This window comes from Streptomyces sp. NPDC050485 (assembly GCF_044458185.1).
Lineage (GTDB): Bacteria > Actinomycetota > Actinomycetes > Streptomycetales > Streptomycetaceae > Streptomyces.
Genome location: NZ_JBITHR010000030.1, coordinates 1 through 56,536 on the forward strand (window position 1 = coordinate 1; position 56,536 = coordinate 56,536).

The 56,536-nt window shown below is 69.7% G+C and carries 50 protein-coding genes and 2 pseudogenes (1 of these 52 cut by a window edge); 27 read left to right on the forward strand and 25 right to left on the reverse strand.

Features of this window, described 5'->3' with window-relative positions; translation table 11 throughout:
* Positions 1-675: alpha-isopropylmalate synthase regulatory domain-containing protein (locus ACIBK6_RS36700; protein WP_399056917.1), on the forward strand; the 675-nt coding region annotated here is incomplete at its 5' end.
* 85 nt (positions 676-760) lie between these two features.
* On the forward strand, positions 761-1,213 hold the full coding sequence (locus tag ACIBK6_RS36705; protein ID WP_399056918.1) for a nuclear transport factor 2 family protein: 453 nt from the start codon (positions 761-763) through the stop codon (positions 1,211-1,213).
* Between the two features lie 201 nt (positions 1,214-1,414).
* Here the strand turns inward: ACIBK6_RS36705 and ACIBK6_RS36710 are convergent, their stop codons facing one another.
* Positions 1,415-1,963, reverse strand: a complete 549-nt coding sequence (locus ACIBK6_RS36710; RefSeq protein WP_399056920.1) for a GNAT family N-acetyltransferase — start codon at positions 1,961-1,963, stop codon at positions 1,415-1,417.
* A 341-nt stretch (positions 1,964-2,304) separates the two neighbouring features.
* Between ACIBK6_RS36710 and ACIBK6_RS36715 the strand changes: the two genes are divergently transcribed.
* Positions 2,305-3,039: a thioesterase II family protein gene (locus ACIBK6_RS36715; RefSeq protein ID WP_399056921.1), complete on the forward strand. Its 735-nt coding sequence runs from the start codon at positions 2,305-2,307 to the stop codon at positions 3,037-3,039.
* Positions 3,036-4,025, forward strand: coding sequence for a BTAD domain-containing putative transcriptional regulator (locus ACIBK6_RS36720; RefSeq protein WP_399056922.1), 990 nt, complete (start codon positions 3,036-3,038; stop codon positions 4,023-4,025). The genes ACIBK6_RS36715 and ACIBK6_RS36720 overlap by 4 nt, the downstream gene beginning before the upstream one ends.
* 227 nt (positions 4,026-4,252) lie before the next feature.
* On the opposite strand, the gene ACIBK6_RS36725 is transcribed toward ACIBK6_RS36720, so the two are convergent.
* Complete coding sequence (locus ACIBK6_RS36725; RefSeq protein WP_399056923.1) at positions 4,253-4,897, reverse strand: ScbR family autoregulator-binding transcription factor; 645 nt, start codon at positions 4,895-4,897, stop codon at positions 4,253-4,255.
* A gap of 45 nt (positions 4,898-4,942) precedes the next feature.
* Positions 4,943-5,773: a BTAD domain-containing putative transcriptional regulator gene (locus tag ACIBK6_RS36730; RefSeq protein WP_399056925.1), complete on the reverse strand. Its 831-nt coding sequence runs from the start codon at positions 5,771-5,773 to the stop codon at positions 4,943-4,945.
* Between the two features lie 588 nt (positions 5,774-6,361).
* Between ACIBK6_RS36730 and ACIBK6_RS36735 the strand changes: the two genes are divergently transcribed.
* Positions 6,362-7,060 (forward strand): ScbR family autoregulator-binding transcription factor, encoded by a 699-nt coding sequence (locus ACIBK6_RS36735; RefSeq protein WP_399056926.1) that lies wholly within the window; start codon positions 6,362-6,364, stop codon positions 7,058-7,060.
* A gap of 56 nt (positions 7,061-7,116) precedes the next feature.
* On the opposite strand, the gene ACIBK6_RS36740 is transcribed toward ACIBK6_RS36735, so the two are convergent.
* The 3 genes from ACIBK6_RS36740 to ACIBK6_RS36750 form a co-directional block, all read right to left on the reverse strand.
* Positions 7,117-7,737, reverse strand: a complete 621-nt coding sequence (locus ACIBK6_RS36740; RefSeq protein WP_399056928.1) for a ScbR family autoregulator-binding transcription factor — start codon at positions 7,735-7,737, stop codon at positions 7,117-7,119.
* 278 nt (positions 7,738-8,015) lie between these two features.
* Complete coding sequence (locus ACIBK6_RS36745; RefSeq protein ID WP_399056929.1) at positions 8,016-9,251, reverse strand: cytochrome P450; 1,236 nt, start codon at positions 9,249-9,251, stop codon at positions 8,016-8,018.
* Positions 9,252-9,349: 98 nt separating this feature from the next.
* On the reverse strand, positions 9,350-10,036 hold the full coding sequence (locus ACIBK6_RS36750) for a ScbR family autoregulator-binding transcription factor (RefSeq protein WP_399056931.1): 687 nt from the start codon (positions 10,034-10,036) through the stop codon (positions 9,350-9,352).
* A 415-nt stretch (positions 10,037-10,451) separates the two neighbouring features.
* Here ACIBK6_RS36750 and ACIBK6_RS36755 point away from each other — a divergent pair, with 415 nt between their 5' ends.
* The 6 genes from ACIBK6_RS36755 to ACIBK6_RS36780 all read left to right on the forward strand — a co-directional run bounded on the left by ACIBK6_RS36755 (position 10,452) and on the right by ACIBK6_RS36780 (position 18,295).
* On the forward strand, positions 10,452-12,368 hold the full coding sequence (locus tag ACIBK6_RS36755) for an acyl-CoA dehydrogenase (RefSeq protein ID WP_399056933.1): 1,917 nt from the start codon (positions 10,452-10,454) through the stop codon (positions 12,366-12,368).
* A 265-nt stretch (positions 12,369-12,633) separates the two neighbouring features.
* Positions 12,634-13,335, forward strand: a complete 702-nt coding sequence (locus ACIBK6_RS36760; RefSeq protein WP_399056935.1) for a TetR family transcriptional regulator — start codon at positions 12,634-12,636, stop codon at positions 13,333-13,335.
* A 730-nt stretch (positions 13,336-14,065) separates the two neighbouring features.
* Entirely contained in the window at positions 14,066-15,190 is a 1,125-nt protein-coding gene (locus ACIBK6_RS36765) for a bifunctional DNA primase/polymerase (protein ID WP_399056937.1), read from the forward strand.
* Between the two features lie 59 nt (positions 15,191-15,249).
* A complete protein-coding gene (locus ACIBK6_RS36770) occupies positions 15,250-16,716 on the forward strand; it encodes a phage/plasmid primase, P4 family (protein WP_399056964.1) in 1,467 nt (488 codons plus the stop codon).
* Positions 16,713-17,117 carry a DUF6009 family protein gene (locus ACIBK6_RS36775; RefSeq protein ID WP_399056939.1) on the forward strand — a complete coding sequence of 135 codons (405 nt, stop codon included), beginning with the start codon at positions 16,713-16,715 and terminating at the stop codon, positions 17,115-17,117. The genes ACIBK6_RS36770 and ACIBK6_RS36775 overlap by 4 nt, the downstream gene beginning before the upstream one ends.
* A gap of 536 nt (positions 17,118-17,653) precedes the next feature.
* Entirely contained in the window at positions 17,654-18,295 is a 642-nt protein-coding gene (locus tag ACIBK6_RS36780) for a hypothetical protein (RefSeq protein WP_399056941.1), read from the forward strand.
* A gap of 36 nt (positions 18,296-18,331) precedes the next feature.
* Here ACIBK6_RS36780 and ACIBK6_RS36785 read toward each other — a convergent pair whose 3' ends face one another.
* The 6 genes from ACIBK6_RS36785 to ACIBK6_RS36810 all read right to left on the reverse strand — a co-directional run bounded on the left by ACIBK6_RS36785 (position 18,332) and on the right by ACIBK6_RS36810 (position 24,448).
* Positions 18,332-19,063 (reverse strand): TetR/AcrR family transcriptional regulator, encoded by a 732-nt coding sequence (locus ACIBK6_RS36785; protein WP_399056943.1) that lies wholly within the window; start codon positions 19,061-19,063, stop codon positions 18,332-18,334.
* A 433-nt stretch (positions 19,064-19,496) separates the two neighbouring features.
* Entirely contained in the window at positions 19,497-20,054 is a 558-nt protein-coding gene (gene tpg, locus ACIBK6_RS36790) for a telomere-protecting terminal protein Tpg (protein ID WP_399056944.1), read from the reverse strand.
* Positions 20,055-20,063: 9 nt separating this feature from the next.
* Positions 20,064-22,466, reverse strand: a complete 2,403-nt coding sequence (gene tap / locus ACIBK6_RS36795) for a telomere-associated protein Tap (RefSeq protein ID WP_399056946.1) — start codon at positions 22,464-22,466, stop codon at positions 20,064-20,066.
* Between the two features lie 94 nt (positions 22,467-22,560).
* Complete coding sequence (locus tag ACIBK6_RS36800) at positions 22,561-23,307, reverse strand: RDD family protein (protein WP_399056948.1); 747 nt, start codon at positions 23,305-23,307, stop codon at positions 22,561-22,563.
* A gap of 100 nt (positions 23,308-23,407) precedes the next feature.
* Positions 23,408-24,088 (reverse strand): GtrA family protein, encoded by a 681-nt coding sequence (locus ACIBK6_RS36805; protein WP_399056950.1) that lies wholly within the window; start codon positions 24,086-24,088, stop codon positions 23,408-23,410.
* Between the two features lie 159 nt (positions 24,089-24,247).
* The gene (locus tag ACIBK6_RS36810) at positions 24,248-24,448 is read right to left on the reverse strand and encodes a hypothetical protein (RefSeq protein WP_399056951.1); all 201 of its coding nucleotides are present in this window, start codon (positions 24,446-24,448) and stop codon (positions 24,248-24,250) included.
* Between the two features lie 90 nt (positions 24,449-24,538).
* Between ACIBK6_RS36810 and ACIBK6_RS36815 the strand changes: the two genes are divergently transcribed.
* Positions 24,539-25,630, forward strand: a complete 1,092-nt coding sequence (locus tag ACIBK6_RS36815) for an RNA-guided endonuclease InsQ/TnpB family protein (RefSeq protein ID WP_399056953.1) — start codon at positions 24,539-24,541, stop codon at positions 25,628-25,630.
* Between the two features lie 172 nt (positions 25,631-25,802).
* Here ACIBK6_RS36815 and ACIBK6_RS36820 read toward each other — a convergent pair whose 3' ends face one another.
* A complete protein-coding gene (locus ACIBK6_RS36820; protein ID WP_399056955.1) occupies positions 25,803-26,222 on the reverse strand; it encodes a VOC family protein in 420 nt (139 codons plus the stop codon).
* Positions 26,223-26,408: 186 nt separating this feature from the next.
* Here ACIBK6_RS36820 and ACIBK6_RS36825 point away from each other — a divergent pair.
* A pseudogene (locus ACIBK6_RS36825) lies at positions 26,409-26,689 on the forward strand (LysR family transcriptional regulator); the annotation flags it as partial.
* A 162-nt stretch (positions 26,690-26,851) separates the two neighbouring features.
* Here ACIBK6_RS36825 and ACIBK6_RS36830 read toward each other — a convergent pair.
* The 3 genes from ACIBK6_RS36830 to ACIBK6_RS36840 form a co-directional block, all read right to left on the reverse strand.
* A complete protein-coding gene (locus ACIBK6_RS36830) occupies positions 26,852-27,931 on the reverse strand; it encodes a serine hydrolase domain-containing protein (protein ID WP_399056957.1) in 1,080 nt (359 codons plus the stop codon).
* A gap of 287 nt (positions 27,932-28,218) precedes the next feature.
* A complete protein-coding gene (locus ACIBK6_RS36835) occupies positions 28,219-30,009 on the reverse strand; it encodes a hypothetical protein (protein WP_399056959.1) in 1,791 nt (596 codons plus the stop codon).
* Positions 30,010-30,303: 294 nt separating this feature from the next.
* Positions 30,304-30,777 (reverse strand): hypothetical protein, encoded by a 474-nt coding sequence (locus ACIBK6_RS36840; protein WP_399056961.1) that lies wholly within the window; start codon positions 30,775-30,777, stop codon positions 30,304-30,306.
* A 736-nt stretch (positions 30,778-31,513) separates the two neighbouring features.
* On the opposite strand from ACIBK6_RS36840, the gene ACIBK6_RS36845 reads away from it, so the two are divergent.
* The 3 genes from ACIBK6_RS36845 to ACIBK6_RS36855 all read left to right on the forward strand — a co-directional run bounded on the left by ACIBK6_RS36845 (position 31,514) and on the right by ACIBK6_RS36855 (position 35,439).
* Positions 31,514-31,987 (forward strand): hypothetical protein, encoded by a 474-nt coding sequence (locus ACIBK6_RS36845; protein WP_399056961.1) that lies wholly within the window; start codon positions 31,514-31,516, stop codon positions 31,985-31,987.
* Positions 31,988-32,281: 294 nt separating this feature from the next.
* Positions 32,282-34,072 carry a hypothetical protein gene (locus ACIBK6_RS36850; RefSeq protein ID WP_399056959.1) on the forward strand — a complete coding sequence of 597 codons (1,791 nt, stop codon included), beginning with the start codon at positions 32,282-32,284 and terminating at the stop codon, positions 34,070-34,072.
* A gap of 287 nt (positions 34,073-34,359) precedes the next feature.
* A complete protein-coding gene (locus ACIBK6_RS36855; RefSeq protein WP_399056957.1) occupies positions 34,360-35,439 on the forward strand; it encodes a serine hydrolase domain-containing protein in 1,080 nt (359 codons plus the stop codon).
* Between the two features lie 162 nt (positions 35,440-35,601).
* Here the strand turns inward: ACIBK6_RS36855 and ACIBK6_RS36860 are convergent.
* Positions 35,602-35,882, reverse strand: a pseudogene (locus ACIBK6_RS36860) (LysR family transcriptional regulator); the annotation flags it as partial.
* A gap of 186 nt (positions 35,883-36,068) precedes the next feature.
* Between ACIBK6_RS36860 and ACIBK6_RS36865 the strand changes: the two are divergent.
* The gene (locus ACIBK6_RS36865; RefSeq protein WP_399056955.1) at positions 36,069-36,488 is read left to right on the forward strand and encodes a VOC family protein; all 420 of its coding nucleotides are present in this window, start codon (positions 36,069-36,071) and stop codon (positions 36,486-36,488) included.
* 172 nt (positions 36,489-36,660) lie between these two features.
* Here the strand turns inward: ACIBK6_RS36865 and ACIBK6_RS36870 are convergent, their stop codons facing one another.
* Positions 36,661-37,752, reverse strand: a complete 1,092-nt coding sequence (locus tag ACIBK6_RS36870) for an RNA-guided endonuclease InsQ/TnpB family protein (RefSeq protein WP_399056953.1) — start codon at positions 37,750-37,752, stop codon at positions 36,661-36,663.
* A gap of 90 nt (positions 37,753-37,842) precedes the next feature.
* Here ACIBK6_RS36870 and ACIBK6_RS36875 point away from each other — a divergent pair, with 90 nt between their 5' ends.
* From ACIBK6_RS36875 to ACIBK6_RS36900, 6 genes are all read left to right on the forward strand, one after another.
* Positions 37,843-38,043: a hypothetical protein gene (locus tag ACIBK6_RS36875; protein WP_399056951.1), complete on the forward strand. Its 201-nt coding sequence runs from the start codon at positions 37,843-37,845 to the stop codon at positions 38,041-38,043.
* A 159-nt stretch (positions 38,044-38,202) separates the two neighbouring features.
* Positions 38,203-38,883, forward strand: coding sequence for a GtrA family protein (locus ACIBK6_RS36880; protein ID WP_399056950.1), 681 nt, complete (start codon positions 38,203-38,205; stop codon positions 38,881-38,883).
* Positions 38,884-38,983: 100 nt separating this feature from the next.
* Complete coding sequence (locus tag ACIBK6_RS36885; protein WP_399056948.1) at positions 38,984-39,730, forward strand: RDD family protein; 747 nt, start codon at positions 38,984-38,986, stop codon at positions 39,728-39,730.
* An 88-nt stretch (positions 39,731-39,818) separates the two neighbouring features.
* Positions 39,819-42,227, forward strand: coding sequence for a telomere-associated protein Tap (gene tap, locus ACIBK6_RS36890; RefSeq protein WP_399056962.1), 2,409 nt, complete (start codon positions 39,819-39,821; stop codon positions 42,225-42,227).
* A gap of 9 nt (positions 42,228-42,236) precedes the next feature.
* The gene (gene tpg, locus ACIBK6_RS36895) at positions 42,237-42,794 is read left to right on the forward strand and encodes a telomere-protecting terminal protein Tpg (RefSeq protein WP_399056944.1); all 558 of its coding nucleotides are present in this window, start codon (positions 42,237-42,239) and stop codon (positions 42,792-42,794) included.
* Positions 42,795-43,227: 433 nt separating this feature from the next.
* Positions 43,228-43,959 carry a TetR/AcrR family transcriptional regulator gene (locus ACIBK6_RS36900; RefSeq protein ID WP_399056943.1) on the forward strand — a complete coding sequence of 244 codons (732 nt, stop codon included), beginning with the start codon at positions 43,228-43,230 and terminating at the stop codon, positions 43,957-43,959.
* Positions 43,960-43,995: 36 nt separating this feature from the next.
* Here the strand turns inward: ACIBK6_RS36900 and ACIBK6_RS36905 are convergent, their stop codons facing one another.
* From ACIBK6_RS36905 to ACIBK6_RS36930, 6 genes are all read right to left on the reverse strand, one after another.
* Complete coding sequence (locus ACIBK6_RS36905; protein ID WP_399056941.1) at positions 43,996-44,637, reverse strand: hypothetical protein; 642 nt, start codon at positions 44,635-44,637, stop codon at positions 43,996-43,998.
* 536 nt (positions 44,638-45,173) lie between these two features.
* Positions 45,174-45,578, reverse strand: coding sequence for a DUF6009 family protein (locus ACIBK6_RS36910; protein WP_399056939.1), 405 nt, complete (start codon positions 45,576-45,578; stop codon positions 45,174-45,176).
* Complete coding sequence (locus ACIBK6_RS36915; RefSeq protein WP_399056964.1) at positions 45,575-47,041, reverse strand: phage/plasmid primase, P4 family; 1,467 nt, start codon at positions 47,039-47,041, stop codon at positions 45,575-45,577. Before ACIBK6_RS36915 ends, ACIBK6_RS36910 begins: the two co-directional genes overlap by 4 nt.
* A 59-nt stretch (positions 47,042-47,100) precedes the next feature.
* Complete coding sequence (locus ACIBK6_RS36920; protein WP_399056937.1) at positions 47,101-48,225, reverse strand: bifunctional DNA primase/polymerase; 1,125 nt, start codon at positions 48,223-48,225, stop codon at positions 47,101-47,103.
* 730 nt (positions 48,226-48,955) lie between these two features.
* Positions 48,956-49,657, reverse strand: a complete 702-nt coding sequence (locus ACIBK6_RS36925; protein WP_399056935.1) for a TetR family transcriptional regulator — start codon at positions 49,655-49,657, stop codon at positions 48,956-48,958.
* A 265-nt stretch (positions 49,658-49,922) separates the two neighbouring features.
* The gene (locus ACIBK6_RS36930) at positions 49,923-51,839 is read right to left on the reverse strand and encodes an acyl-CoA dehydrogenase (RefSeq protein WP_399056933.1); all 1,917 of its coding nucleotides are present in this window, start codon (positions 51,837-51,839) and stop codon (positions 49,923-49,925) included.
* Between the two features lie 415 nt (positions 51,840-52,254).
* Between ACIBK6_RS36930 and ACIBK6_RS36935 the strand changes: the two genes are divergently transcribed.
* The 3 genes from ACIBK6_RS36935 (at position 52,255) to ACIBK6_RS36945 (ending at position 55,174) form a co-directional block, all read left to right on the forward strand.
* The gene (locus ACIBK6_RS36935; protein ID WP_399056931.1) at positions 52,255-52,941 is read left to right on the forward strand and encodes a ScbR family autoregulator-binding transcription factor; all 687 of its coding nucleotides are present in this window, start codon (positions 52,255-52,257) and stop codon (positions 52,939-52,941) included.
* 98 nt (positions 52,942-53,039) lie between these two features.
* Positions 53,040-54,275, forward strand: a complete 1,236-nt coding sequence (locus ACIBK6_RS36940; protein WP_399056929.1) for a cytochrome P450 — start codon at positions 53,040-53,042, stop codon at positions 54,273-54,275.
* 278 nt (positions 54,276-54,553) lie between these two features.
* Positions 54,554-55,174, forward strand: coding sequence for a ScbR family autoregulator-binding transcription factor (locus ACIBK6_RS36945; RefSeq protein ID WP_399056928.1), 621 nt, complete (start codon positions 54,554-54,556; stop codon positions 55,172-55,174).
* Between the two features lie 56 nt (positions 55,175-55,230).
* Here the strand turns inward: ACIBK6_RS36945 and ACIBK6_RS36950 are convergent, their stop codons facing one another.
* Positions 55,231-55,929: a ScbR family autoregulator-binding transcription factor gene (locus ACIBK6_RS36950; protein WP_399056926.1), complete on the reverse strand. Its 699-nt coding sequence runs from the start codon at positions 55,927-55,929 to the stop codon at positions 55,231-55,233.
* A 588-nt stretch (positions 55,930-56,517) separates the two neighbouring features.
* Here ACIBK6_RS36950 and ACIBK6_RS36955 point away from each other — a divergent pair.
* Positions 56,518-56,536, forward strand: partial view of a BTAD domain-containing putative transcriptional regulator gene (locus tag ACIBK6_RS36955; RefSeq protein ID WP_399056925.1) — the beginning only. 812 nt of this gene lie beyond the right edge of the window; 19 of the gene's 831 nt are visible here — the first part of the coding sequence; it begins with the start codon at positions 56,518-56,520; its stop codon lies off the right edge, out of view.

A 56,536-nucleotide genomic window follows, 5' to 3' on the forward strand; every position in this document is an offset into this window, starting at 1 on the left:
GCCTCCGCGATCAAGGTCGACCCCGACCTCTACCAGCACATCGATCCGGGTCTGGTCGGCAACCACATCCGGATGCTGGTGTCCGACATGGCCGGACGGGCCTCCATCGAGCTCAAGGGCAAGGAACTCGGCGTCGACCTGGGCGATGACCGCGCCACCGTCGCCCGCGTCGTGGAACGCGTCAAGGAACGCGAACTGGCGGGTTACACCTACGAAGCCGCCGACGCCTCCTTCGAACTCCTCCTGCGCGACGAAGTCGAAGGCGGCCCCCGCAACTACTTCCGCATCGAATCCTGGCGGGCCATCGTCGAGGACCGCCCGGACGGCACCCACTGCGACGAGACGACCGTGAAACTGTGGGTCGGCGACGAGCGCATCGTCGCCACCGCCGACGGCCAGGGCCCCGTCAACGCCCTCGACCGCGCCCTGCGCACGGGCCTCGAACGCCTCTATCCCGAGCTCGCCAAGCTGGAGTTGGTGGACTACACCGTCCGCATCCTCGGCGGCGAGCACAGCACGAAGTCCACGGCCCGCGTCCTGGTCACCACCTCCGACAGCGCCGCCCGATGGACGACGGTGGGCGTGGCCGACAGCGTCATCGCCGCATCCTGGCGGGCTCTTGAGGACGCGTACGCCTACGGACTGCTGCGCGCCGGGGTCAGACCGGCGGCGTGAAGCCCCGGACCGGCGGGTCCGAAATCTCCGTATCCCTTGGACGTTCCTGGAAGAGGGACGTTCCTGGCAGAGGAAGGCAGATCGCATGACCACCGAGATCCGCGTCGAACCCACGGGGAAGACCGAGTTCGCCTCGCTGTACGCGCAGGTCGAGCAGTTCTACACCCATCAGCTGACGCTCTTCGACGCCCACGAGGCCGAGCGCTGGGCCCTGACGTTCACCGAGGACGCCGTCTTAGAGGTGCCGCCCCTGAGCACGCCGGTGCGCGGCCGCGCCGGGCTCGCCGACACCGTGCGCCGCGACCAGGCCCGGCAGCAGCGCTACGGCGCCGGGCTGAAGCGGTGGATAGGCAAGCTCGACGTGCTGCCGCAGTTCGACGGTACGCTGCACACCCGCTGCTCCGCGCTGGCGTACACCACGCCGCCCGGCGGCACGTCGAAGGTCCTGCACGTGTGCGTCATGGAGGACGAGCTCATCCGCTCGCGCAGCACCTGGCGCACCCGGCACCGCCGGGTCACCCGCGACGACCTCGCCTAAGACTTGATCCGCGATTCACCAGAGGGTGAGCTGTCGCACTGGCGAGCTCGGCGAACAACTCGCCGACATGTGCGCGCGAGACACCGGACAGGGCAGGATGGGAACAGGCCGCACGGGCCCAGGTCAGCTTCACAACTCACCCAACCCGTGCGGCCCTTCTCATGTCACGGCCCGACCGGGACGATCACCACGTCCGCCGTGCTACTCGGCCTGAATCGCGTCTGCCAGGACCTCGAAGACGATCTCAAGCCCGTCGCGCTCGTTCCCCTGCTCGCCGACGCGCGTGAAACCGAAGCCCGCGATGGTGGCCAGGGAAGCGTGATTGTCGGCTCTGACAGTGGCCCGCACGGTCCTGACACCGGGTTCGGCGGCGGCCCTGACGAGCAGCGCCGTCAGCATGGCGCGGGCATAGCCCTGGCGGCGATACCCGGGCACCACGGTGTAACCGACCTCGACCATGCCGGCCTCGTCCGGCGGCCCGTGGAACCCGCAGTCGCCGACGACGGCCCCGCCCGGCTCGGACACCACGGCCCGCACGATCCAGGGCGCGACAGACGGGTCCTTCGCGAGCTGGTCAGCGCGATAGCCGAAGATCCCGCGGGCCCGGTCAGACACGAAGTATTCGTCCAGGGCGACCCCGGCCTCGGCGCTGCCGCCAGCCAGGTCACCGTCGGCAAGCGCCCGCAGCGCCTTGACGCTGAGTTCGACGAAGCGGACGCGTTCGGGGGCGGAGAGAAGTTCGTTGCTCATCGCGGAGATGCTCGCCCAGCACCGGAGAGCTGTCCACCGCTTTACAGCCTCGGCAGACACGATGATCGTCCCGGTCGGACACGTGGCACAACAAGGGACGCACAGACGCCGCGATACCTCCGCCGAGACCCATCTCGCGAAGGCCTCACTCGTCACCCACCAGCCGAGCCGCCAGGCCGGCACGCCCGAAGCTCGATTTCTCCCGAGACCGTGAGAGGTTCGTACCGGGTCCGCTCGAAGACCCTTGTACGGGCAGTCGAAGCCGGCTCGCGGAATCCGCCGGGGCCGGTGTGCGGCGGCTATCGTCCGAAGACCTGACCGGAACCGTCGACGGAGACACCATGGAGCTGCGCCTGTTCGTGTTCCACCACGCGGGTGGTTCGCATCTGATGTACCGCGACTGGCCGGCCCGGTTCCCGTCCGGCTGGGACGTCCGGACGCCGGACGTGCCGGGCCGCGGACCGCTGGACGACCGGCGGCCGCTCGCCGACGTGGGTGCGGTCGTGGACCACTTCGTGGCCGAGCTGGGCGACCAACTCACCGGAAACTTCGCCCTGTTCGGGCACAGCATGGGCGGCGTCGTCGCGTACGAGCTGACCCGGCGGCTGCTCGCCGAGGGCCGGACGCCGCCCGTCTGGCTGGGCCTCTCGGCGCGCGGCGCGACCCACATCGACGACGCGACCCACCGCCACCTGCTGTCCGACGCCGCACTGCGCCGAGCGGTCGCCGCGCTGGGCGGCACGCCCCAGGCCGTACTGGACGCCCCTGACCTGTGGGGGCTCTTCGAGCCCACCATCCGGGCCGACCTGCGGCTCGGCGAGACGTGGAGCCCCGCGCCCACCGCGCTGCCGGCGACCGTGCCGGTGTCCGCCTTCGGCGGCAAGTACGACGAGACGGTGCCGCCCGAGCAGCTCGACGGCTGGTCCACGCTGGCCGAGCGGTTCCTCGGCCTCCACCTGTTCGACGGCGGCCACTTCTACTTCCGGGACGATCCCACCGAGCTGATCGAGCAGATCACCAAGGACGCGGGCCGTGCCCTCGCGATCGCGAAGGCCGCCGCCGCGGTACCGCGATGACCGTCCTCGACCTGCGCTCCCCCACCATGGCGGGGGCCTGCGCCGAGACCGAGTTCCGCCTCCTGGGACCGGTCGGGATCCACGACGGTCGCACCGGAGCGGCCATCGCGCCCTCCGGCTCGAAGCAGCGGGCGCTGTTCTCCGCGCTCGTCATCCACGCCGGTGAACTGCTCTCCGCCGACCGGCTCATCGAGGAGCTCTGGGGCAACCGGCCCCCGACGAACGCGCCGAACGCGCTGCAGGCCCATGTGGCCCGGCTGCGACGGCTGTTGCCCGCGGGCGACGCCCCCGGAGAGCCCGGCCACGAATGGATCAGCACCCTGCCCACCGGCTATCTGCTCACCCTGGGCCGGGCCACCACCGACGTACAGCACTTCGAGCGTCTCTCGGCGCAGAGCCGGGCGACGGCCCCTTCCGATCCCGCCCGTGCCCTGGAACTCCTGCGCCACGCCCTGTCCCTGTGGCACGGGCCGGCGCTTCAGGACAGCCGGTACGGACCGATCTGCGCGGCCGAGGCGGCCCGCCTGGAGGAGAAGCGGCTCACGACGCTGGAGGCGCTGTACGAGACGAGCCTGCGCTGTGGCCAACACGGCGAGATATCGGGCGAGTTGGAGAAACTGACGGCCGATCATCCACTGCGCGAACGCTTCTACGACCTGCTGATGGTCGCCCTCTACCGCAGCGGCCGCCAGGCCGAGGCGCTGGGCGTGTACGAGCGGGCCCGTCGCTGTCTGGCGAGCGCCCTCGGTATCGGTCCTGGCCCTGCCCTGCGCGGCCGGATGGAGGCGATCCTCCACCAGTCCCCCAGCCTGTCGGCCCCCCGGAGCCGACCGGCTCCCGCACAGCCCGCCACCGTGGCGCACGCACTCGACCTGGGCCGCGAGGTGGCTCGGCTGCAGGAGCGGATCGACGAACTCAACCGCGAGCAGGCGGAGTTGGTACGCCGCTTCGACGCGATGACAGCGCTGCTCCCGCACCCGTCGTAACCGCCCGCCCCCGCCCCCGGTCCCGCCCCCGGTCCCGCCCCCGGTCCCGCCCCCGGTCCCGCCCCCGGTCCCGCCCCCGGCCGGGGACGGGCCCCATGGCGGCGGGTGTCCTGCCGCCCCAGACACACGAATCGACCCCCGCGGTCCGAGTCCGCGGGGGTCATCAGTGGTGTTTGTGTGTTGGGGGGCGGCTAAGGGTGTGGGGGGGCAAAGGGTGTGGGGGGCGGCTAAGCCGCCTCGGCAAGTTCGCCGGGGAGGGCCGGGGCGTCGGTGCGATAGCGCGCCACATGGCCCGGCGGCACGAGGGCCGGCAGCAGGAAGTCCCACAACGCGCCTACCTTGCGGCTGAGTTCGGGGAACGTCATGCCGGTGCCCGCCAGCGTCACGATGCCGCACACCGCAGCGGACAGCAGCGTCTCCGGCCCGTCGCCGGGGCCCCGGTCGAGCACCTCGCCCTCGGCGAGGGCCGGGCCGGTCAGCCGCAGCACCTCGGTGATCCACTCCTGGTGGAAGTCGGAGACCGGCGAGGGCCGTCCGGTGAATTCGTTGGTGATGCGGAAGCTGGCCCGGATCACGGGGTCCCCGTGCAGGCTGCGCGCCAGCCAGTGCGTCATGTCGATCAATGCCTGCACCGGTGGGACACCCCGCTCCCACTGGTCCTGCACGAAGTCCCGCAGCAGCGCGCGGCCCTGCTCCTGGACCGCTTCGGCCACCGCGTCCTTGGAGCCGAAGTGGAAGTACAGCGCGCCCTTGGTCATCCCCGCCGCCCTGGCGATCTGCAACAGGGTGGCCCGGGCGAAACCGTTCCGGTCGAAGGTCTGCGCCCCCGCGTGGACCAGCCTGCGGCGGGTCCGCTGAGACCTGGCCTGCATCCCGGTCTCCTTTCCTCTCGTACCAAATGCCTGGTCGGCCGTTGATCAGCCGACGCGGGTGAGCCGCTCGTCGCCGGCGGCGGGCGCGTCCAGGACGAGCTCGGGGCCGGCGGTGAGGATCGACCGCTGCAACCGCCGCAGTCCGACGGAGGGTTCGAGACCGAGGTCGCGCACCAGGGAGTTGCGCAGCCGCTGGTAGACGTCGAGCGCCTCGCCGCGGCGGCCGGAACGGTGCAGCGCCAGCATGAACTGGCCGTGCAGGTTCTCATGCGTGCGGTAGCGGCTGACCAGAACGGTCAGCTCCCCCAGGAGTTCGCGGTGCCGGCCGAGCCGCAGGTCCGCCTCGATGCGCTGGTACAGGGCGCACAGCCGGGTCTCCTCAAGGCGCAGGATCTCCATCTCCAGCTGCGGGCCGGCCTGTACGTCGACCAGGGCGGAGCCGCTCCACAGCACGAGGGCCTCGCGCAGCTGGCGGGCGGCGTTCGGGAAGTCCTCGGCGTCCATCGCCCGGTATCCCATGCCGGACAGCCGCTCGAACTCTCGGACGTCGCTGGTGCCGCCCGAGGTCTTGAGGAGGTAGCCGCCGGGCATGGTGACGAGCACGTCCTTGGCGGTACGCGACCCGGTGTGCTCGGGGTCGTGCTCCAGCGCCGCGGAGATGAGCTCGCGCAGTTGCAGGATGTAGGTCTGCAGCGTCGTCCGCGCGCTGCGCGGGGGCCGCTCGCCCCAGAGTTCTTCCATCAGCCAGGCCATGGGCACCACCTGATCGGCGTGCAGCGCGAGCAGCGCCAGCACCTGCCGCGGCTTCGGTGCGGTCGGCGTGACCGAGATCCCGTTCTCCCTGACGGCCAATGCGCCCAGTACATCGATGTCCACGCCGTGTCCCCTGTTCGTGTATCGCGTATGAGTCATGAGCCGCCAGTCGTCCGAGGGCTGCGGCTGAACCAGTTCTCGGCACATGACGAGTAAAAAACGGGGCGGGCGGTTTGTCAATACCAAACCGTTCGCGCTGTTTTTATGCAGGTCCACGGCGCCTCAAGCGCACCTACAGTCAGGAGGGCTCGCGACAGCGACAGGTGCCGGACCTGGGGTCCGGCGAAATTCGGGGTGCTCCGGCGCGACGAAAGCGGTCGAAGCCCCGCCAGGATCGACGTCGGAGCCCGCCAGGATCAGCCCACAACCATAAAAACATACCGCACCCCTGGTTTCTAACTCCTCCCTCGAAGCTCGCTACAACACCGCTCGACACCTCTTTCCGCACGGCGTGCCGCCTTGCGTACAGCGTTCAGCCGCCCGTACAGTGCGTATATCGGCGCACACTGTTCAGATCTGGCCCGCACGCCAGTCGCGCACAGCGGCCGCCGCAGCGAGATGTCCCGATTGGCAGAAATGGGACTCGGCCCTCTAGAACCAAACCGCTAGGTTGGTTTATTATTTCTGTCTCTGAACCCTGAGGAGCCACCGGTGTTGAAACAGGAGCGCGCCGTGCGCACCCTGCGCTCACTCGTCCATGCCGCGGCGGAGGCGTTCCAAGAGCGCGGATACGTCCAGGCGAGGCTGGCGGAGATCAGCGCCGCCGCCGGGGTCAGCACCGGCGCCCTGCACTTCCACTTCGCGAGCAAGGCCGCGTTGGCCTCGACGGTGCAGTCCACAGCCGCCGTGTCACTGCGCGCGGCAGCCCATGCGGCGACGCTGCGGCCCGGCATGGACGCGTTGCAGAGACTGATCAACGCATCGCACGCCTTGGCGGACACGCTCCGCCACGATGTCGTGGCGCGCGCCGGCGTTCAACTGAACGGCGACCCGGCGTGCGAGACCGAGTGGGACATGTGCCAGGAGTGGCAGAAGTACGTCCAACGCCTGCTTGCGCAGGCCGCGGACGAGCACCTGCTCGCCGAGGGCGCCGCTCTTCATGACGCGGCCGCCTCCATCGTGGCGGCGACCACCGGTATGGAACTGCTCGCCAGGAACGACGCCGAGTGGCTCTCCCCGGAAACGCTCACCAGATTCTGGGAGGTCGTTCTTCCGAGCCTGGCCACTCCGGCGGCGCTCACCATGCTCGACCTGGCCGGCGCACACCCCGGCGGGCGCGGCACCGCTCGAGGCACGCAGCGGTCGCTGGACAGGACGACCCGCTCCCCCCACCCGATACTCACAGGCTGATCACCGGACCGCCGCAGTCCCGGTGACCCGGTGTTGCGGCAGGTGCGTGCCCACCGCTAGGGCGTCCCGACCTTGGTACCGGACGCCACAAGGGTGTCGAGACAGGAAGACGCCGCGAGCCTCGGCAGCAGCAGCCGCCAGAACCGGGTGAGAGGGGTGTGCGAGAGCCACCATTCGTCCTGACGGCCCAGGGTCTCCAGCCCCACCGTGACGGCCACCACAGCCGTCGCCGCGTCCCGCGCCGACGGTTCCGGCGCCAGCGCACCCTCCCTGCCGGCCTGAGTCAGGGAGTCCTCCACCCATTCCTGCCACCTGCCGCGCAGGCCCGTGCCCACGCGTACGTGCTCGAGGCTGTCGCTCAGGCCGAACCCCGCTCGCAGCACCGCATCGTGATCAAGGCCCTGAACGAGGGCGTGCGTGGCATCGATCAACGCCTGCAGGGCGCCGTCGGCCTGTTGCTGGGTGATTCGATCGAGCCGCTGAGCCGCCGCCTCACCGACCGCGTCGGCCAGGGCCGCCTTGCTGGCGAAGTGGAAGTGCAGCGCGCCGCTGCTCACCCCGGCTCGTGTGCTGATCGTGGACAGCGAGGCCAGTTCATAGCCGTCGCTGTCGAAAAGCTCGGCGGCAGACTCGATCAAGGCGTTACGCGTACGTACCGCGCGATCCTGTTTGGCCATCAGAGGGCTCCGGTGGTGCAGAGGGGGCAAATATGGACTTCATGGCGGAATGGCCTGCACGCTTCCCCCAACCCCGGGACATTGGCGTAATGACCCGAGTGCACGCAGCGACTCTCCCCGTCGGGCATCGTCCGCACGAGGGAACAATAATAAACCGCTCGGGCGGTTTTGAGCGACACCTGCGCAGATCTCGGCCACATGGTGTCCCAAACGACGGACTCCGCAGCCCAGGGAGGCTGCGGAGTTCGTCTGGCTTGGTCCTGCGGCGGAGTACGGGACTAGGCGGCGATCGGCCTCAGCACCACGGGAAGGGAGCTGTACCCGTTGACGATGAACGACGGCATGGGTTCGATCGACTCCAAGGGACGCGCCGACGCCATCTTCGGGAAGCGCGCGAAGAGTTCTGAGAGCGCGACGGTGGCCTCCATACGGGCCAGCGGTGCACCCAGGCAGTAATGGACACCGTGCCCGAAGCCCAGACTGTCGTGACGATCGGTCCGCCGAGCATCGAATACAGCCGCGTCCTGCCCGTGATGCTCCGGATCGAGACCAACAGCGGCGAAGGAGACGATGATGGGATCACCTCTCTTGATGGTGACGCCGCCCAGATCGATGTCCTCCACAGCGAACCGCAGGGGGATGTAGGCCGCAGGACCGTGCGTCCTAGTGGTCTCGGCGATCACATCCCGCCAGCTCACCCGGCCGGACCGTACATGCTCCAGCTGCTCGGGCTGGTCGAGCAGGGCCGCAGCGGCGCTGCAGATCAAGGAACTCGTCGTCTCCTGCCCCGCCCCGATCACGAGGTTCAGAGTGTCGACCAGCTCCTGCTGAGTGAGGCCGTCGCCCTGATCTCGAACCGCGATCAGCGCGGACGTCAGATCGTCACCGGGCTGGGCCTGCTTCGCGGCCACCAGCTCGGCCAGCAACTCGAAGACCTTGCTCTGCGCCGCATAGATCTCCAGCGGTGTCACCCCGGTGCTGATCGTCGTGTCGATCGCAGCAATCAGAGGGGCTCTGGCGTCTTCGGCGACCCCAAACAGTTCACAAATCACCCGTACGGGCAGCAGTTTGGCGAGCGACGCCCGCAGGTCGATCTGCTGTCCGGCCGGTATGGCCGCCAGGCCATCAAGCAGTTCGGCAGTGATTGCCTCGACTCGCGGCCGGAGCATCTCCGCACGCCGCGCGGTGAACGCCCCTGCAACGAGCCGACGCAGCCGTCCATGGTCCTCACCGTAGGCGAACAGCATGTTCTTCGCCGACACCCAGTGATAAAGCGGCCACTCCTGTGTTATGCGCCCCTCGATGAAAGCGGGCCAGTGCTTCCGGGCGTCTTTGGACACCCGCGGGTCCAGCACCAGCTGCTTGACATAGCGGTGCTGAGTGACGGCCCACGCTGCCACTCCCCCCGGGAGCAGCACCTCGACGGCCGGCCCCTGTGCCTGCAACGCGGCAGCCTCACCTGCGAGATCGCTTCCCGTCACGTCCAGCGCATAAGGGCAGACAGCTTGCCTCATCCGTGCCTCCGGTCAATGGATCCTGCGTCTTCACGTTCCAAAGTCCTGTGCGCGGAGAGCACTCACAGCCCCGGCGGCTGGCCGGTGGGAAACTCGGCTCAGCCAGGCAGCACGAGCTCCGAATCTTCACGGAGCCTCATTGCCGCCTCGTAGATCTGCGGCCCCCTCGTGGCCGTGAAGTCCAGCCGGACAAGCACGGCGGGCACCGCGATGGACGGCATCACATGCCGGTAGAGGTCGACCACCCGTTCCGCCATGTCCATCCGATCGGTCATGATCCTTGACAGCACCTGGATACCGGTGAAGGAAGCGACCATGAACTTCGCCACGCGAAGCACGTCCGTGTCCGGAAGGATCTCCCCGTTCTCCTTGGCCTCCCCGAAGACGGCTACGTTGTGTTCAATCCACCCCGCCATCGGCACCTGCCGGTCCAGACCGTCTTTCGGTGACCCCTGGTCCACGGTAAGGCGGATGCTGCCCTGGATGATCGGATCGCCCCAGTCCCGCCCGAGCAAGTGAGTGAGCAGCAGCGACTCGTCCAGGGACTGCTGCAGTTTCAGCTCCCGCTCCGGAACCAGAGGCATCGCGGCGACCTGCTCCGCCAGCACTGCCTGGGCGAGCTCTTCCTTCGACGTGAAGTGGAAGTAGAGCGCTCCCTTGGTCATGCCGGACTTCTTCAGGATGTCGGCGATCGTCGCTGCTTCATATCCGACCTCGTCGAACACCTCCGCTGCCGACACAAGAATCTTCTTCCGCGTCCGGATGGCTCGTTCCTGCCGCGCCACAACCCACCTCCATACCAGCCCCCGATCAGCCAGAAATAAACCAAAGGGTTCGTATTCTAGCATCGACTAGCCCTGCATGACGGGCGCGCACCGAACAACCCCATACCACCTCTACATGCCCCATAGCCTGACCGTCACTTGCGATCAGGGGACTGCATCCAAGAATAAAACCAGCAGATCGGTTTTTCAATACCGGACACCCGCGACGCTCGTTGCAGGAACTGACACCTGCGGTCACCCGGCGTGGGCATGTTATGCCCGGAATGCGCCATTCCGGTGTGGTTCGCAGCCGCTCTGCGCCATCCGAGGCTCCGGAGCCGCCCCTCAAAGGGACTTGAAAACAAAACCGGTTGGTACGTATCTTCGTGGCTGAGATTCCCATCCCATCGGGTTCCTCATCAACGGGGAGAGGTCCATGACCTTGCTGACGTTCCAGAAGAACACCTTCATAGACGCAGAGATGGAGGGGACCGTTGGTGGCAACGGTCCGCTCAGCCGTCTCGCATTCGGGCCCTCGGCCATGGCGGCCGGCGAGCTCGCACACCTGCTCTTCGACAGACAGGACCGGGACCGGATCCACGAGACCTGGCGCAACCTTGCCGGTGGCCGAAACTTCACCTACCGGACGGGGCTGTCGCCGGACGAGCGAACCGCCCTCTCCTACGACCGGCTGCGTCTGGTCAATGAGGTCGTCGACAACGCCGCGGAGCTGGCCAACGACCCTCATCGGCTGGCCAGCCTGCACGAGTGGACAGGGCCCGTGGACGGTGGTCTGTGCACGGTGGCCAGCATCCACTACAACCTCTTTCTCGGCAGCCTCCTCGATCACAACACTGACGGCCGCGACCTGTCCGCCTTCACCTCGATGAAGCGCACAGGAACGTTTCTGTGCACGGAGCTCGAACACGGCAATGACGTGGCCTCGATGGAGACGACAGCGGTGCTCGACCGTACGACCGACGGATTCGTCCTGGACACTCCCACTCCGGGAGCGCAGAAGTTCATGCCGAACACCAGCGCCATCGGTGGCCCGAAGAGCGCCGTGGTGGCGGCCCGACTGCTGATCGACGGCCAGGACCACGGGGTCTTCCTCTTCCTGACCCCGCTGAGCGACGAGAACGGCCACCTGCCCGGAGTGAAGGTCCGCCCGCTGCCGCAGCGGACCGGGACCCCGGTCGACCACTGCCTCACCGCATTCGACCACGTGTGGCTGCCTCGCGAGGCCATGCTGGAAGCCGCACACGGCCGGCTGGACTCCGAGGGAAGGCTGAGCAGCAACCTCGGCAATCGCCGCAAACGCTTGCTTCGCTCCATCGGCCGCATCACCATGGGAAAGCTCTGCATGAGCGCCGGCACGTTGGGGATGTCCCGCACAGCGCTTGCCATCGCGGTGCGCTACGCCCACAACCGTTTCATCGCCGGGACCAAGGCCGGTGAGCGGGTGGCGCTGGCCGCCCATCGCAGTCATCACGGCCGCCTTCTCGACAAACTCGCCACGGCGTACGCCATGACTTTCCTGCACCGGACCACGGTTACCCGCTGGGCCGGGCACACCGACGAGGACCGGGCGGAGGTCGAGCGTCTGGTGGCCATCGCCAAGGGGTGGATCACCTGGCAGGCCCGGGGAATCACGATCGAGTGCCGGGAGCGGTGCGGAGCACAGGGGCTCTTCCCTGCCAACGGCCTGTCCGATCTCCCCCTGAATGTCGAGGGCGGGATCACGGCTGAGGGCGACAACCTCGTGATCTGGGTAAAGGCCGCCTCCGAGATGGTGCTCGGCCATGAGGTCGACCGCAAGAGGTCCGCGGAACTCCCAGCCGACGAACGGAATCTGACGGACCTGCACTTCCTGCGCGACCTGCTCGCCGAGGTCGAGGCTCTGTGGCAGGACCGGGCCCGCACCGCCCTGCGTCAGGGCCCGTCTGGTGACCCGCTGTCCCGATGGAACGAAACCTCCCCCGCCGCGCTGGAGATGGTCTCCGTCCATGCCCGTCTCCAGGCCGCTGACGCCTTCATCTCGGCCGCTGCCCAGGCCGTGGATCCCACGGCCCGCTTCCTGCTGGAGAGCCTGTGCCGGCTGTTCCTCCTCAGGCAGATCAAAGAGCACACCGGTGACCTGCTCGCCGACGACCACATGACCGCCGACCAGGTGCGTGCGCTGCCGAGGACTGAAAATGCCGTCGTCGCCGAGCTCGCCCCGCACATGATGACCCTCGTCGACGCATTCGACATTCCGGCCGAGATGCTGGCCACCATCCCCATCGCCAACGGCGCCTCCATCGACCGACACCTCGACGCCTCAATCGCCGGCACGACCCCGCTCCCCGCGTGACCACCCGCGCAGCACGACGAAGCGCCCGATGCCGACAGCCCGGAGGCCTAGAGGTAGACGACCCCCGCTTCACTTCCGGGGGCGGGCGTCGTGCCCCCACCCACCCACACTCGCATTTCCGACCATGTGCCACCGGCATGAAGCATTCCGCGCACGCCGGGCAGTCTCACGTCGATACTGGGCGGGTGCGGAAGCACGGAACTTCCGTATCGCGGAGACTCGTCGCGCCCCACACGTCCATCAGCAATCCCCACTCGGAGCGACCATGACGAAGCAGCAGGGCCGGGCGTTCCGGACGCGGGCGGCCGTCGTGCGGTCCGCTGCCGCGCACTTCGACCGGGAGGGGTATGAGGGCACCTCCCTGGTCAAAGTGTGCAGGACCGCGGGCACTTCGCTCGGCGCCGTCACCTTCCACTTCCCGACCAAGGGCGAACTCGCCGACGCGGTGATGGACGAAGGCCGCGCGCTGACCCAGGCCGCGTTGCTGCGGGTCTCGGCGCGGCCCGGTCCCGCGCTGCGCAAGGTCGTCGAACTGTCCCTGGAGCTCACCCGCCTGCTGGAGGAGGAGACGGCCGTGCGCTGTGCGGTACGGCTGGCCAGGGAGCGGCCGGGCACCGGAGGCTGGTCGGACATCTGGCTTCCGGTCGTCAAGCAACTGCTCGACCAGGCGCACAGCAATGGGCAGTTGCGGGGCGGGGCCCGGCCCGCGGAGGTCACGATGCTGGTCGAGTACCTGACGGCGGGCGCGGAGGCGTTTCTGCGGGGCCGCCCTGGCACGGGGGTGGCAGCCGGGAGCGGCGTCGCCCAGCTCGAAAGCGTCTGGCGGCTTGCCCTGGCGGGAGTGGGCGTCACCGATGAGCCAGGCCAGGCCGGATGGGCCTCGAACACCGACCGGGCAGCGCCAACCGGGCGGGCCGGACAGTTGGGTGACGGCCCATCAGGTCACGATCCGTCCTTCCGCCCCTGAAGGAACCCGGCTTCCGCCCCAGCACACCTCCCCCGTCACTCGACAAACAGACCGCTCACCCTTTATTTTGCTGGGGAAGTGCGCCGAAGGGTGAGGGCGGATCGGGCGCACGCCAGGGGGATCGGCCGCCAGCGGGGGCCGGTGCTCGCACAGCACAGCCAGGCTCTGCGCGCCTGCGGGCCGCGGGGCGCCACTTCGCACGCCCGGGGGAAAAGGCATGCTCAGCACCGAGGGACGTTCTCTTACGTCACCGCCGGGTCCGTCGGACACAACGGCGCGCAGACGAGTGCGCGGCGGCCGGTGTCGGCGGACGTAGTACCTGACGTGGACCCGCTTCCGACACGGACGCGCTCCTGACCGGCTGATGGCCGGCCCCGGTGACCGTACGGAAACCGTCGGCAGCGCTGCTTTCCGAGCCGTTCCCACCGCCTCCTCCGGCCGCCCGGCGTGCCGCGGCCGGACCGGTGCCGGGGCGGCGGCAGAGCAGTGCCGCCACCAACGGACGGTTCGTCAAAAAGTGGCACAGAAGCGGAAGTTGCACCCCTCTCCCCTCTTGTCGACATCAATGCCCGGAGACGGTCGCTTCGGTCGCTGCACGGGGCGGCCGCCCCGGTCGGGGATCTTCGCCTCGTCGAGTTCGCCGACCGCGAGACTGTTCGAGCGCTCTGCACTAGCCTGTGCTGAACGCATCTAGAACGTGAGTCGCTACGGTCGCTGAAAGGAACCACCCATGCCCCCTGACCTGGGGTTTTCAGGTAGCGACTCATCGCAGCGGGTAGCGATCGAGCACGAGGGGCGCAGAGCGGGGACGCCGCTGAGCACCGCTTTGTGGTGCGCCGAACAGGGCTGGCCCGTACTTCCGTTGGCGCCGGGCCGGAAGACGCCCGCCGCCAACTGCGCCCCCTGCCGGGACCAACCGCACAGCGCCCAGGGATGCCCCTGCATCGCCGCCGGTCGCTGGTGCCACGGATTCCACGCCGCCACCACCGACACCGCCCGGATCCTGGCCTGGTGGTCCGAGCAGCCCCGCTTCGGCGTGGGCGTGGCCTGCGGGCCCGCGAACCTCGTGGTGATCGACGTGGACGCGCACGCGGCGCCGCTGCCGGACCCCGACCGGCTGCTGCCGGGCATCCACATCCCCGCCTCGGTGTCCCTGGGCGGTCTGCGGCACGGCTTCCACAGCCTGGCCCTGCTGGCGGCCCTGCGCGGCGCACCGGACCCGAGCCAGGACGACACCACCTTGCGGGTGCGCACCCCCTCGGGGGGCCTGCACCTGTGGTACACCGCGCGGCCCGGACACACCTGGCGGTGCTCGAACGGCTCAAGTGCCCGGCGGGCGCTGGCCTGGCAGGTCGATGTGCGGGCCCACGGGGGCTACATCATCGCGCCCGGCACCACGACCGCCGTCGGCACGTACACCGCCTGCCGTCCCGTCAGGCGCCCGGCCCCGCTGCCGAACTGGCTCGCCGCGGAACTGGAGCGCACCGGCCACCGCCCTTCGTCCACAACTCCCCGTACCGCGACGCCCGTTCCCTCCCGGGCCCGGGCCGCCGTCATCGCCGCGAGCGGTGGCCGGGACGCCGCGGCGCGCGCCCTGGCCACCGTGCTGACCTCGGTGACGGAGTGCGCCGCCACCGCCGAGGGCGCGGGCTTCACCGAGAAGCTCAACCGCGCCGCCTTCACCGCGGGCGGCCTGGTGGGAGCCGGCCGGATGAACCTCGCCGACGCGGAGGCCGTGCTGGTGGCGGCCGCCGCGCAGGCGCGCCCCGGCCAGGAACGCCGCTGTCTGCAGATCATCCGGAGCGGGATGAGCGCGGGGAGCCGACGGCCGCTCGATCCGGGAGTACGTACGTGACCGACGCACCGTCCTCCCAGGAGGGGCTGTTCGACCCGGTCGAAGTCGCCCGCCAGATCATGCTCGGCTCCCCCGACGGCGCCGTCCCCGCCCAGCCGGCCCCCGAGTCCGCGGCGCCTGAATCCATGGCGGCCCAGGCCACCGAGCACGGGCTGCTGCCGGACAGCCTCAGCGACCGGGGAAACGCCAAGCTGTTCGTGTCCCTGTACGGGCGGGACTTCCGGCATGTGCCGGGGCTCGGCTGGTACCGCTGGTCCGGCTTCCGCTGGGAGATCGACGAGGACGACAACGTCCTGTGGGCAGCCGGTGAGATGGCCGAGTCGCTCGCCGAGACCGATGCCCGCGCGCGGTACCCGGACTCCGCGCTGCGCCGCCACCGGCGCCGGGCGCTGTCGACGTCGGGGATGAAGGCCATGCTGATGCAGGCCAAGGCCGCACCGGGCATGGTCCTCAACGCCTCCCTGCTGGACGCCGATCCGTACGCGCTGTGCACCCCCGAGGGCGTCATCGACCTCACCACGGGCACCCTCGCCCCGCCCGACCCCGAGAAGCACTACCACTCGCGCGCCACGAGCGTCCCGTCCCGGACCATGGCCACACCGCGCTGGCAGCAGTTCCTGACCGACACCTTCGGCGACGACGCCGACGGCCGCCAGATGATCGACTTCCTGCACGTACTGCTCGGGTACTCCATCACCGGCGATGTCGGCGCGCAGATCATGCCGTTCCTCTACGGGCAGGGCAAGAACGGCAAGAGCGTACTGCTGGACGTGATGGTCAAGCTGCTCGGCGATTACGCCGACGCCGCCCCGCCCGGGTTCCTGATGGCCCGCCCCTTCGAGGGGCACCCCACCGACCTGGCCGAGCTGCACGGCCGGCGCATCATCGTGTGCTCGGAGCTCAAGCCCGGCGACCGGTTCGACGAGGCCCGGGTCAAGCTGCTCACCGGCGGCGACCGCATCAAGGCCCGCCGGATGCGTCAGGACTTCTTCGGCTTCAGCCCGACCCACAAGCTGTGGCTGCTTGGCAACCACCGTCCCGAAGTGGGCACCGGTGGCTACGCGTTCTGGCGCAGGATGAAGCTCATCCCCTTCGAGCGGGTCGTCGCGGACGACCGCCAGGTGGACAACCTCGCCGACGTCCTGGTCACCGAGGAGGGCCCCGGCATCCTCAACTGGCTGGTAACCGGCGCCCGTCGCTACCTCACCGGCTCCCGCGACCTCACCGGCCCGCAGCAGGTCCGTACCGCCACGACCGCGTACGCCGAGACCGAGGACCACACCGGGCGCTTCCTGGGCGAGTGCTGCACGCTGGAGCCCGCCATGCGCGCCGAGCAGGCCCAGCTCTACAACAGCTACAAGAACTGGTGCCAGCTGGAAGGTGCCAACCCGGTCTCGTCCAGGGCCTTCGCCGCCCGGGTACGGGAGACTGTCGGCATCGCCACCCCCAAAGACATGATCCTTTCGAATCAGCGGAAGTTCTATCCCGGCATCGGGCTCAACGCTGAAGTGGGAGCAACCTCATGAGCGCCCTGATCGAGCCCGAGCAGCTCGCCCACGAGAGCGAGCTCGTGTGGCTCGAGGACACGACGGACCTGGACTACGTGCGCCAGAGCCTGGACCGGCTGCCCACCCGCCGGGGCAAGCCCGCCTACCACCGCGGCGGCCGCATGGTCGGCTACGCGGTGCTCGGCCCCGACGCCCGCTCCTCGCGCGCCTCCGGCACCTTCCTGCGCCGCGTGTTCTGGCTGGCCCCCCACGACCGCGACGGTCAGCCGGGCGGCCTCTACGCATCGGGCGCCCCGTCGGAAGCCGTCGACCCCCGAACGATCGCTCCCCGCGTCAAGGGCTACAAGACGCAGCGCTCCGAGGGCGGCCCGGAGTCCGAGGCGATGCGCGAACTCGGCATCACCCTGCCGAAAGCCTGAGCACCTCCCTCCTCTCCCCGGACAGCGACTGAAGCCGTACAGCGCCTCAGCGACTGAACGGGCGGACCAAGGGAGTTGGAGAACTCCCAGGTCAGCGGGCATCTCACCGAGCGACCAGCGACCGAAGCGACCCAGAGTCGGATCTATGAGGACATTCCCGCGTGCGTGTGCGTGTGTGCGTATGCACGTCATAGATAGGAGCCTTCAGTCGCTTCAGTCGCTGTTTCGTCTTCCGTACCCTTGTGACCTGCACTTTCTTCCCGAGACCGAGCCAGCGACCGAACGAATCCGGGTCGCTTCGCGACGCCGTCGTGCTCGTTCACCGGTCACGTTTCCCCGCCGCCGGGTGTCATCGCGGTGCAGAGCCCGCGGCCAGGTGATCGGCGGGTCGGCAGCGATGCGGGAGGCGTCTTTCTGGACGTCTACGAAAACAGTTGAGAGCCGCCGAGACGGTCACCTTTGTCGATGGCTAGGTGTGCCAGCCATGGATCGTGGCAGGCTGGCCGGGACCAGTACGCGAGTGGCGGGGGCACACCATGAACCGTGAGGAACGGCGGCGCGAGGCACGCAGGGAGCGGGCGGGCGGGCCGTTGCTGGGGGCGCCGATGCAGGGGCAGTTGATCCGCAGTACGCGTTTCGAGCCCGGGGACGAGGGACGGCATCGGCAGGACTTCCTCGCCGGGACGGTACTCGCCGCCGGGGCGGCGGTGGTCCAGCCGGAGAACGGGCCGGGCCTCACACCACTGGACGCCCTGTTCACCGTCCTCGTGCACGAGGACGAGCGCACCTTCGGGCCGGCGCCCCAGTTCGCCGAGGCGTTCGCGCTGCTCGACGAGATCGGCGGGGTGGCGCTCTACGACCGGATGGATGTCGGCACCGCGTGGGCGGGATTCGGCGGCCCCGCTCCGCTGGTCAAGCTGAAGCTGGAGTTCCAGGGCCCGCGCCCCGAGCGCGGATCGACGGCGCTGGTGCTGCCGGCCAGCCAGTACGCCGAGATCTGGCACCACGTCGTCGGCGGCGGGATGGTCGCCGTCAGCACGCAGGAGCGGATGGAGCGCGCCGCCAACCGGCCCGGGGCCGGCTTCGCCGACAGCCTGGAGGCGAGCATCCTGCTCGCCATCGGCACCTCACCGGTCCTGGAACAGTTCATCGACGCCTACGGCTGGCCCCGCCGCTGACCGGGCGAGGCGCCCCCTGGCTCGGGCCGCCGTCCGCTAGCCGCCCGTACGGGAGAGCCGGGCCTCCAGGCCGTCGAGGACGCGTTCGAGGGCGTACGCGAAGTTATCCTCGCGGATCTGCTGGGGGTTCTTGCCCCGCTGCGCGCTCTGGCCCTCGCGCAGGCGCGGGTAGTCCTGCGCGGCCTGCTCGGCGGCCGGCATCAGGTTCTCCATCCACTCCTGCTCGTCCTTGCCGCTGCGGGCGATCATCGACAGGTAGGCGGCCTCGCTGGTCGTCATGCCGATGACGCAGGCGATGACGGTGTTCATGGCCTGGTCGGCCTCTTCCGCGGCGAAGCCGGCCGTGCCGAACACGGCGAGCATGCGGTCCGACATCCGCATCACGTTCGGCCCGAGGTGGACGAGCCCGACCTGCCCGAGGACGGAAGCGACCCACGGGTGCCGCAGCACCATCGAACGCAGGCTGTGGGCGCTGTGGTTGGCGGCCTTCCGCCAGCTCGTGGCATCGTCGGCGGGCGGTACTTCCAGCTCGCCGTATACCTCGTCGACGACGAGTTCGATGAGCTCGTCCTTGCTGGCCACATGCCGGTACAGCGAGGTGGCCCCGGCGCCCAGGCGGGTCCCCAGGCGCCGCATGCTCAGGGCATCGAGCCCCTCGGAGTCCAGCAGCGCCACGGCCTCGGACACGATCTGCTCGCGGCTCAACTGCTCCCGCTGCCGGTGCGGACGGGTCCACACCGAGGGGATCGGCGTCTCATCGCCAGACATAAGGCAGTCCTCTTTCTCCAGGTGAACGATCTTTGTACGGCCTACCGTAGCCATGCCGTTCGCATAATGCGTACACCGAACGCCGTACGTCCCCTCGTTCTGGACGGCTCCTCCACGGATCCTTGTGGGGCGTACGCCAATTGGCCGTGACCGGCCCGGGCAAGGCGGGTCGGCGGGTGATCGGGCTTACTGTCTGGAGCTGTTGCCCGCGAGGTGGCTTCCGCGATGCGGGGACCTGGCACAGCGGCTGCGGCAAACCCCAAACCCCCGCCGACTCCCAGCCCACCGGTGGTCCCAGATCCGCCGGAACTCGTCGCTGCGCGTGGACAGTTCGGTGATGAGCTCGTGCCAGTTCCGCGTCGTCGGGGACGGCCAACGCCCTTCGCGAGCAGTCTTGTCCGCGACCCCTCGTAGCCGAGCTTCACATACTCGATTAGTAGTCGAGCTCCACATAGTCGATGTCGGTGAACTCCACCAGCAGGTCGCGGGCCCGGCGGCCGCGGTCCTTGAAGTAGATCTCCTGGAGGCCTTCGGCGGCGATGGACTGGAGCTGCTGCTCGGTGGCGCCGGAGGACTGCGCCTCGAAGAGGCGGGCCGCGTACGCGGGGGGCAGGGACTGGGTGATGAGGCGGAGCCGGCCGTCGTCGGAGGTGCCGGGGGCCGCGGTGTAGCCGAACCGGGCGCGGGTCTCGATGACGATGCCGCCGGTCGCCGCGGCCTGCTGCTGCGCCCTCGCGCGGACCTTCGGCTGCCACCGCTTGCGCACCTCGCCCCGGAGCCGGGCGGCGAGTTCCGGACGGGGCTGCTTGAGCTGGCCCTTGAGGTAGCGCTCCACGGTGCGCTGGGAGACGCCGAGCAGCTGCGCCACCACCCTGGTGGAGCCCTTCTCCTGTTTCACCAGGAACTTCATCTGCGCCTGGGCGGACTTGGGGAGCGGCCGGGTGAACGTGTTCGCCGCGGCCTTGTCGAGGCTGTCGCCGATGATGCCCATCGAGGTGGTCTACTCTCCGTCGATCGCGGCGTCGGTGCCCTTGATGTGCCGGGCGGGGTTGTGGCCTTCGTCGAGCATCTTCACCGCCCACAGCAGTTCCTGGGTGCCCTCGTGCTTGACCATGCCGGGGCTGACCCCGAGACGGAACGTACCGGGTGCCGGCTTCCCCTCGGGGGTGTACGGCAGGAAGTCCAGCGGGCCGGGCCCGTCGGCCAGGTACACCGCGCAGTCGGACAGCAGGGCGACGGGCAGCAGCGCCTCATCCGCGAAGTGCAGGTGCCCGACGGGGGCCGCCACCGGCTGCGTCGCCAGGGCGGTCTTGATCAGTTTGCGGTGCATGTTGACCCGGGCCGTGGAGATCACCGCGGCCCGGATGTCGGGGCGCCAGGTGGGGCGTTCCAGCGCGGGCCAGCGTTCACCGGGCCGGTAGCCCGCGCCCTGCGGCCGCTCGCGCAGCTTGCCGATGCCGCCCTTGACCGTCGACTTGATCGCGGACAGTACGGCGGCGGTCCCCGGATCGGTCTGCTTGTACGTCTCCATCGCCGCGAGGAACGCGCCCTCGTCCATCCCGGATTCGATGCCGAGGTCGGCCATCGTCGCCTTGTACGCCTCGCTCAACTGCTTGTACCAGGGGTCGAGATAGGGTCCGCTCTCCGGACGCAGCCATGCCTCGACGGGGGCGAGGGCGACGGGCAGGCCGTACGCGCCGATGAGCTCATGGGCGTACGCCACGGTGGGAGTCGCGTACCAGGCCGGTCCCTCGGGGCGTACGCCGTCCGATGTGAAGGGGTTGGGCAGGCGCGGGTCCATCTCGATGCCCGACAGGTCGATGAGCCAGCAGCCGGGCACCGTCTTGTCGAAGGCGGGGGCGGTGACGTGGACGGGCGCCCCGAGGCCGACCACGAGACGGTTCGCGGCGGCGAGGAACGCCGTGTTCACATCGATGCCCACCGCGAACTTCCGCGTGCACTCGGCATCGGTGAGCAGCTGCGGGTCCCGGATCCAGTCGAAGGCCTCTTCGTCGAGGACGTCGGCGGGGGTGCGTTGGTGGCCGCGCGGGTGGCGGGCGGTGACGACGGGGTGCTCGTCGGGCGCCTCGGGGGGCGCCGGGTCGACCGGCTCGGTGAGGGAGCCCGGCATCGGGCCGGACACCCACGCGTCGGAGTGCGGGTCCTTCACCGCCCGGGTCGGCGGGCGCAGCGCGGTCATCAGCTCCAGACCCGATACGGCGGTCGAGCCGCGCGGGGTGATGACCCGGGTCGCGTAGTCGCCAAGGACGCGGGCGAGTTCGGCCGGCGGGAACTGGCCCGCACTCCCCCAGGCGCGGGCGTCGAGCGCGCCCCACGGCAGGACCGCGAACTGCACGCACTGACGCTGCCCGGCACGCGCCGGGCGGTAGACGCGGGCCCACGGGCCGAAGCCGCGCCTGGTCAGCTTCCACTTCGCCTTGGTGATCTGCTGGACGGCCTTGTGGTCCTCCGGCAGCCGCAGGCCCCGCCGGTCCTCCAGAGCGGCCGGAAGCCCGAGGTGTTCGGCGGCCGCCTCCGTGAGGACGACCAGCGGGTCAGCGTCCTTGCCCGAGCGGTGCAGCCGGGACGCCCCCAACTTCACCTCGTTCAGGGCCCATTCGACCAGCGAGCCGATGTCATCGGCCGGGCAGTCCAGGACCAGACCGCCGACGCAGTACGCGGATCCGTCCCCGTCCAGAACGGCGATCGGACCGTGCGCGAACCGCGGATCGTTTACGGGGGCGGGTGCCTTGGCCCGGGCTTTGGCCCCGGTTTTGGCGGCGGCGGTGGCGGTAATGGCCGTGGTCTTGGTCATGGTCATGGTGTTCGCCCCGGCCTTGGCCGGAGGCCTCTGCGCGGCTTTCTGCGCGGCCGGACGGCGCACCGTCGCAGACGGCCGGGCGGGCGCGGGCAGCGGAGCCGCGGCTGAGGTGGCAAGAGGCGCAACTGGCGTGGCAGTCGGCTCGGGCGCGGCGGCCGGTTCAGGAGCGGCGGCCGATTGGGGGGTGGCCTCGAAAGCGGCGGCCGACTCGGGAACAGCGGCCGACTCGGACGCAGGCCGCGGCACAGCGGCTGGCCTGCCGGACGCCTCGGACGCCTCGGACGCCTCAGGCACTTCGGCCGCCGGGGCCGCGGCCTGCGGCGCCGGGTGGCGGGCGGCGAGGCCGTCCAGGAGGCGGAGGTAGGCGGCCCGCTTCGGCGGCCTGGGTTCCGTGCGCCCGGCCTCCCAGGACGTCACCGACTCCCGGCGCACGTCCAGCGCCCTGGCGACCTGTTCCTGGCTCAGCCCCGCGGCCTTCCGCAGACGCTTGCGCTCCGCGGGCTCCGGGAGCCCGTCCTGCGCGTACACCTGCTCCAGCAGCGCGTCGATCGAGGCGAACAACTCGTCCTGCTCATCGGCCACATCCATCACCTCCAGCAGCGCACCCTATACGAATCGCACATCGAATCACACGCGAAACGCACGTCGCTGGGAGTGGAAGGGGTGCCGCCGGGCCTCACGGCGTCAGGGTCGACTGGGGCTGGTACTGCGGCATGGGCGGCGCGGCGGGGGCGAACGGCTGGGGCTGCGGGCTCGGCGCCGGGGTGTGGGCGGACGTACGGGCGTACACGACGACCGTTCCCGCCACCCGGTCGGCCACGGTGCGGCCCGAGTACGCGGACAGCGCGTTGAACCAGAACACGGCCACCGCTCCCAGCCAGGCCAGGACGGCCCAGACGAGGTGTCCGGAGACCAGCAGGCAGCAGGCGAAGGCGAAGCAGCCGACATCGGCGAGGGTGGTGACGGCGGCACGGGCGGCGGCACGGCCCGGGGTGTGCGGGGTGATGCGCACGCCGACCAGCACCTTGCCCAGGGTGCGGCCCGCGAAGGTGAGGGTGGCCCAGTGGTAGGCGAAGGTGGTGGCGGCCAGGAGCAGGAAGCCCTGGATCACGGCTACGACCACGTTGTGCCAGAGCGAGGTCGCGAGGTGGCCCGCCTTGCCGATGGCGCCGCCGTCGCCGGTGACGATCTGCCAGGTGGACAGGCCGAGTTCGGGGGCGTTGTGCCAGACGTCGGCGATCTGGTGGGCGGTGTAGACGCCGATGGCGTACGCCGCGGCGAGGACGAGCGCGAAGTCCACCGACCAGGCCACCGCCCGGCGCGCGATCGCGGGGCGGTTCTCAAGCCGGCTGTCGGGGCGGCTGTCGGGACGGTCGTCGGAGCGGCTCTCGGGCGTTAACAGGTCCGCTGCGCTGGTGTGCATGTCGTCTCCCGCTGTGTGGCAAGGGCGGTGGGCACGGCGCTGACCGGCCGAGGTCACTGCTCTCGCGTATCCAGATGTTTCGGTCGGCGGCGCAGGCCCGTCAGGCCCGCACCCGAGCGGTGCTGAACTGCCTTCCCTGCCCCGGCCGTTGGCCCGCCGTGCCGCTGGGCGGCCGACGCCGTCCACGCTGCGCCCGGCCCGGCGACGACCCCCAGTAGGCGCTCCCCACTCGACGGCCCCCACCGGCCCCCACGAGTCCGAGGTCGTCCCAGCGACCCGCCTGCCGGGACACAACCGCCTTGACGGGAGCCGTAGTTGGCTCGTCGGGGCGGCTCTCCGGCAGGTCCTGGCCCCGTCCGTCGCCGTCGCCGAAGACGAACAGGCGGAGCACGACGAAGCGTCCGATGCCGGCGAGCCCGGCGGCCGAGAGGTAGACCACCTGCTCCCACAGCACCCCGGGCGACGCGACGAGCAGATGCAGTACGAACATCGCGGCGCAGGTCACCACGTAGGCCCCGGCGGCCGAGCCGAAGGACTGCAGATGCCGACGCCACCCGGCCCGGCCGCCCCCGAAGGTGAAGCGGGAGTGCAGTTCGGTGGCGACGACGGTCGACGCGACGGTGGTCAGCGCGTTGGCCAGCGCCCAGGGAATCACCAGGGCCAGCAGCGCCAGGGAGACGGTGGAGGCCACCCCCGTACCGCCGCCACACGCCACGAACCGGACGAACGCGCCGAACGGGCCCGGCGCTGTGGAGAGTTGACTGCCACTCTCTGACTTCATGACCAACCCCCCATTCGACCCGCACGGCGTTCGTTCTAACGAACACTGTACGGGTCGCGCACAGTGTTCGCAACCCTGGACGCTGTACGTAGACGCGAGAGCGGCGACCATGACCCGCAAGGGCCGCGCTCACCGCTCTCGGCGTCTCAGGCAGCCCGGTCAGTGGACGGCGAGGGGCGCCTCCGTTTCGGGCAGCCCCGCGTCGGCCTCGCTGTCGGCGGCGGGGGCTCCCTTCCCCTTCATGAGGAAGGCGGCCAGGACCGCGGCGCCCACGACACCGGCGGCGCCGACCAGGAAGCTGGCGGACATGGCGTCGGTGAAGGCGCTGTGGGTGGCGGACAGTGAAGGTGCTGTATCCATGGCACGGAGGGCGCGGAGCGCGGGAGTTCGGTGCGTTGTCAGTGGCTCGCACTATGTTGATCGCACCTTGACCGAAGGGGGGTGGGCCGGGTGATCCGTGCGTACACGTTCCTCATGCGGCCCACCGTGGGCCAGCGGGTCGCGCTGAGTGAGATGCTGCGGGATCACTGCTCGCTGTACAACGGGGCGTTGCAGGAACGCCGCGACGCGTGGCGGCACGTGTCGAAGACGGGCATCACGTACGGGGTGCAGTCGGCGCAGCTCAAGGAGATCCGGGCGTTCGATCCGGAGCGTCAGGGCCGCTGGTCGTTCTCCTCTCAGCAGGCGACGTTGCGCCGGCTGGACAGGGCGTTCGCCGCGTTCATCCGGCGGGTCAAGTCCGGTGAGACGCCGGGCTATCCGCGTTTTCGGGGTGCGATGTGGTTCGACACGGTGGACTTCCCGAAGGACGGTGACGGCTGCCGCTGGGATGCCACCCCGCACGACCCGACCACCCGCGTCCGCTTCCAGGGTGCCGGGCACGTCAGGGTCAACCAGCACCGGCCGGTGGTCGGTAAGGTCAAGACCGTCTCCGTCAAGCGTGAGGGCAAGCGCTGGTACGTCATCCTCACCGTCGAGCAGGAACAGCCCGGGCCTCTGCCGCCGACCGGCAGTGTGGTCGGCGTCGACGTGGGCATAGCCAACTTCCTCGCCGACTCCAACGGCGCCTTCGTGCCCAACCCCCGGCACGGCCGGAGGGCCGCCGCGAAGCTTGAAGCCGCACAGCAGGCTCTCGCCCGGTTGCCGCGTGTGCGCCGCGACAAGCGGACGGCCAACCATCAGCGGGCCGTCGCCAAGGTCGCCGACCTGGACCGCAAGGTGCGCCGCCAGCGCCTGGACCACGCCCACAAGACCGCGCTTGACCTCGTACGCCAGCACGACGTCATCGCGCACGAAGACCTCAAGATCCGCAACATGGTTAAGGCTCCCGCGCCGAAGCCCGACCCCGGGATGCCGGGCGGCTTCCTGCCCAACGGGGCCTCCCGGGCCTGCCCCGAATGCGGGCACGTCGCCAAGGAGAACCGGCCCACCCAGGAGAAGTTCCACTGCGTCTCGTGCGGCCACACCGCACACGCGGACACAGTGGGCGCACTCAACGTTCTACGGGCCGGGCTGGTCCGTCGCAAAGCCCAACCGGCATAGCGAGAAGCCCCCTCGTTTACGAGGGGGAGGAGTCACATGCATCTCTCGGATCGGCGCGCGCCGAACAGCCCTGTGACGGGCGCGGCACACGGGAAAGGGGGGGAGGCGGCGTACGCGATGCGTGGCGCTCGCCCGGGCAGGCGTACGCGATGTGCTCGCCGCGCCTGGTGGGTCAGGCCCCTGCGGGCGGGGTCCATTCGACGAGTTCGACGATGACGCCGTTGGGGTCGGTGAGCCGCAACTGCCAGTTGCCCCACGGCTGTTGACGCAGCGCAGTGATGATGGGCGCGCCTTCGCGGCGCAGCCGGTCGTGTTCGTCGGCGATGGCGGTCACCGTGAACGACACGGTCACGTCCTGGGGGCCCGGACGGTCCCGGGGCGGGTCTTCGGGAGAGCGCTCAAGGAGCACGATGTCGGCGGCCGCGTCGTCGCGGCCGAGACAGATGTAGCCCTCACCGCGCACCACTTCCCGGAAACCCAGGTGGGTCGTGAAGAACTCACTGGAGGCGGCCGCGTCGGCGATGTGCAGGGAGATGGCGGACGAGGTGATGTTCACGGCGTCGGCGACCGCCCGGCGCTCGGCCCGCCGCACCGCGCTGTCCGCCGCGCGGTGACGCGATCCATGGTCACGTCAGACTTGCCCTCCGATCTGGTGGCCCGTTGTCGCCGGAGCGACTTCCGGCGGCGCTCTCCAGCATCACGGGGGCCCCGGCGCCGAACAACGGCCGATCCTGCAACGGTGGTTAACACAGAGGTTTACGAACGGGGGCGGGGCACGGTGGAGCTGCGCGACATCGAGATATTCCTGACCTGGCGGAGGAGCTGCACTTCGGCCGCACGGCCGAGCGGCTCCACGTATCACCGGCCCGGGTCAGCCAGGCCGTCAAGAAGCAGGAACGCACCATCGGCGCCGCCCTGTTCGAGCGCACCAGCCGTGCCGTGCGGCTGACCGCCGTCGGCGAGCGGCTGCGGGACGATCTCCGGCCCGTCTACCAGGGTCTCCGGGAGAGCCTGGAGCGGGCCCGGACGGCAGCCCAGGGCAAGACCGATGTGCTGCGAACCCTCCACGACGCACCGCTGCTGAGCTGGTGCCTGGTCTGGCGCAACGACGACGACGACGACAACGACAACGACAACGACAACGAGATGATCCACGCCTTCGCCCGCATCGTGCACGGCCTCGGCACCCGGGCGCTGTGACCGTCCGCCCCAGCCGGCGGGTCACGACGCCGACCGGGCCTCCCGGGAGGCGTCCGGGCGGAACTCGGCGTCCAGCACGTCGGTGAAGATGCCGATCGGGTCGTCCCAACCACCCTGGGCCCAATCGGCGTTGATGTTGACCGCCACCATGCGCGACCCGTCACGGCTGCCATAGGCGTACGACCACGATCCGAGGACGGCGCCGCCCATGCCCCAGACCGTCGTCCCGCACGGCAGCTCAAGCGAGGAGACGCCGAGGCCGTACCGGGTGCCCGGGACCCACCCCCGGGTGGGGACGGTGGTGAACATCGCGCGCTGCTGCTCGTCCGGGAGGATCCGCCCCCCGAGCAGCGCGCCGAAGAACTCGTTCAGCTCCCCGGCCGTGGAGATCATGCTGCCCGCCGCCCAGTACGGGCTCGGGTCCAGCTCGGTCGCGTCGTAGATCTCGGCGTCGGGGTCGGGCAGATACAGATTCGTGTAGTGCTGTGAGTGCGGTTCGGCGATCTTCGCGTCGTCGCCGTGCGGCAGGTACGTACCGGCAAGGCCGAGCGGCTCGGTGATGCGCCGGGAGATCTCGTCGGCGAGCGCTCCTCCGGTCACCCGCTCGATGACCATCCCGGCGAGAATGTAGTTGGTGCTGGAGTACCCCCAGCCCGTGCCCGGCTCGAACGGGGCCGGATGAGCCATGGCGATTTCCACGAGCTGCTGGGGCGTGAAGGTGTCGCGGGACTGCAACGCCGGATAGTCCTCGGTGTAGCTGAAGATCCCGCTGGTGTTGTCGAGCAGCTGCCTGACGGTGATCCGGCCGCCGTCGTGGCCGTTGCCCAGGACCATGCCCGGCAGCCACTTCTCGACGGAGTCGCCGAGGCTCAGCCCGTGTTCCGCGACGAGCTGCAGCACCACGGTGGCCACGAACGTCTTGGTGATGCTGCCGATCCGGAACCGGTCCTGCTCGCCCCGCTCCCGGCCGGTCTCGGTATCGCCCACCCCGGCCGATCCGAACCAGCGCCCCTCGCCGTCCCGCACCTCGGCGAGAATCCCGGGAACTCCCCCTTCAGCCACGGCCCGCCCGAGCTCCCGCTCCACCCCGCTCGCCACCATCGCCCCCGCCTTCCACCTGCTCCGTGCCGCGCGCTCCGTGAGGAGGCACGAAGGAGAACCGGACACTGTCGGTTCCTCACGGTAGTCAGCCAAGTGCGGGCGCGGTGGCTCGGCAGATGAGGGGCGCTCAAGAACGCTTCGAGGGGCCGCCGTTGGGCCCGGCGTCGTCACACCACCGCCTGCGAGGTCAGGGGCGGGTGGGGCCACCTGGCGCCGGGGCAGTTCACCAGCAACCGCCCCGGCGCCCTCTCCTGCGCTCAACCGGCTGGCTGTCCCGCCCGGCTGCCTCACGACGCCTCCCGCTCCCCCGCCACTTCCCGCGCCCGGTGCCGCGCGCACACCGTCCGGGTCGGCAGTGCGGGTCGGTCGCACGGCAGGCCGTCCCACCCGGCGCACACCGCCGACGGCCGGGCACCTTCGGCCTCGGTCTCTCCCCCGACCTGAGCGTGCTGTTCGCGGCACGGCTTGCACAGCCCGTCGGTGCGGGCCTTTCCGGTCAGGACGATCCGGCAGCCGCACTCGCCGCAGTCGGCACGCGGTGGTGCCGGTGGCTGCGGTGGATCAGGGACGACGGCTGCACCGTCCGAGGGGCGACGCGGCGCGGCAGCGGCCCCGGTGTCGTACGGGCCGAGTTGACCGCTCTGGCGTCGCCGGGCCGCGCGTCTGTCCGCGACGACTTCCGCGCACACGGCGCAGGCAGCACCGGTGGACCACATCGTTCCGGCCTCGCAGTCCAGATGGCCGCAGCCCCATCTCGGCAGGGCCACGCCAAGCAGCCAGCGCCCGGGGTCGCGGATCTCGGACGGCGACGTACCGGCGAAGCGGACCGTGAGGCGGTGGTGCAGGCGTGCGGCGTCCGTGCCACCGCGCAGCTGGCGGCCCACCTCCCGGGCGATCTGGCGGACCAGGAAGGGGCTGTCGACCTGCTGCAACAGCCAGTGCACGGGTTCGAGCACGGCGTAGATCCGCGGGCTGAGGGTGAGCTGTGGTCCGGTGTAGGGCTTGCCCACTCCCCCGCCGGTGCTGGGCCTCGCACTCTGCTTCGGTGGGGGTGAGGTGTCGGCATCCGCGCGAAGCGCGAGGCCTGCCGCAGGGTTCGCGGCTCGCGGTTCGCGACGGATTCTCGCGAGCTCGACGCGCGCATCCACCCGAGTCTCGCCTACGGCGGGTGAGGAAAGACGGGGTTCGTCCTCGGGTCGGGCAATTCTCTGGTCTTCCTTAGTCGCGAGCGATCCCCCACGAACCGGGGAACCCGATCCTTCACCAACAACAGGAGTCCGCAGGTCGGTCGAAGGGGTGGCAGGGCCACCGGCCGTGGTCTCCTCGACGGCGGCGTTCGAGCTCTCGTACCCGTCCGCTTCGGACCCGTCCGGTGCCATCGGCTGGGGCATGTCGTGGGCGACGTAGACATTGCGGCCCTGGTCCCCGGCCCGCCGGTGCACGCTGGCCCAGCCCAGCCCCGCCAAGCCGTCGACCACCGCCGCCGCCGCAGTGGCCGAGATCGGCTGCCCGGCACGCCGTCCCGAAAAGTGGCGCAGGTACCCGGCGAGTTCACGGAGAGTCAGCGGGATGCCCTGTGCCTGGGCGAACATCAGCACCGTGTAAGCCCGCAGTTGACGCGGTGTGAGGTCCTCACTTGCCGCGACCGGCAGCCATACGTACAGCTCGGTGGAGGACATGCGACGGACCCGGCGGCACGCGGTGGTGCCGGTGCCGCCGGGCAGGGAGCGGCGGGTGTTCTCGGGAAGTTCGATCACGCCGTCGGGGCGGGGGCTGCGCAGCTGCGCAAGTCCGCGCTCGACCGACGACGTTGACATGCCCATGTACGAGGCGAGCGTCACGGTTCCGGCCGTACAGCCCTCCGGCCGCTGCCCGAGGGCCTTGACCTTGATGTACACGGCCAGGGCGACGTCGGAGTAGAAGCCGGACGCCACCAGCGCCCAGGGCACCTTCACCCGCTGGCGCCGTTCCCGCTTGGTGGGGTGCCAGGTGGCAGCGCGTACGGGGGCGGGGGCGGGCCGCGCCGCCTGGGCGGATCCGCCAGTGGTACGGCGGGAGTTGGGGCTGGCGGCCCGCATGGCGGGGCGGACCGTAGTGCCGTGGAGGGACGGGGTGCGGGGCGAGGCTGGACCAGCAAAAGACAACACTGAACCAGCCCTCGTGCTGGTAGCGATGATGTGCTCCTGGCAGAGGGGAAGAAGGCAAAACGCCATCGCCGTTCGGCAGACTGCTGACGAACGCGGGGTGGGGGATTCAGTTGGGGGAAGGGCTGGGGGTCACCTCACGGGCGGTGGTTGCAGATGGATGTGGGGGTCTTGACGGGCGCCCAGGAGATTCGCTGACCGGCGAATCTCCTGGATGGGGCCTGGGACTCAGACGGAGGCCCTGGTGAGGGTGCGGTTCCGTCGCCGACGCGGCAGGTCCTCTATGGCGTCAGGGAGCTCGCAGATCCACAGCCCGATGGGGATGCGGAAGGCGGCCCGCCCTTCCAGGTGCTTGAGATCGAAGGCGGCGCGTTCCGCGGGCGTGGTGACCAGATAGACGGAGTCCTCCAGCACCCACAGCGCGGTCTCGCGCGTGGTGAGCGGATCGTCCACCGCCTGACGGGCCGCGTCCACCGCGCTGGACTGCCACAGTTCGAGGGGATGGCGAGCGCTGCGGGGGCGGCGGCTGCCGGGCCACACGATCTGGGAGACGAAGGCGTACACGCGCAGCGCGACGATCGCGTCTTCGAAATGGGGCTCGACCAGGACGCCTTCGTCGCGTGCCTTCCAGGCCCAGGACTCGCTGAGACCAGCGGCCAGAGCGACCGCACTGGTGCTGAGCTGGGCGTTTGTCACCGACATGGCGATCACTCCAGGGGTGCATGGGTTACTCGTGGTGATTACGTTACCGGAAATCGCACGTGACCTGCGCTGACACTAGAAACCGAGCGTGTTGTTGTTTCGTCAGCAGGTCTGCCGTGTCCGGTATTTGATGGCCTATCAGGAAACGCTAGTCCAACTGGGTCGGTTCATTGTTCTCGCGACAGCTGGACAGTTAGGCAGCAAGCACGTCAGTTAGACCGTCCGTCCGTCAGTAAGCAAGACAGACAGTTCTAGGGCAACAAACAGCGCAACATCCATCCCGACAGAGATCGCTGTACACATCGGTTTATGTATCGGGATACTTGCTGGTCGGCGCCTGGATGCGGATGTGGGTGTGGCCCGTGCCTAGGCACGGGCCACACCCACATCCGCATCCAGGCGCCGACCAGCAAGTATCCCGATACATAAACCGATGTGTACAGCGATCTCTGTCGGGATGGATGTTGCGCTGTTTGTTGCCCTAGAACTGTCTGTCTTGCTTACTGACGGACGGACGGTCTAACTGACGTGCTTGCTGCCTAACTGTCCAGCTGTCGCGAGAACAATGAACCGACCCAGTTGGACTAGCGTTTCCTGATAGGCCATCAAATACCGGACACGGCAGACCTGCTGACGAAACAACAACACGCTCGGTTTCTAGTGTCAGCGCAGGTCACGTGCGATTTCCGGTAACGTAATCACCACGAGTAACCCATGCACCCCTGGAGTGATCGCCATGTCGGTGACAAACGCCCAGCTCAGCACCAGTGCGGTCGCTCTGGCCGCTGGTCTCAGCGAGTCCTGGGCCTGGAAGGCACGCGACGAAGGCGTCCTGGTCGAGCCCCATTTCGAAGACGCGATCGTCGCGCTGCGCGTGTACGCCTTCGTCTCCCAGATCGTGTGGCCCGGCAGCCGCCGCCCCCGCAGCGCTCGCCATCCCCTCGAACTGTGGCAGTCCAGCGCGGTGGACGCGGCCCGTCAGGCGGTGGACGATCCGCTCACCACGCGCGAGACCGCGCTGTGGGTGCTGGAGGACTCCGTCTATCTGGTCACCACGCCCGCGGAACGCGCCGCCTTCGATCTCAAGCACCTGGAAGGGCGGGCCGCCTTCCGCATCCCCATCGGGCTGTGGATCTGCGAGCTCCCTGACGCCATAGAGGACCTGCCGCGTCGGCGACGGAACCGCACCCTCACCAGGGCCTCCGTCTGAGTCCCAGGCCCCATCCAGGAGATTCGCCGGTCAGCGAATCTCCTGGGCGCCCGTCAAGACCCCCACATCCATCTGCAACCACCGCCCGTGAGGTGACCCCCAGCCCTTCCCCCAACTGAATCCCCCACCCCGCGTTCGTCAGCAGTCTGCCGAACGGCGATGGCGTTTTGCCTTCTTCCCCTCTGCCAGGAGCACATCATCGCTACCAGCACGAGGGCTGGTTCAGTGTTGTCTTTTGCTGGTCCAGCCTCGCCCCGCACCCCGTCCCTCCACGGCACTACGGTCCGCCCCGCCATGCGGGCCGCCAGCCCCAACTCCCGCCGTACCACTGGCGGATCCGCCCAGGCGGCGCGGCCCGCCCCCGCCCCCGTACGCGCTGCCACCTGGCACCCCACCAAGCGGGAACGGCGCCAGCGGGTGAAGGTGCCCTGGGCGCTGGTGGCGTCCGGCTTCTACTCCGACGTCGCCCTGGCCGTGTACATCAAGGTCAAGGCCCTCGGGCAGCGGCCGGAGGGCTGTACGGCCGGAACCGTGACGCTCGCCTCGTACATGGGCATGTCAACGTCGTCGGTCGAGCGCGGACTTGCGCAGCTGCGCAGCCCCCGCCCCGACGGCGTGATCGAACTTCCCGAGAACACCCGCCGCTCCCTGCCCGGCGGCACCGGCACCACCGCGTGCCGCCGGGTCCGTCGCATGTCCTCCACCGAGCTGTACGTATGGCTGCCGGTCGCGGCAAGTGAGGACCTCACACCGCGTCAACTGCGGGCTTACACGGTGCTGATGTTCGCCCAGGCACAGGGCATCCCGCTGACTCTCCGTGAACTCGCCGGGTACCTGCGCCACTTTTCGGGACGGCGTGCCGGGCAGCCGATCTCGGCCACTGCGGCGGCGGCGGTGGTCGACGGCTTGGCGGGGCTGGGCTGGGCCAGCGTGCACCGGCGGGCCGGGGACCAGGGCCGCAATGTCTACGTCGCCCACGACATGCCCCAGCCGATGGCACCGGACGGGTCCGAAGCGGACGGGTACGAGAGCTCGAACGCCGCCGTCGAGGAGACCACGGCCGGTGGCCCTGCCACCCCTTCGACCGACCTGCGGACTCCTGTTGTTGGTGAAGGATCGGGTTCCCCGGTTCGTGGGGGATCGCTCGCGACTAAGGAAGACCAGAGAATTGCCCGACCCGAGGACGAACCCCGTCTTTCCTCACCCGCCGTAGGCGAGACTCGGGTGGATGCGCGCGTCGAGCTCGCGAGAATCCGTCGCGAACCGCGAGCCGCGAACCCTGCGGCAGGCCTCGCGCTTCGCGCGGATGCCGACACCTCACCCCCACCGAAGCAGAGTGCGAGGCCCAGCACCGGCGGGGGAGTGGGCAAGCCCTACACCGGACCACAGCTCACCCTCAGCCCGCGGATCTACGCCGTGCTCGAACCCGTGCACTGGCTGTTGCAGCAGGTCGACAGCCCCTTCCTGGTCCGCCAGATCGCCCGGGAGGTGGGCCGCCAGCTGCGCGGTGGCACGGACGCCGCACGCCTGCACCACCGCCTCACGGTCCGCTTCGCCGGTACGTCGCCGTCCGAGATCCGCGACCCCGGGCGCTGGCTGCTTGGCGTGGCCCTGCCGAGATGGGGCTGCGGCCATCTGGACTGCGAGGCCGGAACGATGTGGTCCACCGGTGCTGCCTGCGCCGTGTGCGCGGAAGTCGTCGCGGACAGACGCGCGGCCCGGCGACGCCAGAGCGGTCAACTCGGCCCGTACGACACCGGGGCCGCTGCCGCGCCGCGTCGCCCCTCGGACGGTGCAGCCGTCGTCCCTGATCCACCGCAGCCACCGGCACCACCGCGTGCCGACTGCGGCGAGTGCGGCTGCCGGATCGTCCTGACCGGAAAGGCCCGCACCGACGGGCTGTGCAAGCCGTGCCGCGAACAGCACGCTCAGGTCGGGGGAGAGACCGAGGCCGAAGGTGCCCGGCCGTCGGCGGTGTGCGCCGGGTGGGACGGCCTGCCGTGCGACCGACCCGCACTGCCGACCCGGACGGTGTGCGCGCGGCACCGGGCGCGGGAAGTGGCGGGGGAGCGGGAGGCGTCGTGAGGCAGCCGGGCGGGACAGCCAGCCGGTTGAGCGCAGGAGAGGGCGCCGGGGCGGTTGCTGGTGAACTGCCCCGGCGCCAGGTGGCCCCACCCGCCCCTGACCTCGCAGGCGGTGGTGTGACGACGCCGGGCCCAACGGCGGCCCCTCGAAGCGTTCTTGAGCGCCCCTCATCTGCCGAGCCACCGCGCCCGCACTTGGCTGACTACCGTGAGGAACCGACAGTGTCCGGTTCTCCTTCGTGCCTCCTCACGGAGCGCGCGGCACGGAGCAGGTGGAAGGCGGGGGCGATGGTGGCGAGCGGGGTGGAGCGGGAGCTCGGGCGGGCCGTGGCTGAAGGGGGAGTTCCCGGGATTCTCGCCGAGGTGCGGGACGGCGAGGGGCGCTGGTTCGGATCGGCCGGGGTGGGCGATACCGAGACCGGCCGGGAGCGGGGCGAGCAGGACCGGTTCCGGATCGGCAGCATCACCAAGACGTTCGTGGCCACCGTGGTGCTGCAGCTCGTCGCGGAACACGGGCTGAGCCTCGGCGACTCCGTCGAGAAGTGGCTGCCGGGCATGGTCCTGGGCAACGGCCACGACGGCGGCCGGATCACCGTCAGGCAGCTGCTCGACAACACCAGCGGGATCTTCAGCTACACCGAGGACTATCCGGCGTTGCAGTCCCGCGACACCTTCACGCCCCAGCAGCTCGTGGAAATCGCCATGGCTCATCCGGCCCCGTTCGAGCCGGGCACGGGCTGGGGGTACTCCAGCACCAACTACATTCTCGCCGGGATGGTCATCGAGCGGGTGACCGGAGGAGCGCTCGCCGACGAGATCTCCCGGCGCATCACCGAGCCGCTCGGCCTTGCCGGTACGTACCTGCCGCACGGCGACGACGCGAAGATCGCCGAACCGCACTCACAGCACTACACGAATCTGTATCTGCCCGACCCCGACGCCGAGATCTACGACGCGACCGAGCTGGACCCGAGCCCGTACTGGGCGGCGGGCAGCATGATCTCCACGGCCGGGGAGCTGAACGAGTTCTTCGGCGCGCTGCTCGGGGGGCGGATCCTCCCGGACGAGCAGCAGCGCGCGATGTTCACCACCGTCCCCACCCGGGGGTGGGTCCCGGGCACCCGGTACGGCCTCGGCGTCTCCTCGCTTGAGCTGCCGTGCGGGACGACGGTCTGGGGCATGGGCGGCGCCGTCCTCGGATCGTGGTCGTACGCCTATGGCAGCCGTGACGGGTCGCGCATGGTGGCGGTCAACATCAACGCCGATTGGGCCCAGGGTGGTTGGGACGACCCGATCGGCATCTTCACCGACGTGCTGGACGCCGAGTTCCGCCCGGACGCCTCCCGGGAGGCCCGGTCGGCGTCGTGACCCGCCGGCTGGGGCGGACGGTCACAGCGCCCGGGTGCCGAGGCCGTGCACGATGCGGGCGAAGGCGTGGATCATCTCGTTGTCGTTGTCGTTGTCGTTGTCGTCGTCGTCGTCGTTGCGCCAGACCAGGCACCAGCTCAGCAGCGGTGCGTCGTGGAGGGTTCGCAGCACATCGGTCTTGCCCTGGGCTGCCGTCCGGGCCCGCTCCAGGCTCTCCCGGAGACCCTGGTAGACGGGCCGGAGATCGTCCCGCAGCCGCTCGCCGACGGCGGTCAGCCGCACGGCACGGCTGGTGCGCTCGAACAGGGCGGCGCCGATGGTGCGTTCCTGCTTCTTGACGGCCTGGCTGACCCGGGCCGGTGATACGTGGAGCCGCTCGGCCGTGCGGCCGAAGTGCAGCTCCTCCGCCAGGTCAGGAATATCTCGATGTCGCGCAGCTCCACCGTGCCCCGCCCCCGTTCGTAAACCTCTGTGTTAACCACCGTTGCAGGATCGGCCGTTGTTCGGCGCCGGGGCCCCCGTGATGCTGGAGAGCGCCGCCGGAAGTCGCTCCGGCGACAACGGGCCACCAGATCGGAGGGCAAGTCTGACGTGACCATGGATCGCGTCACCGCGCGGCGGACAGCGCGGTGCGGCGGGCCGAGCGCCGGGCGGTCGCCGACGCCGTGAACATCACCTCGTCCGCCATCTCCCTGCACATCGCCGACGCGGCCGCCTCCAGTGAGTTCTTCACGACCCACCTGGGTTTCCGGGAAGTGGTGCGCGGTGAGGGCTACATCTGTCTCGGCCGCGACGACGCGGCCGCCGACATCGTGCTCCTTGAGCGCTCTCCCGAAGACCCGCCCCGGGACCGTCCGGGCCCCCAGGACGTGACCGTGTCGTTCACGGTGACCGCCATCGCCGACGAACACGACCGGCTGCGCCGCGAAGGCGCGCCCATCATCACTGCGCTGCGTCAACAGCCGTGGGGCAACTGGCAGTTGCGGCTCACCGACCCCAACGGCGTCATCGTCGAACTCGTCGAATGGACCCCGCCCGCAGGGGCCTGACCCACCAGGCGCGGCGAGCACATCGCGTACGCCTGCCCGGGCGAGCGCCACGCATCGCGTACGCCGCCTCCCCCCCTTTCCCGTGTGCCGCGCCCGTCACAGGGCTGTTCGGCGCGCGCCGATCCGAGAGATGCATGTGACTCCTCCCCCTCGTAAACGAGGGGGCTTCTCGCTATGCCGGTTGGGCTTTGCGACGGACCAGCCCGGCCCGTAGAACGTTGAGTGCGCCCACTGTGTCCGCGTGTGCGGTGTGGCCGCACGAGACGCAGTGGAACTTCTCCTGGGTGGGCCGGTTCTCCTTGGCGACGTGCCCGCATTCGGGGCAGGCCCGGGAGGCCCCGTTGGGCAGGAAGCCGCCCGGCATCCCGGGGTCGGGCTTCGGCGCGGGAGCCTTAACCATGTTGCGGATCTTGAGGTCTTCGTGCGCGATGACGTCGTGCTGGCGTACGAGGTCAAGCGCGGTCTTGTGGGCGTGGTCCAGGCGCTGGCGGCGCACCTTGCGGTCCAGGTCGGCGACCTTGGCGACGGCCCGCTGATGGTTGGCCGTCCGCTTGTCGCGGCGCACACGCGGCAACCGGGCGAGAGCCTGCTGTGCGGCTTCAAGCTTCGCGGCGGCCCTCCGGCCGTGCCGGGGGTTGGGCACGAAGGCGCCGTTGGAGTCGGCGAGGAAGTTGGCTATGCCCACGTCGACGCCGACCACACTGCCGGTCGGCGGCAGAGGCCCGGGCTGTTCCTGCTCGACGGTGAGGATGACGTACCAGCGCTTGCCCTCACGCTTGACGGAGACGGTCTTGACCTTACCGACCACCGGCCGGTGCTGGTTGACCCTGACGTGCCCGGCACCCTGGAAGCGGACGCGGGTGGTCGGGTCGTGCGGGGTGGCATCCCAGCGGCAGCCGTCACCGTCCTTCGGGAAGTCCACCGTGTCGAACCACATCGCACCCCGAAAACGCGGATAGCCCGGCGTCTCACCGGACTTGACCCGCCGGATGAACGCGGCGAACGCCCTGTCCAGCCGGCGCAACGTCGCCTGCTGAGAGGAGAACGACCAGCGGCCCTGACGCTCCGGATCGAACGCCCGGATCTCCTTGAGCTGCGCCGACTGCACCCCGTACGTGATGCCCGTCTTCGACACGTGCCGCCACGCGTCGCGGCGTTCCTGCAACGCCCCGTTGTACAGCGAGCAGTGATCCCGCAGCATCTCACTCAGCGCGACCCGCTGGCCCACGGTGGGCCGCATGAGGAACGTGTACGCACGGATCACCCGGCCCACCCCCCTTCGGTCAAGGTGCGATCAACATAGTGCGAGCCACTGACAACGCACCGAACTCCCGCGCTCCGCGCCCTCCGTGCCATGGATACAGCACCTTCACTGTCCGCCACCCACAGCGCCTTCACCGACGCCATGTCCGCCAGCTTCCTGGTCGGCGCCGCCGGTGTCGTGGGCGCCGCGGTCCTGGCCGCCTTCCTCATGAAGGGGAAGGGAGCCCCCGCCGCCGACAGCGAGGCCGACGCGGGGCTGCCCGAAACGGAGGCGCCCCTCGCCGTCCACTGACCGGGCTGCCTGAGACGCCGAGAGCGGTGAGCGCGGCCCTTGCGGGTCATGGTCGCCGCTCTCGCGTCTACGTACAGCGTCCAGGGTTGCGAACACTGTGCGCGACCCGTACAGTGTTCGTTAGAACGAACGCCGTGCGGGTCGAATGGGGGGTTGGTCATGAAGTCAGAGAGTGGCAGTCAACTCTCCACAGCGCCGGGCCCGTTCGGCGCGTTCGTCCGGTTCGTGGCGTGTGGCGGCGGTACGGGGGTGGCCTCCACCGTCTCCCTGGCGCTGCTGGCCCTGGTGATTCCCTGGGCGCTGGCCAACGCGCTGACCACCGTCGCGTCGACCGTCGTCGCCACCGAACTGCACTCCCGCTTCACCTTCGGGGGCGGCCGGGCCGGGTGGCGTCGGCATCTGCAGTCCTTCGGCTCGGCCGCCGGGGCCTACGTGGTGACCTGCGCCGCGATGTTCGTACTGCATCTGCTCGTCGCGTCGCCCGGGGTGCTGTGGGAGCAGGTGGTCTACCTCTCGGCCGCCGGGCTCGCCGGCATCGGACGCTTCGTCGTGCTCCGCCTGTTCGTCTTCGGCGACGGCGACGGACGGGGCCAGGACCTGCCGGAGAGCCGCCCCGACGAGCCAACTACGGCTCCCGTCAAGGCGGTTGTGTCCCGGCAGGCGGGTCGCTGGGACGACCTCGGACTCGTGGGGGCCGGTGGGGGCCGTCGAGTGGGGAGCGCCTACTGGGGGTCGTCGCCGGGCCGGGCGCAGCGTGGACGGCGTCGGCCGCCCAGCGGCACGGCGGGCCAACGGCCGGGGCAGGGAAGGCAGTTCAGCACCGCTCGGGTGCGGGCCTGACGGGCCTGCGCCGCCGACCGAAACATCTGGATACGCGAGAGCAGTGACCTCGGCCGGTCAGCGCCGTGCCCACCGCCCTTGCCACACAGCGGGAGACGACATGCACACCAGCGCAGCGGACCTGTTAACGCCCGAGAGCCGCTCCGACGACCGTCCCGACAGCCGCCCCGACAGCCGGCTTGAGAACCGCCCCGCGATCGCGCGCCGGGCGGTGGCCTGGTCGGTGGACTTCGCGCTCGTCCTCGCCGCGGCGTACGCCATCGGCGTCTACACCGCCCACCAGATCGCCGACGTCTGGCACAACGCCCCCGAACTCGGCCTGTCCACCTGGCAGATCGTCACCGGCGACGGCGGCGCCATCGGCAAGGCGGGCCACCTCGCGACCTCGCTCTGGCACAACGTGGTCGTAGCCGTGATCCAGGGCTTCCTGCTCCTGGCCGCCACCACCTTCGCCTACCACTGGGCCACCCTCACCTTCGCGGGCCGCACCCTGGGCAAGGTGCTGGTCGGCGTGCGCATCACCCCGCACACCCCGGGCCGTGCCGCCGCCCGTGCCGCCGTCACCACCCTCGCCGATGTCGGCTGCTTCGCCTTCGCCTGCTGCCTGCTGGTCTCCGGACACCTCGTCTGGGCCGTCCTGGCCTGGCTGGGAGCGGTGGCCGTGTTCTGGTTCAACGCGCTGTCCGCGTACTCGGGCCGCACCGTGGCCGACCGGGTGGCGGGAACGGTCGTCGTGTACGCCCGTACGTCCGCCCACACCCCGGCGCCGAGCCCGCAGCCCCAGCCGTTCGCCCCCGCCGCGCCGCCCATGCCGCAGTACCAGCCCCAGTCGACCCTGACGCCGTGAGGCCCGGCGGCACCCCTTCCACTCCCAGCGACGTGCGTTTCGCGTGTGATTCGATGTGCGATTCGTATAGGGTGCGCTGCTGGAGGTGATGGATGTGGCCGATGAGCAGGACGAGTTGTTCGCCTCGATCGACGCGCTGCTGGAGCAGGTGTACGCGCAGGACGGGCTCCCGGAGCCCGCGGAGCGCAAGCGTCTGCGGAAGGCCGCGGGGCTGAGCCAGGAACAGGTCGCCAGGGCGCTGGACGTGCGCCGGGAGTCGGTGACGTCCTGGGAGGCCGGGCGCACGGAACCCAGGCCGCCGAAGCGGGCCGCCTACCTCCGCCTCCTGGACGGCCTCGCCGCCCGCCACCCGGCGCCGCAGGCCGCGGCCCCGGCGGCCGAAGTGCCTGAGGCGTCCGAGGCGTCCGAGGCGTCCGGCAGGCCAGCCGCTGTGCCGCGGCCTGCGTCCGAGTCGGCCGCTGTTCCCGAGTCGGCCGCCGCTTTCGAGGCCACCCCCCAATCGGCCGCCGCTCCTGAACCGGCCGCCGCGCCCGAGCCGACTGCCACGCCAGTTGCGCCTCTTGCCACCTCAGCCGCGGCTCCGCTGCCCGCGCCCGCCCGGCCGTCTGCGACGGTGCGCCGTCCGGCCGCGCAGAAAGCCGCGCAGAGGCCTCCGGCCAAGGCCGGGGCGAACACCATGACCATGACCAAGACCACGGCCATTACCGCCACCGCCGCCGCCAAAACCGGGGCCAAAGCCCGGGCCAAGGCACCCGCCCCCGTAAACGATCCGCGGTTCGCGCACGGTCCGATCGCCGTTCTGGACGGGGACGGATCCGCGTACTGCGTCGGCGGTCTGGTCCTGGACTGCCCGGCCGATGACATCGGCTCGCTGGTCGAATGGGCCCTGAACGAGGTGAAGTTGGGGGCGTCCCGGCTGCACCGCTCGGGCAAGGACGCTGACCCGCTGGTCGTCCTCACGGAGGCGGCCGCCGAACACCTCGGGCTTCCGGCCGCTCTGGAGGACCGGCGGGGCCTGCGGCTGCCGGAGGACCACAAGGCCGTCCAGCAGATCACCAAGGCGAAGTGGAAGCTGACCAGGCGCGGCTTCGGCCCGTGGGCCCGCGTCTACCGCCCGGCGCGTGCCGGGCAGCGTCAGTGCGTGCAGTTCGCGGTCCTGCCGTGGGGCGCGCTCGACGCCCGCGCCTGGGGGAGTGCGGGCCAGTTCCCGCCGGCCGAACTCGCCCGCGTCCTTGGCGACTACGCGACCCGGGTCATCACCCCGCGCGGCTCGACCGCCGTATCGGGTCTGGAGCTGATGACCGCGCTGCGCCCGCCGACCCGGGCGGTGAAGGACCCGCACTCCGACGCGTGGGTGTCCGGCCCGATGCCGGGCTCCCTCACCGAGCCGGTCGACCCGGCGCCCCCCGAGGCGCCCGACGAGCACCCCGTCGTCACCGCCCGCCACCCGCGCGGCCACCAACGCACCCCCGCCGACGTCCTCGACGAAGAGGCCTTCGACTGGATCCGGGACCCGCAGCTGCTCACCGATGCCGAGTGCACGCGGAAGTTCGCGGTGGGCATCGATGTGAACACGGCGTTCCTCGCCGCCGCGAACCGTCTCGTGGTCGGCCTCGGGGCGCCCGTCCACGTCACCGCCCCCGCCTTCGACAAGACGGTGCCCGGCTGCTGGCTCATCGACCTGTCGGGCATCGAGATGGACCCGCGCCTGCCCAACCCCTTCACATCGGACGGCGTACGCCCCGAGGGACCGGCCTGGTACGCGACTCCCACCGTGGCGTACGCCCATGAGCTCATCGGCGCGTACGGCCTGCCCGTCGCCCTCGCCCCCGTCGAGGCATGGCTGCGTCCGGAGAGCGGACCCTATCTCGACCCCTGGTACAAGCAGTTGAGCGAGGCGTACAAGGCGACGATGGCCGACCTCGGCATCGAATCCGGGATGGACGAGGGCGCGTTCCTCGCGGCGATGGAGACGTACAAGCAGACCGATCCGGGGACCGCCGCCGTACTGTCCGCGATCAAGTCGACGGTCAAGGGCGGCATCGGCAAGCTGCGCGAGCGGCCGCAGGGCGCGGGCTACCGGCCCGGTGAACGCTGGCCCGCGCTGGAACGCCCCACCTGGCGCCCCGACATCCGGGCCGCGGTGATCTCCACGGCCCGGGTCAACATGCACCGCAAACTGATCAAGACCGCCCTGGCGACGCAGCCGGTGGCGGCCCCCGTCGGGCACCTGCACTTCGCGGATGAGGCGCTGCTGCCCGTCGCCCTGCTGTCCGACTGCGCGGTGTACCTGGCCGACGGGCCCGGCCCGCTGGACTTCCTGCCGTACACCCCCGAGGGGAAGCCGGCACCCGGTACGTTCCGTCTCGGGGTCAGCCCCGGCATGGTCAAGCACGAGGGCACCCAGGAACTGCTGTGGGCGGTGAAGATGCTCGACGAAGGCCACAACCCCGCCCGGCACATCAAGGGCACCGACGCCGCGATCGACGGAGAGTAGACCACCTCGATGGGCATCATCGGCGACAGCCTCGACAAGGCCGCGGCGAACACGTTCACCCGGCCGCTCCCCAAGTCCGCCCAGGCGCAGATGAAGTTCCTGGTGAAACAGGAGAAGGGCTCCACCAGGGTGGTGGCGCAGCTGCTCGGCGTCTCCCAGCGCACCGTGGAGCGCTACCTCAAGGGCCAGCTCAAGCAGCCCCGTCCGGAACTCGCCGCCCGGCTCCGGGGCGAGGTGCGCAAGCGGTGGCAGCCGAAGGTCCGCGCGAGGGCGCAGCAGCAGGCCGCGGCGACCGGCGGCATCGTCATCGAGACCCGCGCCCGGTTCGGCTACACCGCGGCCCCCGGCACCTCCGACGACGGCCGGCTCCGCCTCATCACCCAGTCCCTGCCCCCCGCGTACGCGGCCCGCCTCTTCGAGGCGCAGTCCTCCGGCGCCACCGAGCAGCAGCTCCAGTCCATCGCCGCCGAAGGCCTCCAGGAGATCTACTTCAAGGACCGCGGCCGCCGGGCCCGCGACCTGCTGGTGGAGTTCACCGACATCGACTATGTGGAGCTCGACTACTAATCGAGTATGTGAAGCTCGGCTACGAGGGGTCGCGGACAAGACTGCTCGCGAAGGGCGTTGGCCGTCCCCGACGACGCGGAACTGGCACGAGCTCATCACCGAACTGTCCACGCGCAGCGACGAGTTCCGGCGGATCTGGGACCACCGGTGGGCTGGGAGTCGGCGGGGGTTTGGGGTTTGCCGCAGCCGCTGTGCCAGGTCCCCGCATCGCGGAAGCCACCTCGCGGGCAACAGCTCCAGACAGTAAGCCCGATCACCCGCCGACCCGCCTTGCCCGGGCCGGTCACGGCCAATTGGCGTACGCCCCACAAGGATCCGTGGAGGAGCCGTCCAGAACGAGGGGACGTACGGCGTTCGGTGTACGCATTATGCGAACGGCATGGCTACGGTAGGCCGTACAAAGATCGTTCACCTGGAGAAAGAGGACTGCCTTATGTCTGGCGATGAGACGCCGATCCCCTCGGTGTGGACCCGTCCGCACCGGCAGCGGGAGCAGTTGAGCCGCGAGCAGATCGTGTCCGAGGCCGTGGCGCTGCTGGACTCCGAGGGGCTCGATGCCCTGAGCATGCGGCGCCTGGGGACCCGCCTGGGCGCCGGGGCCACCTCGCTGTACCGGCATGTGGCCAGCAAGGACGAGCTCATCGAACTCGTCGTCGACGAGGTATACGGCGAGCTGGAAGTACCGCCCGCCGACGATGCCACGAGCTGGCGGAAGGCCGCCAACCACAGCGCCCACAGCCTGCGTTCGATGGTGCTGCGGCACCCGTGGGTCGCTTCCGTCCTCGGGCAGGTCGGGCTCGTCCACCTCGGGCCGAACGTGATGCGGATGTCGGACCGCATGCTCGCCGTGTTCGGCACGGCCGGCTTCGCCGCGGAAGAGGCCGACCAGGCCATGAACACCGTCATCGCCTGCGTCATCGGCATGACGACCAGCGAGGCCGCCTACCTGTCGATGATCGCCCGCAGCGGCAAGGACGAGCAGGAGTGGATGGAGAACCTGATGCCGGCCGCCGAGCAGGCCGCGCAGGACTACCCGCGCCTGCGCGAGGGCCAGAGCGCGCAGCGGGGCAAGAACCCCCAGCAGATCCGCGAGGATAACTTCGCGTACGCCCTCGAACGCGTCCTCGACGGCCTGGAGGCCCGGCTCTCCCGTACGGGCGGCTAGCGGACGGCGGCCCGAGCCAGGGGGCGCCTCGCCCGGTCAGCGGCGGGGCCAGCCGTAGGCGTCGATGAACTGTTCCAGGACCGGTGAGGTGCCGATGGCGAGCAGGATGCTCGCCTCCAGGCTGTCGGCGAAGCCGGCCCCGGGCCGGTTGGCGGCGCGCTCCATCCGCTCCTGCGTGCTGACGGCGACCATCCCGCCGCCGACGACGTGGTGCCAGATCTCGGCGTACTGGCTGGCCGGCAGCACCAGCGCCGTCGATCCGCGCTCGGGGCGCGGGCCCTGGAACTCCAGCTTCAGCTTGACCAGCGGAGCGGGGCCGCCGAATCCCGCCCACGCGGTGCCGACATCCATCCGGTCGTAGAGCGCCACCCCGCCGATCTCGTCGAGCAGCGCGAACGCCTCGGCGAACTGGGGCGCCGGCCCGAAGGTGCGCTCGTCCTCGTGCACGAGGACGGTGAACAGGGCGTCCAGTGGTGTGAGGCCCGGCCCGTTCTCCGGCTGGACCACCGCCGCCCCGGCGGCGAGTACCGTCCCGGCGAGGAAGTCCTGCCGATGCCGTCCCTCGTCCCCGGGCTCGAAACGCGTACTGCGGATCAACTGCCCCTGCATCGGCGCCCCCAGCAACGGCCCGCCCGCCCGCTCCCTGCGTGCCTCGCGCCGCCGTTCCTCACGGTTCATGGTGTGCCCCCGCCACTCGCGTACTGGTCCCGGCCAGCCTGCCACGATCCATGGCTGGCACACCTAGCCATCGACAAAGGTGACCGTCTCGGCGGCTCTCAACTGTTTTCGTAGACGTCCAGAAAGACGCCTCCCGCATCGCTGCCGACCCGCCGATCACCTGGCCGCGGGCTCTGCACCGCGATGACACCCGGCGGCGGGGAAACGTGACCGGTGAACGAGCACGACGGCGTCGCGAAGCGACCCGGATTCGTTCGGTCGCTGGCTCGGTCTCGGGAAGAAAGTGCAGGTCACAAGGGTACGGAAGACGAAACAGCGACTGAAGCGACTGAAGGCTCCTATCTATGACGTGCATACGCACACACGCACACGCACGCGGGAATGTCCTCATAGATCCGACTCTGGGTCGCTTCGGTCGCTGGTCGCTCGGTGAGATGCCCGCTGACCTGGGAGTTCTCCAACTCCCTTGGTCCGCCCGTTCAGTCGCTGAGGCGCTGTACGGCTTCAGTCGCTGTCCGGGGAGAGGAGGGAGGTGCTCAGGCTTTCGGCAGGGTGATGCCGAGTTCGCGCATCGCCTCGGACTCCGGGCCGCCCTCGGAGCGCTGCGTCTTGTAGCCCTTGACGCGGGGAGCGATCGTTCGGGGGTCGACGGCTTCCGACGGGGCGCCCGATGCGTAGAGGCCGCCCGGCTGACCGTCGCGGTCGTGGGGGGCCAGCCAGAACACGCGGCGCAGGAAGGTGCCGGAGGCGCGCGAGGAGCGGGCGTCGGGGCCGAGCACCGCGTAGCCGACCATGCGGCCGCCGCGGTGGTAGGCGGGCTTGCCCCGGCGGGTGGGCAGCCGGTCCAGGCTCTGGCGCACGTAGTCCAGGTCCGTCGTGTCCTCGAGCCACACGAGCTCGCTCTCGTGGGCGAGCTGCTCGGGCTCGATCAGGGCGCTCATGAGGTTGCTCCCACTTCAGCGTTGAGCCCGATGCCGGGATAGAACTTCCGCTGATTCGAAAGGATCATGTCTTTGGGGGTGGCGATGCCGACAGTCTCCCGTACCCGGGCGGCGAAGGCCCTGGACGAGACCGGGTTGGCACCTTCCAGCTGGCACCAGTTCTTGTAGCTGTTGTAGAGCTGGGCCTGCTCGGCGCGCATGGCGGGCTCCAGCGTGCAGCACTCGCCCAGGAAGCGCCCGGTGTGGTCCTCGGTCTCGGCGTACGCGGTCGTGGCGGTACGGACCTGCTGCGGGCCGGTGAGGTCGCGGGAGCCGGTGAGGTAGCGACGGGCGCCGGTTACCAGCCAGTTGAGGATGCCGGGGCCCTCCTCGGTGACCAGGACGTCGGCGAGGTTGTCCACCTGGCGGTCGTCCGCGACGACCCGCTCGAAGGGGATGAGCTTCATCCTGCGCCAGAACGCGTAGCCACCGGTGCCCACTTCGGGACGGTGGTTGCCAAGCAGCCACAGCTTGTGGGTCGGGCTGAAGCCGAAGAAGTCCTGACGCATCCGGCGGGCCTTGATGCGGTCGCCGCCGGTGAGCAGCTTGACCCGGGCCTCGTCGAACCGGTCGCCGGGCTTGAGCTCCGAGCACACGATGATGCGCCGGCCGTGCAGCTCGGCCAGGTCGGTGGGGTGCCCCTCGAAGGGGCGGGCCATCAGGAACCCGGGCGGGGCGGCGTCGGCGTAATCGCCGAGCAGCTTGACCATCACGTCCAGCAGTACGCTCTTGCCGTTCTTGCCCTGCCCGTAGAGGAACGGCATGATCTGCGCGCCGACATCGCCGGTGATGGAGTACCCGAGCAGTACGTGCAGGAAGTCGATCATCTGGCGGCCGTCGGCGTCGTCGCCGAAGGTGTCGGTCAGGAACTGCTGCCAGCGCGGTGTGGCCATGGTCCGGGACGGGACGCTCGTGGCGCGCGAGTGGTAGTGCTTCTCGGGGTCGGGCGGGGCGAGGGTGCCCGTGGTGAGGTCGATGACGCCCTCGGGGGTGCACAGCGCGTACGGATCGGCGTCCAGCAGGGAGGCGTTGAGGACCATGCCCGGTGCGGCCTTGGCCTGCATCAGCATGGCCTTCATCCCCGACGTCGACAGCGCCCGGCGCCGGTGGCGGCGCAGCGCGGAGTCCGGGTACCGCGCGCGGGCATCGGTCTCGGCGAGCGACTCGGCCATCTCACCGGCTGCCCACAGGACGTTGTCGTCCTCGTCGATCTCCCAGCGGAAGCCGGACCAGCGGTACCAGCCGAGCCCCGGCACATGCCGGAAGTCCCGCCCGTACAGGGACACGAACAGCTTGGCGTTTCCCCGGTCGCTGAGGCTGTCCGGCAGCAGCCCGTGCTCGGTGGCCTGGGCCGCCATGGATTCAGGCGCCGCGGACTCGGGGGCCGGCTGGGCGGGGACGGCGCCGTCGGGGGAGCCGAGCATGATCTGGCGGGCGACTTCGACCGGGTCGAACAGCCCCTCCTGGGAGGACGGTGCGTCGGTCACGTACGTACTCCCGGATCGAGCGGCCGTCGGCTCCCCGCGCTCATCCCGCTCCGGATGATCTGCAGACAGCGGCGTTCCTGGCCGGGGCGCGCCTGCGCGGCGGCCGCCACCAGCACGGCCTCCGCGTCGGCGAGGTTCATCCGGCCGGCTCCCACCAGGCCGCCCGCGGTGAAGGCGGCGCGGTTGAGCTTCTCGGTGAAGCCCGCGCCCTCGGCGGTGGCGGCGCACTCCGTCACCGAGGTCAGCACGGTGGCCAGGGCGCGCGCCGCGGCGTCCCGGCCACCGCTCGCGGCGATGACGGCGGCCCGGGCCCGGGAGGGAACGGGCGTCGCGGTACGGGGAGTTGTGGACGAAGGGCGGTGGCCGGTGCGCTCCAGTTCCGCGGCGAGCCAGTTCGGCAGCGGGGCCGGGCGCCTGACGGGACGGCAGGCGGTGTACGTGCCGACGGCGGTCGTGGTGCCGGGCGCGATGATGTAGCCCCCGTGGGCCCGCACATCGACCTGCCAGGCCAGCGCCCGCCGGGCACTTGAGCCGTTCGAGCACCGCCAGGTGTGTCCGGGCCGCGCGGTGTACCACAGGTGCAGGCCCCCCGAGGGGGTGCGCACCCGCAAGGTGGTGTCGTCCTGGCTCGGGTCCGGTGCGCCGCGCAGGGCCGCCAGCAGGGCCAGGCTGTGGAAGCCGTGCCGCAGACCGCCCAGGGACACCGAGGCGGGGATGTGGATGCCCGGCAGCAGCCGGTCGGGGTCCGGCAGCGGCGCCGCGTGCGCGTCCACGTCGATCACCACGAGGTTCGCGGGCCCGCAGGCCACGCCCACGCCGAAGCGGGGCTGCTCGGACCACCAGGCCAGGATCCGGGCGGTGTCGGTGGTGGCGGCGTGGAATCCGTGGCACCAGCGACCGGCGGCGATGCAGGGGCATCCCTGGGCGCTGTGCGGTTGGTCCCGGCAGGGGGCGCAGTTGGCGGCGGGCGTCTTCCGGCCCGGCGCCAACGGAAGTACGGGCCAGCCCTGTTCGGCGCACCACAAAGCGGTGCTCAGCGGCGTCCCCGCTCTGCGCCCCTCGTGCTCGATCGCTACCCGCTGCGATGAGTCGCTACCTGAAAACCCCAGGTCAGGGGGCATGGGTGGTTCCTTTCAGCGACCGTAGCGACTCACGTTCTAGATGCGTTCAGCACAGGCTAGTGCAGAGCGCTCGAACAGTCTCGCGGTCGGCGAACTCGACGAGGCGAAGATCCCCGACCGGGGCGGCCGCCCCGTGCAGCGACCGAAGCGACCGTCTCCGGGCATTGATGTCGACAAGAGGGGAGAGGGGTGCAACTTCCGCTTCTGTGCCACTTTTTGACGAACCGTCCGTTGGTGGCGGCACTGCTCTGCCGCCGCCCCGGCACCGGTCCGGCCGCGGCACGCCGGGCGGCCGGAGGAGGCGGTGGGAACGGCTCGGAAAGCAGCGCTGCCGACGGTTTCCGTACGGTCACCGGGGCCGGCCATCAGCCGGTCAGGAGCGCGTCCGTGTCGGAAGCGGGTCCACGTCAGGTACTACGTCCGCCGACACCGGCCGCCGCGCACTCGTCTGCGCGCCGTTGTGTCCGACGGACCCGGCGGTGACGTAAGAGAACGTCCCTCGGTGCTGAGCATGCCTTTTCCCCCGGGCGTGCGAAGTGGCGCCCCGCGGCCCGCAGGCGCGCAGAGCCTGGCTGTGCTGTGCGAGCACCGGCCCCCGCTGGCGGCCGATCCCCCTGGCGTGCGCCCGATCCGCCCTCACCCTTCGGCGCACTTCCCCAGCAAAATAAAGGGTGAGCGGTCTGTTTGTCGAGTGACGGGGGAGGTGTGCTGGGGCGGAAGCCGGGTTCCTTCAGGGGCGGAAGGACGGATCGTGACCTGATGGGCCGTCACCCAACTGTCCGGCCCGCCCGGTTGGCGCTGCCCGGTCGGTGTTCGAGGCCCATCCGGCCTGGCCTGGCTCATCGGTGACGCCCACTCCCGCCAGGGCAAGCCGCCAGACGCTTTCGAGCTGGGCGACGCCGCTCCCGGCTGCCACCCCCGTGCCAGGGCGGCCCCGCAGAAACGCCTCCGCGCCCGCCGTCAGGTACTCGACCAGCATCGTGACCTCCGCGGGCCGGGCCCCGCCCCGCAACTGCCCATTGCTGTGCGCCTGGTCGAGCAGTTGCTTGACGACCGGAAGCCAGATGTCCGACCAGCCTCCGGTGCCCGGCCGCTCCCTGGCCAGCCGTACCGCACAGCGCACGGCCGTCTCCTCCTCCAGCAGGCGGGTGAGCTCCAGGGACAGTTCGACGACCTTGCGCAGCGCGGGACCGGGCCGCGCCGAGACCCGCAGCAACGCGGCCTGGGTCAGCGCGCGGCCTTCGTCCATCACCGCGTCGGCGAGTTCGCCCTTGGTCGGGAAGTGGAAGGTGACGGCGCCGAGCGAAGTGCCCGCGGTCCTGCACACTTTGACCAGGGAGGTGCCCTCATACCCCTCCCGGTCGAAGTGCGCGGCAGCGGACCGCACGACGGCCGCCCGCGTCCGGAACGCCCGGCCCTGCTGCTTCGTCATGGTCGCTCCGAGTGGGGATTGCTGATGGACGTGTGGGGCGCGACGAGTCTCCGCGATACGGAAGTTCCGTGCTTCCGCACCCGCCCAGTATCGACGTGAGACTGCCCGGCGTGCGCGGAATGCTTCATGCCGGTGGCACATGGTCGGAAATGCGAGTGTGGGTGGGTGGGGGCACGACGCCCGCCCCCGGAAGTGAAGCGGGGGTCGTCTACCTCTAGGCCTCCGGGCTGTCGGCATCGGGCGCTTCGTCGTGCTGCGCGGGTGGTCACGCGGGGAGCGGGGTCGTGCCGGCGATTGAGGCGTCGAGGTGTCGGTCGATGGAGGCGCCGTTGGCGATGGGGATGGTGGCCAGCATCTCGGCCGGAATGTCGAATGCGTCGACGAGGGTCATCATGTGCGGGGCGAGCTCGGCGACGACGGCATTTTCAGTCCTCGGCAGCGCACGCACCTGGTCGGCGGTCATGTGGTCGTCGGCGAGCAGGTCACCGGTGTGCTCTTTGATCTGCCTGAGGAGGAACAGCCGGCACAGGCTCTCCAGCAGGAAGCGGGCCGTGGGATCCACGGCCTGGGCAGCGGCCGAGATGAAGGCGTCAGCGGCCTGGAGACGGGCATGGACGGAGACCATCTCCAGCGCGGCGGGGGAGGTTTCGTTCCATCGGGACAGCGGGTCACCAGACGGGCCCTGACGCAGGGCGGTGCGGGCCCGGTCCTGCCACAGAGCCTCGACCTCGGCGAGCAGGTCGCGCAGGAAGTGCAGGTCCGTCAGATTCCGTTCGTCGGCTGGGAGTTCCGCGGACCTCTTGCGGTCGACCTCATGGCCGAGCACCATCTCGGAGGCGGCCTTTACCCAGATCACGAGGTTGTCGCCCTCAGCCGTGATCCCGCCCTCGACATTCAGGGGGAGATCGGACAGGCCGTTGGCAGGGAAGAGCCCCTGTGCTCCGCACCGCTCCCGGCACTCGATCGTGATTCCCCGGGCCTGCCAGGTGATCCACCCCTTGGCGATGGCCACCAGACGCTCGACCTCCGCCCGGTCCTCGTCGGTGTGCCCGGCCCAGCGGGTAACCGTGGTCCGGTGCAGGAAAGTCATGGCGTACGCCGTGGCGAGTTTGTCGAGAAGGCGGCCGTGATGACTGCGATGGGCGGCCAGCGCCACCCGCTCACCGGCCTTGGTCCCGGCGATGAAACGGTTGTGGGCGTAGCGCACCGCGATGGCAAGCGCTGTGCGGGACATCCCCAACGTGCCGGCGCTCATGCAGAGCTTTCCCATGGTGATGCGGCCGATGGAGCGAAGCAAGCGTTTGCGGCGATTGCCGAGGTTGCTGCTCAGCCTTCCCTCGGAGTCCAGCCGGCCGTGTGCGGCTTCCAGCATGGCCTCGCGAGGCAGCCACACGTGGTCGAATGCGGTGAGGCAGTGGTCGACCGGGGTCCCGGTCCGCTGCGGCAGCGGGCGGACCTTCACTCCGGGCAGGTGGCCGTTCTCGTCGCTCAGCGGGGTCAGGAAGAGGAAGACCCCGTGGTCCTGGCCGTCGATCAGCAGTCGGGCCGCCACCACGGCGCTCTTCGGGCCACCGATGGCGCTGGTGTTCGGCATGAACTTCTGCGCTCCCGGAGTGGGAGTGTCCAGGACGAATCCGTCGGTCGTACGGTCGAGCACCGCTGTCGTCTCCATCGAGGCCACGTCATTGCCGTGTTCGAGCTCCGTGCACAGAAACGTTCCTGTGCGCTTCATCGAGGTGAAGGCGGACAGGTCGCGGCCGTCAGTGTTGTGATCGAGGAGGCTGCCGAGAAAGAGGTTGTAGTGGATGCTGGCCACCGTGCACAGACCACCGTCCACGGGCCCTGTCCACTCGTGCAGGCTGGCCAGCCGATGAGGGTCGTTGGCCAGCTCCGCGGCGTTGTCGACGACCTCATTGACCAGACGCAGCCGGTCGTAGGAGAGGGCGGTTCGCTCGTCCGGCGACAGCCCCGTCCGGTAGGTGAAGTTTCGGCCACCGGCAAGGTTGCGCCAGGTCTCGTGGATCCGGTCCCGGTCCTGTCTGTCGAAGAGCAGGTGTGCGAGCTCGCCGGCCGCCATGGCCGAGGGCCCGAATGCGAGACGGCTGAGCGGACCGTTGCCACCAACGGTCCCCTCCATCTCTGCGTCTATGAAGGTGTTCTTCTGGAACGTCAGCAAGGTCATGGACCTCTCCCCGTTGATGAGGAACCCGATGGGATGGGAATCTCAGCCACGAAGATACGTACCAACCGGTTTTGTTTTCAAGTCCCTTTGAGGGGCGGCTCCGGAGCCTCGGATGGCGCAGAGCGGCTGCGAACCACACCGGAATGGCGCATTCCGGGCATAACATGCCCACGCCGGGTGACCGCAGGTGTCAGTTCCTGCAACGAGCGTCGCGGGTGTCCGGTATTGAAAAACCGATCTGCTGGTTTTATTCTTGGATGCAGTCCCCTGATCGCAAGTGACGGTCAGGCTATGGGGCATGTAGAGGTGGTATGGGGTTGTTCGGTGCGCGCCCGTCATGCAGGGCTAGTCGATGCTAGAATACGAACCCTTTGGTTTATTTCTGGCTGATCGGGGGCTGGTATGGAGGTGGGTTGTGGCGCGGCAGGAACGAGCCATCCGGACGCGGAAGAAGATTCTTGTGTCGGCAGCGGAGGTGTTCGACGAGGTCGGATATGAAGCAGCGACGATCGCCGACATCCTGAAGAAGTCCGGCATGACCAAGGGAGCGCTCTACTTCCACTTCACGTCGAAGGAAGAGCTCGCCCAGGCAGTGCTGGCGGAGCAGGTCGCCGCGATGCCTCTGGTTCCGGAGCGGGAGCTGAAACTGCAGCAGTCCCTGGACGAGTCGCTGCTGCTCACTCACTTGCTCGGGCGGGACTGGGGCGATCCGATCATCCAGGGCAGCATCCGCCTTACCGTGGACCAGGGGTCACCGAAAGACGGTCTGGACCGGCAGGTGCCGATGGCGGGGTGGATTGAACACAACGTAGCCGTCTTCGGGGAGGCCAAGGAGAACGGGGAGATCCTTCCGGACACGGACGTGCTTCGCGTGGCGAAGTTCATGGTCGCTTCCTTCACCGGTATCCAGGTGCTGTCAAGGATCATGACCGATCGGATGGACATGGCGGAACGGGTGGTCGACCTCTACCGGCATGTGATGCCGTCCATCGCGGTGCCCGCCGTGCTTGTCCGGCTGGACTTCACGGCCACGAGGGGGCCGCAGATCTACGAGGCGGCAATGAGGCTCCGTGAAGATTCGGAGCTCGTGCTGCCTGGCTGAGCCGAGTTTCCCACCGGCCAGCCGCCGGGGCTGTGAGTGCTCTCCGCGCACAGGACTTTGGAACGTGAAGACGCAGGATCCATTGACCGGAGGCACGGATGAGGCAAGCTGTCTGCCCTTATGCGCTGGACGTGACGGGAAGCGATCTCGCAGGTGAGGCTGCCGCGTTGCAGGCACAGGGGCCGGCCGTCGAGGTGCTGCTCCCGGGGGGAGTGGCAGCGTGGGCCGTCACTCAGCACCGCTATGTCAAGCAGCTGGTGCTGGACCCGCGGGTGTCCAAAGACGCCCGGAAGCACTGGCCCGCTTTCATCGAGGGGCGCATAACACAGGAGTGGCCGCTTTATCACTGGGTGTCGGCGAAGAACATGCTGTTCGCCTACGGTGAGGACCATGGACGGCTGCGTCGGCTCGTTGCAGGGGCGTTCACCGCGCGGCGTGCGGAGATGCTCCGGCCGCGAGTCGAGGCAATCACTGCCGAACTGCTTGATGGCCTGGCGGCCATACCGGCCGGACAGCAGATCGACCTGCGGGCGTCGCTCGCCAAACTGCTGCCCGTACGGGTGATTTGTGAACTGTTTGGGGTCGCCGAAGACGCCAGAGCCCCTCTGATTGCTGCGATCGACACGACGATCAGCACCGGGGTGACACCGCTGGAGATCTATGCGGCGCAGAGCAAGGTCTTCGAGTTGCTGGCCGAGCTGGTGGCCGCGAAGCAGGCCCAGCCCGGTGACGATCTGACGTCCGCGCTGATCGCGGTTCGAGATCAGGGCGACGGCCTCACTCAGCAGGAGCTGGTCGACACTCTGAACCTCGTGATCGGGGCGGGGCAGGAGACGACGAGTTCCTTGATCTGCAGCGCCGCTGCGGCCCTGCTCGACCAGCCCGAGCAGCTGGAGCATGTACGGTCCGGCCGGGTGAGCTGGCGGGATGTGATCGCCGAGACCACTAGGACGCACGGTCCTGCGGCCTACATCCCCCTGCGGTTCGCTGTGGAGGACATCGATCTGGGCGGCGTCACCATCAAGAGAGGTGATCCCATCATCGTCTCCTTCGCCGCTGTTGGTCTCGATCCGGAGCATCACGGGCAGGACGCGGCTGTATTCGATGCTCGGCGGACCGATCGTCACGACAGTCTGGGCTTCGGGCACGGTGTCCATTACTGCCTGGGTGCACCGCTGGCCCGTATGGAGGCCACCGTCGCGCTCTCAGAACTCTTCGCGCGCTTCCCGAAGATGGCGTCGGCGCGTCCCTTGGAGTCGATCGAACCCATGCCGTCGTTCATCGTCAACGGGTACAGCTCCCTTCCCGTGGTGCTGAGGCCGATCGCCGCCTAGTCCCGTACTCCGCCGCAGGACCAAGCCAGACGAACTCCGCAGCCTCCCTGGGCTGCGGAGTCCGTCGTTTGGGACACCATGTGGCCGAGATCTGCGCAGGTGTCGCTCAAAACCGCCCGAGCGGTTTATTATTGTTCCCTCGTGCGGACGATGCCCGACGGGGAGAGTCGCTGCGTGCACTCGGGTCATTACGCCAATGTCCCGGGGTTGGGGGAAGCGTGCAGGCCATTCCGCCATGAAGTCCATATTTGCCCCCTCTGCACCACCGGAGCCCTCTGATGGCCAAACAGGATCGCGCGGTACGTACGCGTAACGCCTTGATCGAGTCTGCCGCCGAGCTTTTCGACAGCGACGGCTATGAACTGGCCTCGCTGTCCACGATCAGCACACGAGCCGGGGTGAGCAGCGGCGCGCTGCACTTCCACTTCGCCAGCAAGGCGGCCCTGGCCGACGCGGTCGGTGAGGCGGCGGCTCAGCGGCTCGATCGAATCACCCAGCAACAGGCCGACGGCGCCCTGCAGGCGTTGATCGATGCCACGCACGCCCTCGTTCAGGGCCTTGATCACGATGCGGTGCTGCGAGCGGGGTTCGGCCTGAGCGACAGCCTCGAGCACGTACGCGTGGGCACGGGCCTGCGCGGCAGGTGGCAGGAATGGGTGGAGGACTCCCTGACTCAGGCCGGCAGGGAGGGTGCGCTGGCGCCGGAACCGTCGGCGCGGGACGCGGCGACGGCTGTGGTGGCCGTCACGGTGGGGCTGGAGACCCTGGGCCGTCAGGACGAATGGTGGCTCTCGCACACCCCTCTCACCCGGTTCTGGCGGCTGCTGCTGCCGAGGCTCGCGGCGTCTTCCTGTCTCGACACCCTTGTGGCGTCCGGTACCAAGGTCGGGACGCCCTAGCGGTGGGCACGCACCTGCCGCAACACCGGGTCACCGGGACTGCGGCGGTCCGGTGATCAGCCTGTGAGTATCGGGTGGGGGGAGCGGGTCGTCCTGTCCAGCGACCGCTGCGTGCCTCGAGCGGTGCCGCGCCCGCCGGGGTGTGCGCCGGCCAGGTCGAGCATGGTGAGCGCCGCCGGAGTGGCCAGGCTCGGAAGAACGACCTCCCAGAATCTGGTGAGCGTTTCCGGGGAGAGCCACTCGGCGTCGTTCCTGGCGAGCAGTTCCATACCGGTGGTCGCCGCCACGATGGAGGCGGCCGCGTCATGAAGAGCGGCGCCCTCGGCGAGCAGGTGCTCGTCCGCGGCCTGCGCAAGCAGGCGTTGGACGTACTTCTGCCACTCCTGGCACATGTCCCACTCGGTCTCGCACGCCGGGTCGCCGTTCAGTTGAACGCCGGCGCGCGCCACGACATCGTGGCGGAGCGTGTCCGCCAAGGCGTGCGATGCGTTGATCAGTCTCTGCAACGCGTCCATGCCGGGCCGCAGCGTCGCCGCATGGGCTGCCGCGCGCAGTGACACGGCGGCTGTGGACTGCACCGTCGAGGCCAACGCGGCCTTGCTCGCGAAGTGGAAGTGCAGGGCGCCGGTGCTGACCCCGGCGGCGGCGCTGATCTCCGCCAGCCTCGCCTGGACGTATCCGCGCTCTTGGAACGCCTCCGCCGCGGCATGGACGAGTGAGCGCAGGGTGCGCACGGCGCGCTCCTGTTTCAACACCGGTGGCTCCTCAGGGTTCAGAGACAGAAATAATAAACCAACCTAGCGGTTTGGTTCTAGAGGGCCGAGTCCCATTTCTGCCAATCGGGACATCTCGCTGCGGCGGCCGCTGTGCGCGACTGGCGTGCGGGCCAGATCTGAACAGTGTGCGCCGATATACGCACTGTACGGGCGGCTGAACGCTGTACGCAAGGCGGCACGCCGTGCGGAAAGAGGTGTCGAGCGGTGTTGTAGCGAGCTTCGAGGGAGGAGTTAGAAACCAGGGGTGCGGTATGTTTTTATGGTTGTGGGCTGATCCTGGCGGGCTCCGACGTCGATCCTGGCGGGGCTTCGACCGCTTTCGTCGCGCCGGAGCACCCCGAATTTCGCCGGACCCCAGGTCCGGCACCTGTCGCTGTCGCGAGCCCTCCTGACTGTAGGTGCGCTTGAGGCGCCGTGGACCTGCATAAAAACAGCGCGAACGGTTTGGTATTGACAAACCGCCCGCCCCGTTTTTTACTCGTCATGTGCCGAGAACTGGTTCAGCCGCAGCCCTCGGACGACTGGCGGCTCATGACTCATACGCGATACACGAACAGGGGACACGGCGTGGACATCGATGTACTGG

Coding starts and splice junctions, on each gene's coding strand:
- ACIBK6_RS36705 (WP_399056918.1), top strand. CDS start 761: ATGACCACCGAGATCCGCGTCGAACCCACGGGGAAGACCGAGTTCGCC.
- ACIBK6_RS36710 (WP_399056920.1), bottom strand. CDS start 1,963: ATGAGCAACGAACTTCTCTCCGCCCCCGAACGCGTCCGCTTCGTCGAA.
- ACIBK6_RS36715 (WP_399056921.1), top strand. CDS start 2,305: ATGGAGCTGCGCCTGTTCGTGTTCCACCACGCGGGTGGTTCGCATCTG.
- ACIBK6_RS36720 (WP_399056922.1), top strand. CDS start 3,036: ATGACCGTCCTCGACCTGCGCTCCCCCACCATGGCGGGGGCCTGCGCC.
- ACIBK6_RS36725 (WP_399056923.1), bottom strand. CDS start 4,897: ATGCAGGCCAGGTCTCAGCGGACCCGCCGCAGGCTGGTCCACGCGGGG.
- ACIBK6_RS36740 (WP_399056928.1), bottom strand. CDS start 7,737: ATGGCCAAACAGGATCGCGCGGTACGTACGCGTAACGCCTTGATCGAG.
- ACIBK6_RS36745 (WP_399056929.1), bottom strand. CDS start 9,251: ATGAGGCAAGCTGTCTGCCCTTATGCGCTGGACGTGACGGGAAGCGAT.
- ACIBK6_RS36755 (WP_399056933.1), top strand. CDS start 10,452: ATGACCTTGCTGACGTTCCAGAAGAACACCTTCATAGACGCAGAGATG.
- ACIBK6_RS36760 (WP_399056935.1), top strand. CDS start 12,634: ATGACGAAGCAGCAGGGCCGGGCGTTCCGGACGCGGGCGGCCGTCGTG.
- ACIBK6_RS36765 (WP_399056937.1), top strand. CDS start 14,066: ATGCCCCCTGACCTGGGGTTTTCAGGTAGCGACTCATCGCAGCGGGTA.
- ACIBK6_RS36770 (WP_399056964.1), top strand. CDS start 15,250: ATGCTCGGCTCCCCCGACGGCGCCGTCCCCGCCCAGCCGGCCCCCGAG.
- ACIBK6_RS36775 (WP_399056939.1), top strand. CDS start 16,713: ATGAGCGCCCTGATCGAGCCCGAGCAGCTCGCCCACGAGAGCGAGCTC.
- ACIBK6_RS36780 (WP_399056941.1), top strand. CDS start 17,654: ATGAACCGTGAGGAACGGCGGCGCGAGGCACGCAGGGAGCGGGCGGGC.
- ACIBK6_RS36785 (WP_399056943.1), bottom strand. CDS start 19,063: ATGTCTGGCGATGAGACGCCGATCCCCTCGGTGTGGACCCGTCCGCAC.
- tpg (WP_399056944.1), bottom strand. CDS start 20,054: ATGGGCATCATCGGCGACAGCCTCGACAAGGCCGCGGCGAACACGTTC.
- ACIBK6_RS36800 (WP_399056948.1), bottom strand. CDS start 23,307: ATGCACACCAGCGCAGCGGACCTGTTAACGCCCGAGAGCCGCTCCGAC.
- ACIBK6_RS36805 (WP_399056950.1), bottom strand. CDS start 24,088: ATGAAGTCAGAGAGTGGCAGTCAACTCTCCACAGCGCCGGGCCCGTTC.
- ACIBK6_RS36810 (WP_399056951.1), bottom strand. CDS start 24,448: ATGGATACAGCACCTTCACTGTCCGCCACCCACAGCGCCTTCACCGAC.
- ACIBK6_RS36830 (WP_399056957.1), bottom strand. CDS start 27,931: ATGGTGGCGAGCGGGGTGGAGCGGGAGCTCGGGCGGGCCGTGGCTGAA.
- ACIBK6_RS36835 (WP_399056959.1), bottom strand. CDS start 30,009: ATGCGGGCCGCCAGCCCCAACTCCCGCCGTACCACTGGCGGATCCGCC.
- ACIBK6_RS36840 (WP_399056961.1), bottom strand. CDS start 30,777: ATGTCGGTGACAAACGCCCAGCTCAGCACCAGTGCGGTCGCTCTGGCC.
- ACIBK6_RS36845 (WP_399056961.1), top strand. CDS start 31,514: ATGTCGGTGACAAACGCCCAGCTCAGCACCAGTGCGGTCGCTCTGGCC.
- ACIBK6_RS36850 (WP_399056959.1), top strand. CDS start 32,282: ATGCGGGCCGCCAGCCCCAACTCCCGCCGTACCACTGGCGGATCCGCC.
- ACIBK6_RS36855 (WP_399056957.1), top strand. CDS start 34,360: ATGGTGGCGAGCGGGGTGGAGCGGGAGCTCGGGCGGGCCGTGGCTGAA.
- ACIBK6_RS36875 (WP_399056951.1), top strand. CDS start 37,843: ATGGATACAGCACCTTCACTGTCCGCCACCCACAGCGCCTTCACCGAC.
- ACIBK6_RS36880 (WP_399056950.1), top strand. CDS start 38,203: ATGAAGTCAGAGAGTGGCAGTCAACTCTCCACAGCGCCGGGCCCGTTC.
- ACIBK6_RS36885 (WP_399056948.1), top strand. CDS start 38,984: ATGCACACCAGCGCAGCGGACCTGTTAACGCCCGAGAGCCGCTCCGAC.
- tap (WP_399056962.1), top strand. CDS start 39,819: ATGGATGTGGCCGATGAGCAGGACGAGTTGTTCGCCTCGATCGACGCG.
- tpg (WP_399056944.1), top strand. CDS start 42,237: ATGGGCATCATCGGCGACAGCCTCGACAAGGCCGCGGCGAACACGTTC.
- ACIBK6_RS36900 (WP_399056943.1), top strand. CDS start 43,228: ATGTCTGGCGATGAGACGCCGATCCCCTCGGTGTGGACCCGTCCGCAC.
- ACIBK6_RS36905 (WP_399056941.1), bottom strand. CDS start 44,637: ATGAACCGTGAGGAACGGCGGCGCGAGGCACGCAGGGAGCGGGCGGGC.
- ACIBK6_RS36910 (WP_399056939.1), bottom strand. CDS start 45,578: ATGAGCGCCCTGATCGAGCCCGAGCAGCTCGCCCACGAGAGCGAGCTC.
- ACIBK6_RS36915 (WP_399056964.1), bottom strand. CDS start 47,041: ATGCTCGGCTCCCCCGACGGCGCCGTCCCCGCCCAGCCGGCCCCCGAG.
- ACIBK6_RS36920 (WP_399056937.1), bottom strand. CDS start 48,225: ATGCCCCCTGACCTGGGGTTTTCAGGTAGCGACTCATCGCAGCGGGTA.
- ACIBK6_RS36925 (WP_399056935.1), bottom strand. CDS start 49,657: ATGACGAAGCAGCAGGGCCGGGCGTTCCGGACGCGGGCGGCCGTCGTG.
- ACIBK6_RS36930 (WP_399056933.1), bottom strand. CDS start 51,839: ATGACCTTGCTGACGTTCCAGAAGAACACCTTCATAGACGCAGAGATG.
- ACIBK6_RS36940 (WP_399056929.1), top strand. CDS start 53,040: ATGAGGCAAGCTGTCTGCCCTTATGCGCTGGACGTGACGGGAAGCGAT.
- ACIBK6_RS36945 (WP_399056928.1), top strand. CDS start 54,554: ATGGCCAAACAGGATCGCGCGGTACGTACGCGTAACGCCTTGATCGAG.